This is a genomic window from Mycobacterium sp. NGS48 (assembly GCF_059812585.1).
In genome coordinates this window covers 57,348-106,127 of sequence record NZ_JCALCY010000011.1, presented here as the reverse complement: position 1 = coordinate 106,127, position 48,780 = coordinate 57,348, and the positions used below count along the sequence as shown (strand labels likewise).

Genomic DNA, 48,780 nt, shown 5'->3' with positions numbered 1-48,780 from the left:
TTCGCGGAGAAAGGGGTGGAAAAGGGTGTCAGCCGATTTTTCGGTCGCGGTGTTTGCGACGGGACGCCAACTCGTCCTCCGGCGCGGCGATGGACTCGCCGCCATCGGCGCGCTCGCCGGGGAAGTCGGCGATAGCGCCGGTCAGCTCACGCATCGCGCCGGACACGGCGATGCCGAACACGCCCTGGCCGCCCTGCAGCAGGTCGACAACCTCTTCGGCCGAGGTGCACTCGTAGACGGTGGTGCCGTCGGAAAACAGCGTGATGTTGGCCAGATCTTGGACACCACGCTGGCGCAGATGGTCCACCGCGACGCGGATGTTGTGCAACGAGATTCCGGTGTCGAGCAGTCGTTTGACGATCTTGAGGACCAGGATGTCCTTGAACGAGTAGAGCCGCTGGCTGCCGGATCCGGCCGCGCTGCGGATCGACGGCACCACCAGCGAGGTGCGGGCCCAGTAGTCCAGTTGGCGGTAGGTGATGCCGGCGATCTGGCAGGCGCTCGGGCCGCGATAGCCCACGAGTTCGTCGGGCACCGAGTCATCGGGAAACAGGCCGCCTTGCACCGGTTCGCTCGGCGCGTCGGGCTGCGTTGTGGCGTCGTCTCCGATCGTGAGGCCAGACCCGAGGTCCAACTGGTCCTGACGCGGTTGATCGCCCACGATGCTTCCTCTCGCCGATCGCGCTCGTTCGGTGGCTGCCTGGCAGCCGCGTTTGCTCAGGCCGAGTGCTTGTGAGCATACGCGTTTGGACGTGCTGTCGTCTTCGCCCTCGACATCAAAGTATGGCCGCCACGACAGTCGCTCCCCGCTATCGACCGGGCGTGTCGACGTCGAACTCCCAGATGAGACGCATCCGTGATGTTGATTCGGCCGGCAACACCCAACGGCTAAGTCGCCTTGAAATCGTCGGGCGACACGCTGTCCAAAAATTCCTTGAACTTCTCGACCTCGTCCTCACGGACAGCGGTGGCGGGCTCGTCGTCGTTCTCGTCGGGTATCAGCAGACCCGCCTCGGCGAGCACCGCCTCCTCGACGTAAATCGGCACCCCGACCCGCAGCGCGATGGCCACCGAGTCGGACGGCCGCGCCGACACGGTGATGTTGCGGTCGAAAATCAGGTCGGCGTAAAAGGTGCCTTCCTGCAAGTCGACGATCCGCACCTCTTTAAGTGAATGCCCAAGCGCGGCAATCAGATCCCGAATCAGATCGTGGGTCAGTGGCCGTGGCGGCTCGACGCCCTGCTGCTCCAGGGCGATCGCGGCAGCTTCGGACTGGCCGATCCAGATCGGCAGGTAGCGGTCACCGTTGGCCTCCCGCAGCAACAGCACTGGCTGGTTCTGCGGCTGCTCGACGCGAATGCCGACGACGCGAACTTCACCCATCTGTGACTGCCCTCCGCAACCTACCGCCCTGTCCAACGCAGACCTGGCTCGACGCCGCGGTGGAACACCAAGCCGCCGAACACAAGCTGTCGTGGAAAGTCTAGTCCTTCAGCGGTGCAGAACGTCGCGCACGGCCGACTTGATCAACGAGGTGTGCAAGGTGATCGCCAGGGCGGCTACCTCGCGCGCCAGGTCGTCGGCGCGGTCCCGGGCGCCGGCCTTGCCGGCTTTGACGAGCGGGCCGGCGATCTGCGCGATCAGGTCGGATTGGCGGTCCGCCGCCGAGCGGAACGCCCGCAGGTGACGGGGCTCGACACCGTAGTCAGAAAGCGCCCGGGCGCATTGCAGAATCACCACGGCGTGCTCGTCGAAGAACCCGCCGGGGCCGGTCGTGATCACTCCCGCCTTGAGCAGCGCCGTCAACAGCTCCTCGTCCACGGCGGAGCGCTCCAGCAGGTCTTCCCTGCTCAGCCGAACGCTGGTCGGCCCGACCGCCGCCGGGTCTGCTCCGGCGCCGGCCGCCCCGTTGCCCGCTACCGGCACCAATCGCGGTACGCCATAAGGCGATCCGGAGAGCGGCAACTCACCGTCCGGCTGAGCGTCCAGTTGCGCCTTGATCACCTTCAGCGGTAGATAGTGATCGCGCTGCGCGGTCAGGATGAAGCGCAACCGCGCGCAGTCGTAGGCGGTGAACCTCCGATACCCCGATGCGGCCCGCTGCGGCGTGACCAGGCCCTCGGCCTCCAGGAAGCGAATCTTGGAGATCGTCACATCCGGAAAGTCCGGCCGGAGCAGATCCAGGACCGCTCCGATCGACATCCCGGCCAGGGCGGGGGTATCGGGTGCGGTCACTAGCTTCCCGGACTCCCGTCGTCGTCACCGGCCTTGGGGCCGGTCAAAAACACCAGGCGAAACTTGCCGATCTGGACTTCGTCGCCGTTTGCCAGCACGGCCGAGTCGACCGGTTCCCGGTTGACGTAGGTGCCGTTGAGGCTGCCGACGTCGACGACGTGGAACTCGTCGCTTTCCAACCGGAACTCGGCGTGCCGCCGGCTCACCGTGACGTCGTCGAGGAAGATGTCGCTGTCGGGATGCCGGCCCGCCGAAGTCGTTGCCTGGTCGAGCAGGAAGCGGGACCCGGCGTTGGGTCCGCGTTTGACGACCAGCAAGGCCGAGCCGACCGGCAGTCCTTCGACGCCGGAAACCGCGCTCTCGCCGCCCGCCTGTGCGGGAGCGTCCAGTTCATTGAGGAAGTCGGCGCGGAAGACCGATGTCGTCTCCACGGTGACTTCGTCAGAAGTCTGGTCGTTGTCCTTTTCCGTCACCCGCTGCTCCTCACTGGCCGCTGTGGCGTTGTCTGATCGGGCTCGTTCGACCGGTTTCCCGCCGGCATGACGGTCGATGTGTCGACCGTACCGCGCACGGGTCCGCAATGTGCCCACCACCGCCGGATCGGCGGCTGAGTCGGACGATAACAAGGCCTCATTCGGTCAATGAGCCGCGGTAGGCCTCGGCGTCCAGCAGTTCTGCGAAACCCTGCTCGAGGGCCGCACCGTCGAGCTCGAGATCCAACAGCCAGCCGGCGCCGTACGGGTCGGAGTTCACCAGTTGCGGGCTGGACTCCAGATCGCCGTTGACCGCAACGACTTTCGCTGAAAGAGGCGCGTAGAGATCCGACACCGACTTGGTCGATTCCACCTCGCCGAACGATTCGCCCGCGGCCACATCCGTACCGACGTCGGGCAACTGCACGAACACCACGTCGCCAAGGGCCGACTGTGCGAAGTCGGTGATTCCCACCCGCACGGTGTTATCGCCGGTGCGGCGAATCCACTCGTGTTCGGCGGTGTAGTGCAGGTCGGGCGGGATTTCGCTCACGGTTGTCCTGTTCTTCCTCGGGTGCTCACTTGACAGGCTGAGCGTATTGGCGCGGTTTCGGTTGTCGCAAGGCGGTGACGTCCAGGTGGTCGGCCTGCTGCACCGACATCGCGCCGCCGACCCGTTTGACGCTGTCGACGGCGCCACCCGGGATATTCATCGCCGCAGCCAGTGTGGGCGGATCGCCAATCGCCAGAACGGAATACGGCGGCGTTAGAGTTTTTCCGTCGATGGTCAGCGCACCCGGCGCGCCGATCACCCAGGTGTCGACGCCGACCCGCACCGCCTGCGCAGCGCTGCGGATCTCGATGGCTTCAGCGCCGGCGGCGCGCAATTCGTTGATCACGTCGAGCATCGCTTCGGGAGCGACGCCCGGCCCGGGGTCCTCGATCGTCACTGTCACCCCGGGGCCGGTGGCGCCGACGGTGCCGATCAGAATCGACAGCGCGGCCAGCCTGGCCTGCGCGTTCTCGATGGCGGCCTGGTCGCTGCTGCCCGAGGCCTGCAGCGCGCTCAAGGTGCGCTGAAGTTCGGCCACCTCGGTGTTCAGCGTGGCTTCGCGTTGCCGCAGCGAGTCCAGCAGTACGAGCAGATCGGCCGGTCGGGCGGTGTCGAGCGCGTCGCCGGATTCGTTCTGGCGCACCTGGGTGACGATGGCGACACCGAGCAGCAGGCACAGCAACACCGCCAACGCGCCGAACACCGTACGGCCGCGCCGCAACATGCCCGTCAGGCCGCGCGACCGCAGGCTGCCGATCTCGGGGCGGGGACGATGCGGAGGCAGTTCGTGTCGGCCGTGCTGGGCCGCATCGCCGGATTCGGCGTCGCTGTCGTGGGGTGCTGGTTGGTCGCTCATCTCGGTCCTCTACCGGTCAGGCTCCGAACAAGCGGCGTCGCAGCGCGGCGGCGTTACCGAAAATACGGATGCCCAACACCACGATGATCGCCGTGGATAACTGTGTCCCGACGCCCAATTGGTCGCCGACGTAGACGATCAGCGCCGCCACCAAGACGTTGAACACGAACGACACCACGAACACCTTTGGATCGAAGATTCGCTCCAGATAGGCGCGCAGCCCGCCGAACACGGCGTCCAGCGCGGCGACGACGGCGATCGGCAGATACGGCTGGATCACGTCGGGGACGCTGGGATGAAATACCAAGCCCAGCACGATGCCGACGACCAACGCCGCGATGCCGATCATCGAAGTCCCTCTTCGTTCCCTGAATCGCTCGTAACGCGAAATTCTGCCACTAAGACCCAATCTGTTTGGCGAACTTGACATCTCGGACCGCGCCGGCGGGCAGCGTCAGCTCGTCGCGAGAACTCACGTCGACGCCAACGCGGTAGGAGGTCTCCAGCAACCGTAGGCGGTGCAGTCCGGGGCTGCTGCCGAACACATCCTGCATCGCGCGCGGCGGCCCGACCGCGAGGATCGTGTACGGGCTGGCGATCGGATTGTTGTCGACCAAGATCGCCCCGCCGGCCTGCCGGATGGTCACGTTAGGCCCGACCCGGACACCGCCGATCGCAATCGCCTCGGCGCCACTTGCCCACAACGAGTTGACCACGAGCTGTAAGTCGCGGTCGAGGATGATCTGCCGGCTGCCGGCCACCCGCTGCTTGGACACGTCGGAGAGATTCGGGCCGACGCCGGGGTCGGTCACCGTCACACTCAGACCGGGGCCGGTGACCGCGGTGGTGGCGGCGGCCAGGCTGAGCGCGTCGAGGCTGGCCAGCAGCCGCCGGCCCTCGGCGTCGTCGACGAGTGCGCGGTGCGCAACGTCGTCGACGTGTGCCGCCAGCGCGTTGCGGCGCGCGGCCAGCCCGTTGGTGGATGCCTCTTCGGTGCGCACATTGCGCAACAGCACCTGCTGGGCGGCGGTGACGCCGGGTGCGACCAAACGGGCTTGGGCGACCGCGGCGGCGAACACCAGCGCCACCAGTAACGCCGCCAACGCTTGCCACAGCCAGTCGGCGGCGCGAGCCCGGCCGCCGGAGCGTTCACGCGCGGCGGCTGCCGCCGCATAGCCAGGGTCCAGATGCTCAGAGAGCAGGGCACGCAGCAGCGACGGCACCGGGATGAGTTGCGGTCGGCCCGCCTCGTGGACATTGCGGCCGGCATTGGGGTCGTAGCCGCCGAGCGTCTGGTCAGCCACTGGCACCTCGGGACTCCACCCGGGGCATTCGGCGCATCACCACCACGATCTGGGCCGCATACAACACGAACGACCACAGGTACATGTACAGGCCCCAGACCAAAAAGGCCCACCCGCAGGCCAGCACGATCCGGCTCCACTGCGCGTCCCACTGGCCCAACAGGATCAGCGGAAAGGCCGACATCAGAGCAAATGTCGCGGCCTTGCCGACGTAAAGCACCGGGAGCGCGGTAAAGCCCCGGCTGCGCAGTAACGGCAGTTCCAGGGCCAGCAGCACGTCGCGTGCCAACAGCGCGGCGATGATCCACCACGGCACCAGCCCGCGCAGCCCGAACGCGATCGGAACCGTCACCATGTAGAGCCGATCGACCGTCGGATCCAGCAGCTCCCCCAATTTGGAGGACTGGTCCAGCAGCCGGGCGATTTTGCCGTCGGCCCAGTCAGACGCGCCGGTGAACATCAGGATGGCCACCGCCCAGGCATCCGCATGAGTAGCCAGCAGCAGATAGACAAAGACCGGCAGCAGCGCCAGCCGGATCGCGCTCAGTGCGTTGGGCACCGTCACGATCCGGTCGTGCGCGGGCCCCTGGGTCATGAGGGGTGACCTTAGCTCAGCGGAATATCCCGGGCAGGCTGAGTGCGGACAGTGTCTCGTCGGCCAACGGGTTGTCGTGGACCATGTAGGTCCAGGTCGAGGTGGGCCGCGCCAACTTCGACAGGTCTATTCCCGGCTCGTCCTCGACGGTCGGCGAGGTCTCCAACGTCTGCTGGGCGGCTTCGATCGCGTCGGCCGCCAGCGACGCGAACGCGTCGACGGCCATCCGGTGAAATTCGTCGAGCGGATTCTGCCGGCCCAGGGCCCGCAAGTGGATGCTTTCGCGGATGTCGGCCAGATACGCCAGATGGTCGGCCCACCCGCGGTCCAGGTGATAGAGCATGATCAGCCGGCAGATCTTTTCCAAACGCTCCTCGGAAAGCGTCTCGGACAACTCCTGGTAGCGCTTGGGCGCCAGCTCGGCTAGCTCCTCGCGCGCAGTTGCCGTGGACAGCAACGTGTTTCGGCGCTCGACGATGATCGCGCGCTGCTGGGCGGTCAACTGGTTGTAGCGCCAGGTGTTGGCGTGCACATCCAGCATCCGGCCCTCGGCAACCCGTTGGGCGTGGTCCAGCAAGCCCGCCGCCTTGGAGCTGGTGATGCGCCCGTCGTCGTCGGTATCCATCGGCAGCTTGGTGGACTCGAGGTTGGCGGCGACGACGTCGTCCTCCCAACTGGAGAAGAACACCGACGACCCCAGGTCGCCCTGACGTCCGGCGCGGCCACGCAGCTGGTTGTCCAGCCGTTGTGTGTTGTGCCGACCGGTGCCGATCACGTGCAGCCCGCCCAGCTCGACGACCTTTTCGTGGTCGGACTCGTCGGAGCCGCCCAGCCGGATGTCGGTGCCGCGCCCGGCCATCTGGGTGGACACCGTCACCGTGTCCAGCTTGCCGGCCTCGGCGATCACCCGGGCTTCCTCCGCGTCGTTTTTGGCGTTGAGCACCACCGCAGGCACACCGCGACGCACCAGCCGCTCGTGCAGCTCCTCGGATTCGGCCACGTCGCGGGTGCCGACCAGCACCGGCTGTCCGCTCTCGTGCACCTCGGTGATGTGCGCGATGACCGCGTCGTTCTTGGCCGCCGCGGTGATGTAGACCCGATCAGCCTCGTCTTCGCGGATGTTCGGGGTGTTCGGCGGAATCGGCGAGACCCCGAGTTTGTAAAACTGGCGCAGCTGCTCACCGGCGGCCAGCGCGGTGCCGGTCATGCCGCACACCGTCGGATACCGGTTGATCAGCGCCTGCACCGTGATGGTGTCGAGCACCTCGCCGGTTTCGGTGGTCTCGATGCCCTCCTTGGCTTCCACCGCCGCCTGCAGGCCGTCCGGCCAGCGCTGCAGCTGCGCGATGCGCCCTCGAGAGGCGTTGATCAGGTGTACTGCGCTGTCGCGGACGATGTAATGCACGTCGCGGTGCAGCAGCACATGGGCGTGCAGGGCGACGTTGACCTCGGTGAGTGTGGTGCCGACGTGTTCCTCGGAGTACAGGTCGATACCGCCGAGCGCCTTTTCGACTTTGCGGGCGCCGGCGTCGGTCAAATGCACGTTGCGACTGTCGGAGTCGGTGTCGAAATCCTCGCCCGCCCGCAGCTCGCCGACCAGATTGATGATCTCCACCCGCGGGGTTTCCCGGTGAGTGGTTCCGGCCAGCACCAGCGGCACCAGCGCCTCGTCGACCAGCACCGAGTCGGCCTCGTCGATCAGCGCAACGTCGGGGTTCGGCGACACCAGGTCGTCGACGTCGGTGACCAGTTGGTCGCGCAGCACGTCGAAGCCGATTTCGTTGACCGAGGCATACGTGATGTTGCAGGTGTAGGCCGCCCGGCGTTGTTCGGCCGTCGATTCGGCGGTAACCCAGCCGACGGTCAGGCCCAGCGCCTCGAGCAGCGGACCCATCCATTCGGCGTCGCGGCGGGCCAGGTAGTCGTTGATCGTGACGACGTGAACGTGCCGCCCGGCCAGGGCATATCCGGCGGCGGCGATCGCACCGGCCAGCGTTTTGCCCTCGCCGGTGGCCATTTCGATCACATCACCGGCCAGCATGCGCAGCGCGCCCAGCAACTGCACGTCGAACGGTCGCAGCCCGGTGGACCGTTCGGCGGCTTCCCGGGCGATCGCCAGGAACTGCGGGATGTCGGCGGAGGCGGCGAGGTCGTCAAGCTTGAGCAGGCCGGCGGCCTTGCGCAGCTGCTCGTCGTCGAGGTCGGCGGCCTTCTTGTCGTACTCCGAGGAGGCGGTGACCTCGGCAAGCGATCGGCTTTGGTTCTTTTCGGTGCTGGCGCCCAGCAGCCGCCAGAATCGGCTGCTCAGGCGGCTCGGCTGGGCGCTGGTCGTCTTGGGCACAGATCAACGGTACGCGGAGCACTCCGCTGCGGCGCGAGCGTGCGTGTTCCAGTTCAAATACGGACGAATTCCGGTTCTACGCACGCTCGCGGAGCAGCCGGCCGATCAGGCGAGGTTCGATCGGCGGGGGTAGGCGACATCCGGGTCGGTGAGGACGTTGACGACGGCAGGTAGCCCACAGGCGAACGCCCGCTCCAGCGCGGGCCGCAACTCGCCGGGCGCCGACACCAGCTCACCGTAACCGCCGAGGGCACGCACGACCTCGTCGTAGCGGGTTTCCGGGCGCAACTCGGCCACCACCGAATAGCCATACAGCGCTTCCATCGGGTGCTTCTCCAGCGCCCAGATCCCGTTGTTGCCCACGACTGACACCACCTGTACGGCGTGCCGGGCCAGGGTGTCCCACTCCATCCCGGAAAACCCGAACGCGCCGTCGCCCTGCAGCAGCACAACCTGGCGGTCGGGTCGGGCCAGCTTGGCGGCCAGCGCATAACCCGGACCAGAGCCGAGGCAGCCGAACGGGCCGCTGTCGAGCCAGGCGCCCGGGACATGGCTGTCGATCACCCGGCCCGCGTAGGAACCGAAGTCACCGGCGTCGACGACGACAATCGCGTCGCGGTCCAGCAGCGGCGCCAGTTCGGCGTATACCCGCATCGGGTGCAGCGGGGCTCGGTCGTCGGCCAAGTCGGCCTGCTCTCGGCCGCGCGCCGCCGTCTCGGCCGCACACAAATCGGCGATCCAGTCCTCGTCGCTGATCGGCGCGCCCTCGCTCAGCGCCGACAGGGTCGTCGTCAGGTCGCCGTACAGCGCGGCCGCCACCGGCCGGGGATGGTCGCGGTCCGGTGCGGCGCGGTCCGCCACGATCAGCTGCGTCTTGTCGCCGAACACCGCGCCGAAGCCCAGCCGAAAATCCATCGGCACACCGACGACCAGGGCAACGTCGGCCTCCCCCAAGGCTTTTGAGCGCGCCCGCGAGAACGCCAGGTCATGATCGGCCGGTACGGTGCCGCGGGCCATTCCATTCATCAGTACCGGGATCCGCCGCTGCTCCACCAGCTGCAGCAACGCGTCTTCGGCATGACCCCACCACACGTTGGTGCCGGCCATAATGACGGGGCGCCGCGCTGCGGCCAGCAAGCCGACGGCCCGCTCGAGCGCGTCGCCGTCGGGCGGCGGTAAGGCCGGCACGTCGGTCAACGCGCCCGGCCGGCTGTCGTCCACAGCTTCGGAAAACACGTGATCCATCGGGAAATCGAGGAACGCCACCCCCGACGGCGCCGCGACCGTAGCCCGCAGCGCGTCGTCGATGAGCCCGCACACCGCGTCCGCAGACTGTGCGGTGGCCGCGTACCGGGCCAACGGCGCGACGAACGGGACATGATCGATTTCCTGCAGCGATCCCATGCCCCACCGCAGCGCCGGTGCCCGACCGCCAAGCACCAACAGCGGGGATGCGTTTTGTTGCGCGGCGGCCATTGCGCTCATTCCGTTGGTGACGCCGGGCCCCGCAGTCAATGCGGCCACACCCGGCTGCCGGGTGACTTTCGACCAGCCTTCGGCGGCGAAGGCGGCGGTCTGCTCGTGGCGGGTGTCGATCAGCCGGATGTCCTCGCTGCGGCAGCCGTCGTATATGGAGAACAGGTGGCCACCTGACAAGGTGAAGATCGTGTCGATCCCGCTGGCTTTCAGCCGGCGCGCGATGAGTCGGCCGGCATGCAAGGTGGTCGCAGCGTCGATGCTCACCCGGCGAGCCTAGCCGCGGCTGCGGTAGCTTCGCCGGGAAAGTTTCGTCAGGCCGGCGTTCGACGGACGCTGGGCAGGGACCAAGAGGCAGGCGCACACAGTGGAGCTGTTCAAGCCGTCCATCGACTGGGGCCGTGCCCTGGTCGATTCGTTGTCATGGGTGGGGCTGGCGTGGGTGATCAGCGCAGCGTGCGTGGTCGTCGTGCTTGTGGCGCTTCGGTTTCTCACGCCGTGGGGCCACCAATTCTGGCGGATCACCGGCGGTTATTTCGCCGGCCGCCACAGCATCCCGGTGTGGCTGATGCTGGGCATCCTGCTGCTCTCGGTGGTGATTGCCGTGCGGCTCAATGTGTTGTTCAGCTACCAGGCCAACGATCTGAACTCGTCGATACAAACCGCCGTGCAAGGCATGGCCACCCACGACGATGACGTAAAACAGTCTGGGGTGCATGGCTTTTGGATGTCGATCCTGATTTTCAGCATCATGGCGGTGCTACACGTGATGCGGGTGATGCTCGACATCTATCTCACCCAGCGCTTCATGGTCGCGTGGCGGATCTGGCTCACCGACCGGCTCTCCGGTGACTGGCTGAACGGGCGGTCTTACTACCGCGGCCGATTCATCGATGGCACGATCGACAATCCCGACCAGCGCATTCAGCAGGACATCGACGTCTTCACCGCCGGGGTGGGAGCCACGCCTAACGTGCCGTCCAACAGCACCGGCAGCACGCTGCTCTTCGGCGGGGTCCAGTCGATGCTGTCGGTCGTTTCTTTTACGGCCATTCTGTGGAACCTGTCGGGCACGCTCACCGTCTTCGGGGTCAGCATGCCCAGGGCGATGTTCTGGATCGTCATCCTCTACGTGTTGGTGGTTAGCGCCATTGCGTTCTGGGTCGGCCGGCCGCTGATCTGGCTCAGTTTTCGCAACGAGCTCACCAACGCCGCCTTCCGCTACGCGCTGGTGCGGGTGCGCGATGCCGCCGAAGCCGTCGGCTTCTATCGCGGCGAGCGGGCCGAACGAGTGCAGCTGTCCCAGCGGTTCCGGCTGATCATCGACAACTACCTGCGATTCGTAAATCGGACGATCGGCTTCACGGGGTGGAATCTGTCGGTGAGTCAGGCCATCGTCCCATTGCCCTGGGTGCTCCAGGCGCCTCGCTTGTTCGCCGGACAGATCAAGTTCGGCGACGTCATCCAGACTGCAACAGCGTTCGGCAGCATTCACGACGGGCTGTCTTTCTTCCGCAACGCCTATGACCAGTTCGCCAGCTACCGGGCGGCGATCATTCGGTTGCACGGCCTGGTCGACGCCGACGAGAAAGCACGCGAGTTGCCCGAAATTCTCACCACGCCAAGTGTCGATGATTCGGTCGACATCGAGGGCGTCGAGGTGCGAACCCCGGACGGCAGCCAGCTCATCGATTCCCTCGACGTGCACCTGTCGGTCGGTGACGCGTTGGTGATCACCGGTCCGTCGGGCAGCGGGAAGACGACTCTGCTGCGCAGTCTTGCGGAGTTGTGGCCGTATGCATCCGGGACTTTGCGACGGCCGGATGCCGCAAACGAGACGATGTTCCTGTCCCAGCTGCCGTATGTGCCGCTGGGCGATCTGCGGGCGGTGGTGTCTTATCCCGCCTCGACTCATGAGATCCCGGATGACGAGCTGCGTGACGTGTTGGTAAAAGTGGTGCTGCCCCACCTGGTTGATCGCCTCGACGAGGACCAGGATTGGGCCAAGGTGCTCTCACCCGGCGAGCAGCAGCGGGTTGCATTCGCCCGCGTTCTGTTGACCAAGCCCAAGGCAGTGTTCCTCGATGAGGCCACCTCGGCGATGGACGAGGGGCTCGAGCTGGCGATGTATCAGTTGATGCGTGAAGAGTTGCCGGACACCATCGTCGTCAGCGTCAGCCACCGCAGCACGGTTGAGCCGCATCACGATCAGCGCCTGCAACTGCTCGGCGAAGGCCGGTGGCGGCTGGGCCCGGTCGACGAAGAGCCGGCGCGCGTGTAGCGCTGTCTTTGCCCGCGAGCGTGCGCAAAAACGGGTTTAAACGCGGCGTGTCGACCGGGGACACGCACGCTCGCGGCAAAAAATTCAGCTCGCCGCGTGTGCTCCGGCGCGGCGGCCGAAGAACGATCCCTCGCCCAACTGGGTGCCGCTGGCATAGCCTTTGCCGTCCTGGGCGATATTGGACGCGCAGGCCCCCGCCGCATACAAGCCGGCGACGACCGTGCCGTCCTCGCGTAGCACCTGGCCGTCGGCGGAGGTCGCCAGCCCGCCGATGGTGAAGCCAGCGTACATCGCCTTACCGAGCGACAGGTCGAATGCACCCCATGGCCCATTATCTTGCGGCGCAAGAAATTCCGGTTGCTTGTGAAAATCGGGATCTTCACCGCGGGCGGCGAACTGATTGTAGCGATCCAGCGTCGCGACCAAGTTACCTGACGGAATACCCAGCGCTGCTTCCATTTCCGAGACCGTCTCCCAGCCGTCGATCAACGGGACCAGCGGTACCTGGGGATGCCGTAGGTGTGCCTCATCGACGATCAGGAACGCAGCGCTGTCGGGTTGGTCCATCACGAAACCCGATGTGCGCGAATGGTAGGAGTCTTCGGCAACGAACCGCTTGCCTTGCTTGTTGACGATGATCCCGGTGAGCAGGATCGACGGCGGATACGCCGGAGCGGTGATGAAAATCTGGTCCATGTGCTGAGTGGCGCCACCGGCCGAGACCCCCAACCGGATACCTAGCCCGTCGTCGTAGGTGTTGCCCAGCACGAACGGCTTTTCGGCCAGCTTGGGCGTGTAGGTGGCCACCATCTCGGGATTCATCACGAAGCCGCCGGCGGCCAGGATCACCGACTTAGCCCGGATGGCACCGGTTTCGGCGAACTTCTTCCACAGCACCCCGGACACCGCGCCCGATTCGTCTACCGCCAACGCGGTGGCACCGGTTTCGTAACGAATTTGCACACCGAGGTTTTCGGCCCGCTTGAGCAGCAGGTCGATCACCAACTTGGCCCCTTCGGTGTCGCCGGGTACTGGCACCTTGTGTCCGCGCGGCGCGGGTACGGCCTGATCCTTGAACGGCCATACCTTTTCGTTGCCGGTGTACATCAAGCCTTCGGTGTTGGGCTGAATCACTGCCTTTTCCGGGTAATAACTGCGCTCGAACTGAAAACCCAGGTCCTCCAGCCAATTGAAGTGCTCGACGCTGCCATCGCAGTAGCAGCGGATCTTGGCATGGTCGGGCCGACGTGACACCGAGACCAGATACTTGAACATTTCGTCGGCCGAATCCGGGTGTCCGGTTGCTTGCTGAACCGCGGTCCCGCCGCCGAGGTAGAAGTGTCCGCCGGCCATTGCGGTGGTGCCGCCCGCCGCGGCGGCGCGCTCCAGCACCAGCACCCGGGCACCCGCGGCCGCCGCGCTGACTGCCGCACAGCCGCCGGCAATGCCGAAACCGACCACCACGACGTCGACGTCATCCGACCAGGAGGTCACGTCGTTCGTGATGACCGTTGCTGGTATCTCGGTGCTCATTGGCGCCACTCCTCTTCATCGCTCTTGTGCTCTGCATCGTCGTTGGCGCGGCTCATTGCTGCTCCTGTTTGATGTAGTCGAAGAACTGCCGGATCTCGTCACTGATGTACGCGATCTCCACGAACGGCACTCCGGACTGCGGTGCGGACAGGTACGCGAACTGCATGCCGCCCGGCATCGTGCCCTGCTGGACGACGGAAGCCCCGTGCGCGTCGGCTTCGGCGATCATCGCGGTAAAGCTTTCAGTGCTGTCGGCCTCGACGCAGATGTGGTGCAGGCCTGGCCCGCACTCCCGCAGAAAGTCACTATAGATATTCTGCCCGCGCACCGGCGCGATCAACTCCAGCTGCATGTCGCCGAGGTAGCTCAACGAGATGCTGGCGACGAAATCGGCGGGCTCGCCGTGGTAGCTGCAGGTGTCCGGGGCGAAATGCACCTCCGGCATCCGGAACCACTTCTTGACGCCTAATAGGCCGGTGAGAGCTGTTTCGGTGGCGTTCAGGTCGTGGGTCACCCAAGCGATCTGGACCGGCGACTGCGCGGGAAGGCTCATCGCTTCGCAGAATAGCCCAGTGCCGCCGCCCGCAAGAAAGATGTTGCCACCGCCCGCACTGCCATGGCTGGGCAACCGGCGTGAACACGTTCTAATTCTGCTGTTTCAGCAGACCGGCCAACAGCCGGACCTGGGAGTCGAACACCGCCTCGGGGTCGGTGAGCGTGTCCGAGCCGTACTGTCCGAACACCTCAAGGCTGATCGCGCCCACCAGGCCGGCCCAGATCGCGAAGCATTTGGCGACGACGGGATCGTCGCCGGGAAAACCGAACTCGTGTCGGAGACGGTCGAAGTCAGCCGATACAGGTTGCGGCGCAGCACCATTCGTCAAAACGATGTCCCCGGTCGTTATCCCTGCGGCGACTGCGTCGAACAACGCGCCAACCACCCGGGTGCCTGGACCAATCGTTCGCTCGGCCGGGGCGTGATAGCCGGGCACCGGACTGCCGTACAGCAGCGCCCAGCTGGCCGGGTGAGCGATCGCCCATCGGCGGGCGGCGTGCGCGATCGCCAGCACATCGTCGCTCCACACCTCGGGGTCGGCGGCGCGGGCGTGGTCGACGGCATCGGCCAACGTGGAATAGGCGTCGACGAGCAGCCGCGTCAGTAGCTCGTCGCGACTGGACACATATCGGTACACCGCCGAGGACACCATGCCCAGGTCGCGCGCGATGGCGCGCAGCGACAGCCCGGCCGCGCCGTAATCCACCAGGTGTCGGCGGCCCAATTCGAAGATTTGCGCCTCGATACGTTCGCGCGCTTCGCGCCTTTTGCCCATTTGGGCGAGTCTGACACAACAGAGATCACCGCTCTTGCTTTTTCGGGCCCGGTACGGCAAAGTCGGCGCAGAGAGCGGTGCTCTCAAAGTGAATCGAGGCAGGAGGACAGGCCATGTCGGTGCGCTACGACGAACCGAACCGGGCGGCCCGCGCCGCCAACCGGCTTATTCGCGGACTGGCTGACCTGGGTGTCAGCATTGCCGGCACCCGGGCCCTTCGGGTCCAGGGGCGCAAAAGCGGGAAACTGCGCCACGTGGTGGTCAATGTGCTGAGCGTCGATGGAGTCAACTACCTGGTGTCGCCGCGCGGCAACACCCAGTGGGTCCGTAACGTGCGGGCCGCCGGCTTCGTCGACATCGGGCCGCGTTGGCATCGTCGGCGGGCCCGGGCCACCGAGCTGACCGACGTCGACAAGCCAGAGCTACTGCGGCGCTATCTGGACAGGTGGTACTGGGAGGTCAAGGGGCACATGGCCGGGCTCACGCCCGAGTCCGACGAACGGCAGGTACGCGCGGCGGCGCCGGAGATCCCGGTCTTCGCCCTGGCGAGTCACTGACTGGCGAGCTTGGCAAGCGCTGCCGCCGCCGGGTGTCCCCTGACGTCCTCGAGGACCTGCTGCGAGGTGGCCCGCCAGGACACCGCGGTGGGGAAATCGCCCCATGTGCTGTTGAAGATCCCGGCGATCCGAGCCGGCCCGGCGGCATTGTTCACATACACCGGCCCGCCGGAGTCGCCCTTCTGGCTGACCACACCATGCGCCATGGTGAACCACCCGTTGTTGACGCTGTCAATCGTTCCGCAACTCTCGCCGGTGACGACACCGAAATGGCACACCGCGTCACCGGGCTTGATGGCCAACCCCGGATCCGACTCCAGTGGGCGCCCGCTCGGCAGGACATTGTTCGCCATGACGTCGGGGGCCAACACAATCGATTCGTAGTCGGTGATGGGCTGGTCGGTGGCCACCGTCGCGCCGTTGGGGGTGTTGTCCCGAAACGTCGCCAGGCTGCCGATAACACGGTTGTCCTTGTCGGTCACCGGGCCATCGCCGCGGCAATGACCGGCGGTAAAGGCGACCCGCAGCGCCGGGTCGACGTAGCCCAACGTGCAGAGCTGACCGCCCTGGTGAATCTCCATCCCCGGAAAAACCGGCACGGGGTCGGCGTGGACCACCGTCGACGGCAGCCCGGCCGCCAACGCTGTGGCAGCGACGGCCGCGGTGAACACGCGGGTGGCTTGGCGGCGCACCATAGACTCCGATCCGTCCGGGCCCGCCTGGTGCCGGCCGCTGGTGAGGTTATCGGCGTAGTGCTGTCAAACGTTAGCGCAGTCGAATCGACTCCGACGGCGGTATCGTCAACCAGCCTGATATCAGGGAATCGTCAGCACTTGGCCGGGTTGGATCAGGTCGGGGTTGGAGATGCCGCTGGCGTCGGCGATGACCTGGTATTTGCTGCCGTCGCCGTAGAAGCGCTCCGCGATGGCCCACAGGGTGTCCCCGGCCACGACGGTGTAGGTCTGCGGCTCGGGTTGCGGCGGCGGCGTCGGCTCGGGTTCCGGTGCGGGGACTGCTTCCTCAGGAGCGGTCGTCACCTCGGGTGCAGGCGGCTCAGCCGCCGGCGACGGCGTCGGCTGCTCGGCGGTCTCAGTTTTGGTCGACCACGCGGGCCCGTCGGCGGCATAGAGCACCAGATTGCGGTCGTCCTGCAGCACCAGCCGGACGTTCTTCTTGCCCTTGGTGTCGCTGTGCCACACCGGCTTGTCGGCGGTGTAGAGGACAAAGTTGCCGTCGCGTTGCACCTCGGCGCGCACGGCGTCCTGGCCGCTGGTCCCCGTCGACCACAGTGCCTCGCCGCGAGACGCCAGCACCAAATTGCCGTCGTCGTGCAACGTCAGGGTGTAGGCCCCGTTCCGGGAGGTTAGCGACTCCCCTTTGACCAGCTTCTGCCCCTCGGTCAGCGTGTCTCCCACTGCATTTCCTTTCTCGCCGGGCCAGGGCCGGCTCTCGGTCAGGTGAGCGCCGGCGACTCGACGTCGCTTCGGTGCGCGGTGCGCGGTGCCCAGCCTGGTGGACCGAACAGGTAGCCGAACCGGTCGCGCAGCCGTGTCGCGGAGCGCAGATCGCGGACGATCGCCAGATATTCGTGGGTCTGCAACGTCCAGATGTTGTAAGTGTCGACTTGTTTGGTGAGCCCGTAATGCGGACGGAACGTCTCCTGCTGGAACGTGCCGAACAACCGGTCCCAGATGATCAGGATCCCGCCGTAGTTCCTGTCGAGGTATTCAGGGTCCATGCCGTGGTGCACCCGGTGATGTGACGGCGTGTTGAAGAGGAATTCGATAGGGCGCCACATCGTGTGGATCCGCTCGGTGTGCACCCAGAACTGGTAGATCAGGCTGACCGAAAAGCTGACGAAAACCATCCAGGGCGGAATCCCCAACAGCGGCAACGGTATCCACATCAAAATCTCACCGCTGTTATTCCACTTCTGGCGCAGGGCGGTGGCGAAATTGAAATACTGGCTGGAGTGGTGGGCCTGGTGGGTGGCCCAGATCAGCCGGACCCGGTGGGCGATGCGGTGATAGCAGTAATACAGCAGATCAACACCGAGGATCGCGATGACCCAGGTGTACCACCGGGTGGCGGGCAGGTGCCATGGCGCCAGGTAGGCATAGATCGCCGCGTAGCCCAGCAGAGCCAGGAACTTCCAGCCGGCGGTGGTGGCGACCGAGACGAGTCCCATCGAGATGCTGGCCCACGAATCGCGGACCAGATAGGCGCCGGATGCCGGCCGAGCGGACCGCTCGATGTGTTCGAGCTTGCGCGCCGCCGTCCATTCCAGGATCAACAGCAACAGGAAAAACGGGATGGCGAACAACACCGGGTCGCGCATTTGCTCCGGCAGCATGGCCAGGAAATCCGCGAACGCATCCACAGCAGACACCATATGCCTTGCCGCCGGGATGGGGCGGCTGGTCTAACCTGCGCGCACCGTTCAGACTGTCGCTGATGAAGGCGATCGACCGTACGACGCTCACGCCCGGCCTTGCTCAGCGGTTGCTGCGCTCCACCGGCGTCCGCAACCGGCTGTTTCCCGCGGCGAAGCTCGACCAGTGGGCTGCTCACCCGAGACCGCCGTACGCCGGTCAGCCATCCAAGCGGGTGCTCAAACGAATCCGGGTCGAGCGGGTGGACCTCGCCGGCCGCCCGGTGTACGAGGTCAGCCCGCGGCTGGTCGACCAAGACGCGCTCAGCGGTCATCTGCTGTATCTGCATGGTGGCGCCTACGTGCTCGACCTGCTCCCCCATTTTCACTGGCCGGCCATTGCAAAGCTGGCCAACACCTTGCGGCGCACGCTAACCGTGCCGATCTACCCGATCGCTCCCGAACACAGCTACCGCGAGGTGTTTCCATTTCTGCTGCAGACCTACCGGCGCCTGCTGGACGCCCGTGAACCGAATTCAATTGCCTTCATGGGTGATTCGGCCGGCGGCGGGATGGCCTTCGCGCTGTGTCACGCGGTACGCGACGCCGGGCTGGCACAGCCGAGCGACGCGGTGCTGCTGTCGCCCTGGATGCACGTCGCGCTGCCCGACCCCGGTGTGACCGCCGTCGCCAAGATCGATCCGTTGCTGAATCTGGACGATCTGCGCGCCGCGGGAATCCGCTATGCGGGCGGCGATCCGCTGGACACCCCGTTGGTCAGCCCGAGTGTCGGACCGCTGACGGAACTCCCGCGGCTGACGGTGTTCACCGGAACCCACGATGTGCTCAATCCGGACGCTCGCGCCTTCCATCAGCGCGCGACGGCGCACGGACTAGACATCGGCTGGTACGAACGACCGGGCGGGATGCACGTGTGGATGCTGCTGCCCGGTCGGCACGGCGGTGAGACGCTCACCCAGATCCAGCAGGTGTTGAGCCCTTGAGCGACATCCTCGTCATTGGTTCGGGCTTTGCGGGCTTGTGGGCCGCGCTGGGCGCGGCTCGCCGCCTCGGTGAACTAGGCGTGCCCGACGGTGATGTCGACGTTACAGTGTTGAGCCGCAAGCCCTTCCACGATATCCGGGTCCGTAACTACGAGGCGGACCTGAGCGCGTGCCGTATCCCGCTCGCCGACGTGCTCGACCCCGCCGGTATCACCCATCTCGCCGCCGAAGTGACCGCGATCGACACCGATGCACGGGCCGTCACCACCTCGACGGGAACAGCACACCGCTACGACGGTCTGGTGTTGGCCTCGGGCAGTCAGGTCGTCAAGCCCGATATCCCCGGCTTGCGAGACTTCGGGTTTGACGTCGACACCTACGACGGCGCCATGGCGTTGGCGCAACATCTACGCAGGCTGGCGAGCGGTCCGTCGACGCCCGCAGCGGCCACCGCCGTCGTGGTCGGCGGCGGGCTGACCGGCATCGAAACCGCCTGTGAGCTGCCCGGCCGGCTGGCCGCAGTGACCGACGCAATCGCGCCGCGAGTGCTACTCGTCGACCGGAACCCGTGGGTGGGGTCCGATATGGGCCCGTCGGCGCGCCCGGTGATCGAACAGGCTTTGTCCGAAAACGGTATTGAGACCAGGTTGGGGACGGGAGTCGCCGAAGTAACCCGGCGGGGCGTGTCCTTCTCCTCGGGAGAGCAGATCGACGCGGCGACAGTGGTCTGGTGCGCCGGCATGCGGGCCAGCCCGTTGACTGCCCAGCTGCCTGTGGCCGGTGATCGGCTCGGGCGGGTGCGGGTCGACGACTATCTTCAGGTGATCGGAGTCCCGGCGCTGTTCGCGGCCGGTGATGTCGCCGCCGCCACGATGGACGACGACCACCTGTCGGTGATGTCATGCCAGCACGGTCGACCAATGGGCCGCTACGCCGGTTACAACGTCGTCAGCGATCTGCTCGGCGAACCGATGCTGCCCCTTCGAATCCCTTGGTATGTCGCAGTTCTCGACCTTGGAGCGGCCGGCGCCGTGTACACCGAAGGTTGGAACCGCCAGGTGGTGGCCTGTGGCAGCGAGGCCAAATCGACGAAGCGGACCATCAATACCCAGCGGATCTATCCGCCCTCGAGCGGTGGCCGCGCGGCATTGCTGGCTGCTGCCGCACCAGATTTGCAAGGCCGGCCTGAAATTGGCGGCTAATCGGGCTGCGGTGCGGGCGGCATCGGGTTGGCCTGGTCGCCGGCGTACCAATGCACCGCGTGCACACCCGGCTGCAACGAAAGTTCGGCGACGAGCCGCTCGAGCCGGGCCGGGGCGTGGCCGTCGCTGAGCAGATACGCGGTCAAGGCGACGTTGTCGTCGGGGGCCCGCCCGGTGTGGATGCCGCGCAGCACAAAGTCGTTCCCGCTGGTGCGCTGCACGATCTGGGCGCGAGCGTATTTCTCGGACTTGGGGCGACAGATCAGCTGCAGTTGATAGGGCTGCTGGTCTTCGTCCTCCTCGACGATGTTGTCGTGGTCGATGAGGTGTCCCAGTGGGCGCCCCAAAAGGTGGGTGGCCACGACGGTTCCGGTGGCGATCAGCGCGAACAGCAGGTGCCCGGCGGCGGCCAGCACCCCAACCGCGGCCGAACACCACAGGGTGGCGGCGGTGTTGAGCCCGCGGACGTTGAATCCCTCGCGCAGGATGACCCCGCCACCGAGGAAACCCACACCGGACACCACATAGGACGCGACCCTGGTGGGGCTGGTGTCGTTGGCGGCGACGGCGTAGAGCACGAACAAGGTGGCGCCGGCTGCCACCAGGGCGTTGGTGCGCAGCCCGGCCATCCGCGCCCGCCACTGGCGCTCCAGCCCGATCATCGCTCCACAGCCCAAGCCCACGGCCAACCGCAGCGCGAAGTCGGCGGTGCTCAGCGTCTGCATCACGCTCCCCTGTCGTCCCGACGTGTCGTTCTCAGTGTGGACGACGTTGACGCCCACCGCGCGCCGGGGCGATGACGGACTACAGCGACTGTGGTTTGGCGGGTTTGGCTTTGCCGGACACGTGCACGGCGTGGACGCCCGGCTTCTTCGACAATTGCGCGAGCAAGCTCTCGAGCTGAGCGTGGTCAGTGTGCCAGTGCTGCACCGATTCCGGTTTCTGCGACATCTCCGCCAGCACACGCTTGAGCTTGTCCGGCGTCTGGGCGTCGTTGCCGGCAGCGGGCCGGCCGACCTTGGCGGCGGGTCCGCCCACAACCCTGGCGGGAGCAGCGCTCCCCAGCGCGCTGCCGGCCATGCCGGCCAGGGCCAGCGAACCGAACAATCCGGCCGGGCCCTCCGCGATCACCGTCGGGGCGGCGCCCACACCGGTGCCCTGTAAAACGCTGGCCGCCAGGCGGATTGTCGGGGTGGCCGCGGCCCAGCTGGGCGGCACGGCCAGTGCTCCGACCATGCCCGCGTTGCCCATCCCCGCCGAGACGGCCGACGCTGCCGAGCCGGCAACTCCGGCGACACCGGCGACATGTGTTGCCGTACCGAGTCCCGCTGCCAGCGCTCCGGTTCCGGCGCTGGCGGATGCCGACGTGATCGCCCGCACCGCTGCCGCGAGCCCGAATATCACGGTGATCAACACGTCGTTAGCCGGCAGGATCAGCTTCGGAATTGCTTCGATATACGCGCTGATTTGGGACAGCGTGGGCGGATCGGCCAGCGGTGCTTGCAGGGCTTGCAGCGCCTGCGGTGTCGTGGACATCAGCTGCGACAGTGTGCTGTGCGTGCTGGCGCCGGTCGATTGAGCGGTCCCAGCGAGCTGGGTCAGCGCGCCGCCGGACTTAGCGACCTCCGGCGCCGCGACAAACGGGGTCACTCTCGAGGCGGCCGCCGACTGACCGGCGTAGCTGTACATCGCCGCGGCGTCCTGGGCCCACATTTCGCCGTACTGAGCCTCGGTGGCCGCGATCGACACGGTGTTCTGCCCGAAAATGTTTGTCGTTACCAGCGACGCGAGTTGGCTACGGTTGGCCGCGATCACGGGCGGAGGCACCATTGCGGCGAACGCGGTCTCGTAGGCGACTGCGGCCATCCGAGCCTGGATGGCGGTCTGCTCGGCTTGGGCTGCCGTGGTATTCATCCACGCCGCGTAAGGCGCTGCCGCGTTCATCATGGCGGCCGAGGACGGGCCTTGCCATGATTCTGCCGTCAGCCCGGAGACCGTGGCGCTGTATGCGGCCGCCGATGAACGCAGCTCCGCGGCCAGCCCGTCCCAGGCCGCTGCTGCAGTTACCATCGATCCCGAACCCGGGCCGGCGTAGATGCGAGCGGAATTGATCTCCGGTGGGAATGCCCCGAAATCCATTGCTAGTCCCCTTGCTTCGTGACGAGCATCGTCATTCGTCCGCCGGTATCACGATGATCGTTGCCGTCGTGGCGACATCGGCTCCGCCCATGGAGGCCGCAGTCGTGCCCCCTACCGAGCGGGCAACGCTGCCGCCGGTACCGGCGATGGCACGACCGGCCAGACTCGACAACGCCATCTGGCTGAAGAGACCTTCTGAGCCCTCGGCCATGACAGCCGGGGCGGCTCCGAGGCCACTGCCCGGCAACACAAAGGCCGCCGGTCTGATCGCCGGCGCGGCGGCGGCCCAGCCTTGCGGCACGGACAGCTTCCCGACCATGCCGGCGTTGCCCATCCCGGCCGATACCGCCGAGCCGACGCCGGTGGCCCCGAGTGCATGCGTCCCCGCGCCGAGCTCGCCGGCCAGCAACGAGCCGGTGCTGACCGGTGACCCGAGCGCGGTCGCCAAGTTCTGCCCCACCATCGGCAACAGCACGTTCTGAAACGCCAACAGGTAGGGCACGCCGGCGACCGGGAAGTAGGAGATCGGCGAGGTAGGGCCGGTGATGAAATCCAGAAACGACGTGGGCGGATCCGCCGCCGGCGCCAATGGTGCGGCGAAGCTCTGCAGTGTTTTGGGTACCGCGGACACCAGCTGCGACAGGCTGGTCTGGGTATTTGCGCCCGCCGATCTGCCGACCGCCTGGGCGATCGTCGCAGCCTGTGCGGTCAACCCGTCTGTCCTGGTGGTGTCTGGCGGTGGGGTGAACGGTGTCAACTGGGTCGCGCTTGCCGAAGCAGCCGCATAGCCGTACATCATGGCCGCGTCCTGCGCCCACATCTCCGAATAGTGGAATTCGGTGGCTGCAATCGCCGCGGTGTTCTGCCCCAGCAGGTTGGTGGCGATCAGCGTCATCAGCAGACTGCGGTTGGCGGCGATCACCGGCGGCGGAACGGTGGCGGCGAACGCGGTCTCGTATGCGACCGCCGCCGCCTTGGCCTGACTGGCGGTCTGCTCGGCCTGCGCCGCACTGGCACTCATCCACGCCACATATGGCGCGGCGGCCGCCGCCATCGCCAGCGACGTCGGGCCCTGCCAGGCTCCGCCGGCGAGACCTTCGATGACCGATTGATAGGAGGAGGCCGTCGTACCCAACTCGGCGGCCAGCCCGTCCCAGGCGGCCGCGGCGGCGATCATCGGCCCGGATCCGGGTCCGAGGTACATGCGGCCGGAGATGATTTCCGGCGGTAACGCTCCGAAATACATTTCGACTACCTTTCGGCCTTAGCTAGCGCAATCCGGGCCGGTGGTTGTGCTGTCTTTTGAAAAGCTGGCGGTCCTATCGATGATGTTGAGTCCCGAGTTGGTTGCTGCGGTTGGCTTTTCGTACGCCCGAGCCGTCGCTCTGTTGTGTCGCTTGATGATCAGCGATCATTGTTCGGTTTAGATTGCGGCAACGTGACCAACCGATAAACCTATTGGCAAACAACGAGTATGTGGCGGCGGCGCGCCGAAACCATTGTGTAAATGTGTGCAGCACCGAGAGAAATCACCGGCGGGACCCGGCTATGACCCCCTGGTGCGCCATTGTCGATGCATGCGCCGCTGGAGAAACCCGTCGACGTGATGGTTTCGGCGCAGTGCATCGAGTTCGTAGGCACGCCAGAAGCTTTCGGCATGACACGCCATCCGCGGCACGCCTGCGGTGAAAGTTTTCACCGCCGGTGATGCAGAGCCGGCGCGACGATCGGGACGTGCCATGAGCCGGGATCAGGCCCAGCTGGAGCCGACGGCGGAGTCGGTGGAGGCCATGTTGTTGCCGGCCGTTTGGACTTTTTGGCCGTGGGCGTTGGCTTGTTCGTAGATGACTTGGAAGTTGCGGCCCAGTTGGGTGATGAACTCTTGGCAGGCCACCGAGCCTGCGCCGCCCCAAAAGTCGCCGGCGGCAAGCACATCGCGGACGATGGCCTGGTGTTCGGCTTCCAGGGAGGCGGCCTGGGCGCGGATCAGCGCGCCGTGGGCGTCCACGTCGCCGAATTGGTAGTTAATAGTCATCTACGTCTCCTAACGTGAAGAAAAGCGTACTCAGCCGTCGCTGGCATGTGGCTGTTTAGCTGCTGAGTATTTGCTGTGAGGTCTGTTCTTGGGATTCGTAGTTGTTGGCGTCGCGGATCAGCCCGTCGCGCACGCCGTGGAGCATGTTGACGATGTTGCGAAACGCGGTGTTCATCTGGCCCATGGTGTCGTGAGAGGTCAGTTGGGCGGTTCCGCTCCAGCCGGCTCCGGCGATGTTTTGGCTGGAGGCCCACATTTTGCGGGCCTCGTCCTCGACGGTCTGGGCGTGCACGTCGAAACGGCCGGCCATGTCGCGCATGGCGTGCGGGTCAGTCATAAAACGCGTAGGCATCTCAATGTCTCCTTTGTGTGCGTCACTGGCAGTGTGAATTCGTTCGTCGTTGGGTCAGCCGGCGATCACCGGTCGAGCCATCACCGTCGGTTTGAAGCCGTACCGGGGTGCGGCAAAGCCGTAGCCGCGTGCGCCTGCACCCGCCATCGGCATGCCCGGCATGCCGGGCATGCCACCCGGTTCGGCCGCCGGAACGGCGCTGGTCCAGCCGCTGGCCGGGAACCGCGCAACGGCGGAATTGGCCACCGGGGTGGCGGCGGCCCAGCCCTGTGGCACCGACAAGGAGCCGACCATTTTCGCCTGACCGATCCCCGCCGAAACGGCGCCTCCGCCCAAGCCGGCCGGTCCGATCGCGGATATCCCGGCGCCCGGTGCCACGGCTGGGAGTCCGTCCAGCCCGCCCAGAGCCAGCGGGTCGAAGGGCGCTATTGCCGCACCGCGGATGACGGCGGCATCCGCCCCGATCTGGGTGATACCAGCTATGCCCATCGGGCTGAAAGAGCTGCTCATCAGGTTTGTGATTCCGTTCGTGATATCTCCGGGTTGAATACCCGTCCCACCGAAAAGGCCCCCAAGCCCGGAACCCGACCCGGTGCCTGCCATCGGTGATGCCAACCCCTGCAGCGTCGTCGGCATCGCGGTCACCAGCTGGGACAGCTGTGACTGCGTGCTGGCGCCGGCGGCTTGAGCACCCGCGGCCTGCTGCGCGACCAAACCCGCGGGGTTGGTGTTGTGCCGCGGCGCGCGGAAGGGGGTGACCTTCGAGGCGGCTGCCGACGATCCGGCATACCCGTACATCGCGGTCGCGTCCTGAGCCCACATTTCGCCGTAGTGGGCCTCGGTGGCCGCGATCGCCGGTGTGTTCTGCCCCAAAACGTTGGTCGCAACCAGCGAAGCCAACTGCGTCCGGTTGGCCGCGACCACTGGCGGCGGCACCGTCATCGCGAACGCCGCCTCGTAGGCGCCAGCCGCTGCCGTGGCTTGCGCGGCGGTCTGTTCCGCTTGCGCGGCAGTCGTGCTCATCCACGTCGCGTACGGCGCGGCGGCGGCCGCCATCGATGCAGACGCCGGCCCCATCCACCCTTCGCTCGTCAGCCCGGCGATCACCGACTCATAGGCGGCCGCTGTCGAACGCAATTCGGCGGCCAGTCCCTGCCACGCCGATGCCGCGGCAAGCAGTGGGGCCGAGCCAGCCCCTGCATACATGCGCGCGGAGTTGAATTCTGGTGGGAATGCTCCGAAATCCATTGCTACACCCCTCCTTAACCGGCCGCGATCGCGTTGGCGGCCTCAGTGACCGCGTATGACCCGGCGCTGGCGCGCATGGTGGACACAAACATTTCGTGAATCGCCGCAGCCTGTGCGCTGACGACCTGGTACAGCTGTGCGTGCGCAGCGAACTGCGCTGCGGTCAGCGCCGAGACCTCGTCAGCGGCAGCGGGAAACACCGCGCTTGTCGGGCCTGCGACGGCCGCGTTCTGCGCCGACATCGCAGAACCAATGCCCTGCAGGTTGCCGGCGGCTGCCGTCAACATTTCGGGCTGTGTAGTCAGAAAAGTCATCGGATTTCTCCTTCGGGGAGCAGGCCGAATCCAGCCGCCACGGTGGCATCAGGGCATGCCGAAACCACCCACGCCTAACGTGAAGACGTGCCGATCAGCTCATTCAGGGCGAGCCGAATCAGATGGAGAAAACCGTGCCGGGGACGGATTCGAACGAAACGGTCATCGATCTCGGATAGGGACTATCACTGGGACTCAATCTCGCTCTCACCTCCTCGCGGCCGAGGCACACGGGGGTGCCGACACGGTTGCACACAGGGATGAGGCGACCCGGCAATCAATACCGGGCTCGGCACCCCTCTCGTCAGAGCTTTGGCACTACACGGCGTATCCGGTTGTCCCGGAAGCCACTTGGGCTCAACCCTTAAGCCGGGAGGAGCTGTCCTGACCCTGGGCGTCTTTCGACGTTCGAGGTCAGTGGCCTATATCCGTGCAGACGCCTCACCTAGCGAGGTGCTTGCAGAGGCCATGGTGGCACCGGAATCGAGGCACGTCAACTCGCTTCGCCTGAAACCGCATTCGATAACGTCGGCAGTGGCCCGGTCAGAAGTTGCTGGGCAGTGCCGGTACCGGGTGCGGTGTCGAGTCGGTGCTCGCCTGGGTGGTGGCGCTGAGCACCGCGTTCACCGAGCCGCCGGCGATGGCGGTTACTCGTCACGCTCGTCGTGAGCTAACTAGAAGTGTTTGCGAGCTGCTGAACCGCTGTGAGCGCTTCCGGGCCCCGTGTCGCCGGCTCGCTTGTCTACGACACCGGCGGCGACCAACTCAACGGCGGCAATTGCCGGGCAGCGCGATCAGCTCTGCCTGCGCATCAGAAACTCGTTCGGGCACTGGTGTTTTCGATCATCCTCCACTATCCGGCAGCCGGTGGATGTGCCATCACCATGGGACGGAACCCGTACCGGGGCGCCGCGAAACCGAACCCTCGTCCGGACGACCCCACCATCGGCATCCCCGGCATGCCGGGCGTCCCGGCCATCTCCCCCGCTACGGACTGGGGGGCGGCGGTCCAGTTAGAGACCAATGACGCCGTCGCCGAGGGGGTCGTCGCCGGGGCAACGGCCCAGCTTTGCGGGACCGCCAACGATCCGATCGTGGTTCCGCGGCCCATTCCCGCCAATACACCGCCACCCAGACTTGCTGAGCCTGCTGGCCCAACCGCGCTGATCCCCGCACCCGGCGTCAGAATGCCCGGCCCTAGCCCACTGGCTGAACCGGCGGTGTTGAGGGCATGGATGACGGATAGATCCGCTCCTACTTGGGTGATGCCGGCCAACGACATCGGAGTCAACGAGCTGCTCATGAGATTCGTTGCGGCGTTGGTGATATCGCCGGGCGCTAGCCCCGGCGAAACTCCCGGTGCCGCGAACCTCTGCAATGTACTGGGCGTCATCGAAACCACTTGGGATAGCGACGATTGCACGCCGGAGCCGGACGCAGATCCAATGGATTGACCGACGGCGACGCCCTGTGCAGCCACGCCGGCCTGGTTCGTGTTCTGCAGGGGCGGCGTGAACGGGTCCACCTTCGTGGCAACGGCCGAGGCGGCGGCATAGCCGTACATTGCTCCGGCGTCCTGGGCCCACATTTCGCCGTAATGTGCTTCGGTCGCTGCGATGGCCGGGGTGTTTTGACCCAGCACATTGGTCGCGACCAGCGACATCAACAAGCTGCGGTTAGCGGCGATCACCGGTGGCGGAACCGTCATTGCAAATGCCGCTTCATAAGCCGCCGCGGCCGCCCTGGCTTGGCCGGCCGTGTACTCGGCCTGCGCGGCAGTGGTACTCATCCATGCCGCGTACGGCGCGGCAGCAGCCGCCATCGACGCCGAACCAGCGCCCAGCCAGGTGTTGCCGGCAAGGCCGGAAATCACCGACGAGTAGGAAGCCGCCGCCGAACTGAGTTCGGCGGCCAAGCCATCCCAGGCCGACGCCGCCGCCATCAACGACCCGGCACCACCGCCGGCGTACATGCGGGCGGAGTTGAATTCTGGTGGGAATGCTCCGTAATCCATGGCGCCGCCCCCCTAACCCGCAGCGACCGCGTTGGCGGCCTCGGTGGCGGCATACGAGCGGGCGCTGACACACAGCGTGTTCACGAACATCTCGTGAACCGCCGATGCCTGGGAACTGACGGCCTGATACAACTGGGCATGCGCCGCGAATTGCGCCGCGGTCAGCGCTGATACCTCGTCGGCCGCCGCGGGTACCACTACCGTCGTCGGTCCGGATGCAGCCGCGTTCTGCGCGGCGAGCTCCGTACCGATACCCTGCAAATTGCCGGCCGCCGCAGACAGCGTTTCCGGCTGTGTCGTCACGAAAGACATTTGGACTTCTCCTTGCGGATAAGTCCGACCCGGTTTCGGGCTTCAGTCGCTGTGCTGCTGCGGTTTGCGTCAACGCCATGTGCCGCCGAAGGCGGAGAGATGGCCTGGCGCAAGCGAATTCAGACGGCGAATACGGTGCCGTGACCGGATCGGAGCGAAACGGTCATCGATTTCGGATGGTTGTGACAAGGACTGACACCAGAATTGACTCTCGCCCACCTCCTCACCGCCTACGCGCAGTAGTGCCACCACAGCTGCACAAGAGTGAGTGAGCCCTCCGACGACGTCGTGCGCCGGAGGGCACCTCTCTCGTCAGAGCTTTGGCACTACACGGCGTATCCGGTTGTCCCGGAAGCCACTTGGGCTCAACCCTTAAGCCGGGAGGAGCTGTCCTGACCCTGGGCGTCTTTCGACGTTCGAGGTCAGTGGCCTTTATCCGTGCAGACGCCTCACCTAGCGAGGTGCATGCAGCGTCATGGTGACACCGCGGCAGGAACGGGTCAATCGGTTTGTCAACCGCTGTGCAGCGCCGGCAGGACTCATCGGTCTGGATTGCTACAGCCAACTACGGCGCGGTACTGCTGGTAGTGCAGACCGCGACTAGCAAACCGCGTTGTCCAGCGGATATCTTCTTGCGGGCATAGCTTAGCGACGTGCAGCGGAGACCGTCTGCCAGTTGCGTCACAGTTAGCTGTCGACTTGCTGTGTGACAGCCGGGCGTCAGCGCCTATGCGCTCTTCTTCTCGGCCACAGCCGCACCGAGTCCCTCGGCGAGATCGTCGCGGGTCAACTCCTTGAACCGCCGCAGCTGGTCCTCGCTGAACTCGTCGAGCTCACTTGACAGCACCGCGTCCAGGTCTTCGTCGTCGAGGCGGAAACTGCGGTGGTCACGAGCCTTTTCCACCACGTTACGCACGAACCCCGCATTGCCGAGTACGTCAATACCCCGGATCAGATCGCCGTCCTCGGAGAGGGTTTCGTCGTCGTAGAACTTTGTGTACGACGGCAACAACACCTCGACCGCGTCGTCGGTGATCACGTCCTCGTTTTCCCGGCCCATCAGCTGGGTGAGCGCGATCAACTCCGGCGGTGTGTAACTGTAGAACTCGATCACCGTCGAAAACCGCCGCCGCAGACCCTGGTTCACCTCCAGCATCCGCTCCATCGCTTTGGCGTAACCAGCCCCGAACACCACCAGCTCGTCGCGGTGATTCTCCATGTACAGCAGCAATGTGTTGATAATCGCGTTGCCGTAAGCGTCGCCCTGCGAGTAGCCGCGCTCATGCAGGTTGTGCATCTCATCGAAGAAGACGGCCCCGCCCAGCGCCTCTTCGAGCATCTCCTCAGTGTTCTTCTCAGCGTCGGCCATGTAGCGACCGAGCAGCTTGGAGCGGCTGGTCTCCACCACCAACGGTTTCCGAAGCACGGTCAGCCCGCACAGCTGTTTGCTGAACGCTCGCGCCACCGTCGTCTTGCCGGTGCCGGGCGGACCTAAGAGCAATGTGTGTCGCGACGAGATAGGCACGGGCAGACCCATTTTGGCGCGGGCCAGATTCACTTTGGTTGTCGACTTGATCAGTTTGATTTCGCGTTTGGCCTGTTCCATGCCCAACATCGCATTGAGCTCCGCATCGCCTTCAGCCAAGTACTTCTTGGCCATCTCGGCGTGCCGGGCAGCTTCGGCCTGCTCGCGGGTCGGCGCGCTGTCGGGATCCCACGGGTCTGTCCGCGCCTCGATGGTTTCCGGATCGGTCAGCACCAGCCGATAGTTGGGGTTGTCCAGTGCTTCACGGGCGGGGGCGAACTTGGCGTCACGCGAATAGACGCGCCGCAGCATCTCGACCGCCTCGTCCTCGCGGCCCAAGTGCCGCAGGCACATTCCCTTGGTGTACATGGCGACGTTGGCCGCGTTGGGCACCCGGTCGCCCTCGATCGCTTCTTGGGCACGGTGGGTGGCTTCCTCGAAAACCCCCAGCGACGCCAACGCGGTCGTAGCCATCGCCGCTCCGGCGGCCTTCAACTCGGGATGACGCCACTGCGTGGACGGCGGAAACTGAGTGAGCACATCGGGCCAACGGCCGGTGCGGAAATACAGCACACCACGGACATAGGCGATCAGCTCCGCGTCGAAGGCATGCCGTGGCTCGGTCTGATCAAGCAGCCGTGCGGCTTGCTCATAGCGTTTCGCATCGACCAGCGCCGCGGCATAGGCGGCCGCCAGCGATTCCACGCTGGTGACGGCCAGTCGCAGAAACAGCCCGTCGGACACCTCGGGGCGAAACTCCAAATCCGACAGACCCAGACGGCGGATCTCCCAGCCGAACGTCTTCGCGGTTTCCCAGGCATTGGTGAGCACCTCGAGATCCTGCTCACCGGCCAGCACCCGGGCCAGCCAGGCATCGCACATGTCGGGGTCAAGGCGGCTGGCCGTGGTGAACATCTGCAGCGCCACCTGCGGATTGTCGCTGGGCTGTAGGCCGTTCACAGAGACGCCAGACGCCAGCAAGCCGGCGACCATCGCGTTACGGGCATCCGTCGCGGCGGTCTGCGGCCTGGTCATTGCGGCGTCCCGGCGCCGCTCACCGGGTAGGGCGGAGCGACCGAGTCAATCGCGACCGTGACTGATTCGTCGTCGCTCAGCACCCGGCTTGACATCATCAGCGCCGGGCCTGCCATAGGGGCCGGCAAGCTGGCGCGCACTGCCTGCAGTTGGCGTCCGGTGAGTCGATTCAGCCCGCTCCACATATTTTTTGGTAGGCGTGTGTCGCTGTGATAGCGCACGAACGCCGACACGTCGATGCCGCCGCGTCGCGGGGTGAGCCGGACCGTCACGACAGTGACGTCGGTGTCGGCGAGCCACAGCTCGTCCAGCATGGCCTCGGTGATGTCCGCCGGCGACACCCAAAAGCTCGTCACATACACGTCAGCGCACTTGAGAAAGCGCCAGTACGGCCGAATCTGGCCGGGGTCCAGGCCCGCCAACAGCGCGTCGTCGACATCGGCGATCTCGGCGGCAGTAAGGATGCGGGCCATGCAGCGCCGCCCGTCGAGGTCTTGAGAGAGTCGCTCGGTGGCCGCCGCGAGCGTAGAGGCCAGCGAATCGCGCGCTGCCACCGCCGCCACGTTGTGCTGCGGGTCCATCCGCAGGATGATCCAAATCCTGCGGTCCTCGAGCGGGCGTTGCTTCTCCCCGGCCTCGAGATCGTCTTGACTGGCCGACGCCCATTCTCCGGGACCCTTGGGCCCCTGCCGTTCGCCCACCGAGACGATGTCGACGCCGTCCAAACGAACGTCGAACTGCCGCAAGGCCGAAGCAACCGCCTCCACCGGTAGCGCGCCGGGTGAGCCGGCCCGCTGGCCATGCCGGCCCGATGGTGCGTCGGCGGGCCCTTCCACCGCGATCACCGTCACCAGCCGACCGTCGTATTCACGAATTCCGACCACGTCCCGGCCAAACCGGCGCTGGTGATCGATTGCCGGCGTGCACCCGGCCACCAGCGCTTCCGGATCGGCATACCAGTTACGCACCCGTGCAACAGGTGCCGAGGCGAGCGGGATTCCCCGGTGAGTCACGATCGCGGCGACAGTCACCAGCACTGCAACACCGACGCCCACCCACCACGCGACGTGGTTTCTCTGCCAAGCGTCCGGGCAATGACTGGCGATCGCCAGTATTGCGACGTCGACGAGAAAGACCGCGGTGATCCGCGGCCACGACAGGGCCAGCCCGAACCATCGCTCCGCCTTCATCGCTCCCTCGCCGACCATCGCATCAATTTCGCACTTCCGAATATCGCTGCCACCAGCAGCACCGCCGCAGCCAGTCCGCCAGCGGCCACCCAGACCGGCGTCATGTTGCGCTCGGGGGGCGATGGCGGCAGCTTCAGCGGCGACGACAACTCTTTGGGCTTCACCGGACCATCTGGAACGTCCCAGGTCAGTGCGGCAACCGGGTCCACCACACCATGTCCGATCTGGTTGTCCACGCCACGGGCGGGCGCCCTGGCCGTGCGGATCAACCGGTTGATGATCTGATGCGACGACAGCTCGGGATGCTTGGCCCGGACCAGCGCCGCCACTCCGGAGACGATCGCGGTGGAAAAGCTGGTGCCGGTCGGCACCAGCAGCGTGTTATCCGGACCGTCGATCGCGTTGACCAAGCTGTCCTGCCGCGGCGAGAGCCCGACGATGTCGGTGCCTGGTGCTGCGATGGACACCCACGGCCCGGCCACGCTCGTCTTGTCCAGCGGCGCGCCGGCGGCATCAACGGCGCCGACGGTCAGGACATACTCGTCGAACCATGCCGGGGTCACTACGGTTGTCACGCCGTTCCAATCACGGGGATCGTTGGGCCGCAAGGGATCATAGAGCGGATTCTGTTTGCAGTCCTTCTGACTGGTGTCACCGGCGGCAGCGACGATGACCGCGTCCTTATCAACCGCCGCATAACGCACAGCGGCGCCCAGGTCGGCCTGATCGAGGACGCTGCGCGCGCTCATGCACAGCACCTGAGAGATGTTGATCACCGAGGCACCCATGTTGGCCGCATGCACGATCGCTCGCGCCATGGTCCGGATGTTGTCCATCTTCTGCCGGGTCTGCGGATCCTCATCGCCGGTAAACGCATCCTTAAGACCGAACGCCTGGCTGGACTGCCGGATCGAGATCAAGTCGACGTCGGGAGCGATGCCGCTGAACGCGTCGGTTGGTTGACCCGGCGCCGGGGGCTCGGGAGCAGCCGGCCGCGGTTGGTCGACGGCGCGGACACGCCCGCCGCCGGAATAGCCCGGTGCCACGAACGTTCCGTGCTGCCGGTTGGCCGCCGGAGCTTTCGGTGGTGCCGGATTCCACGGGAATGCAGGCTGCGCCGGCTCCTCGGGCGGCGGGGGGACCATGGTCACCGTCTGGGGCGGTGGCGGCGGCACCGACAACGTGATGGTCTGGGGCGGTGGCGCAGGGGGCGGCGGTTCGTTGGTGGGTACCGGAAGCGGCTTGCGCTCCGGCGGCGGTGCCGCGGCTACGCCGCTGGCCGGGGCGGCGGCGATCATCGACGCCACGAGCGTGCCGTGCGCGTCGCAGTCCGACAGCCCGTCGCCGCCGGCCATCACGTAGTCGCCGCCTCCCGCTAGGCGCGGCAGTCTCGGGTGCGGCGTCACCCCGGTATCGATGACGGCGACCTTCACCCCGCCGCCACGGCCGAACCGCCAGGCTTCGGGCAGGTTCAGCATGTCCATGTACTTCGGCTGGATCCGAAAGTCGGTGCCGGGCAACACGCCAACCTCGGTGCAGTACGAGGTTTGCCGCATCGGCTGTTCGGGGCCGGGGGGGCTGTCGGGCGGCACTGCCGCGGGGTCGACCACCGGCGGAGCGATCGCGTACGCCGTTGGCGAACCTGCCAAAGCCGCCGAGGCCACGATGAGCGTGGTGGCAGCCAGCGCTGCCGTACGGCTACCGATACCGGATCGCTGCATAGACATTCATCAACCACAATGCCAGCGGGAATATCGGCATCAGGCACAGGTATTCGATCCACTCCACGAATTTGCGGAACAGTGGACTGTAGATCGTGTTGGGCACAACCGCCGCGGCGGTCAACCCGGCGGCCGGCAGCAGCACCAAAATTCCCGCGCCTACCGACACCGACAGTGGTGAAGACAACACCAGCACATACCGCCCCACCACGGCCGCCACGATGATTACGGCGGTCAAGGCCAGCGTGATCGCCTGCCAGCGGTCCACATAGGAGCGTCCACGCAACATCAGGAAACCGGCAGTGGAGGCGGCCAGCAGTACCGGCAGCCACCGCTGACCGGTGTGCGGGTCGCACAGTCCGGCCAGGCACACCACGACCAGCACACCCAACCCGACCAGCAGCCCGGTCAAAAACGCCCGGGCGCGCTGGGCGCGCAGCACCACGTCGCGCACCGAGGAAGGACCTTCCAGGGTCGGACGTCCGCTGCCGGACAAGACCACGGTGGTCGGCAGATCGGGCCGGGCCTCGAACACCCAGCGACTGGTGGCAGAAGGAAATACCGGCAGCCGGATACCAGACAGCCAGCGGGACAGCGATGGCGCAGCGTGATACCCGATCACACAGGCAAGCAGCACGCACGACATCAGCGTCACCGCACTGGTCAACAGCAGCATGCGTGCCAGGCTGGCCACCGTGGTGGCAACACAGATGGTGATGATCGCGGTGTAGAGGCCCAGGCGCCGACCGGTGAACCGCAGCGCAAGCACCGACCCGACGCCGACGACCGCGAAACCCAGCACCGCATGCGGTGCCCCTACCGGACCCGGTGGTGCCGCCGCGGCCGCCACCGCCAGCGGTGCCAGCCCGCTGACCAGGATCATGTCGCCCACCCGGCGTTCGGAGACAGATGTCGAACGCATCAGCACCAGCGTCGCCACCGTCAGCACCAGCACCGCAACCACCGCGGCGTAGCTGGCTGTCAGCCAGGAATCATCCCGCCACCGCCACCACCCCAGGGCGGCCGCGGCGAGCAGCACTCCCACCGACAGCATCGCGGCGCCGACTTGCACGGCGACAACCGGATCGATGGCTGCGAACCGTTTGGACAGGTTCACCGACACCGCCGTCGAGATGTGCTCGATCACCTGCGACCGGTGCTCGGTGTCCTCGATGAACCGCAGCCATAGCCGGTCGCCGTCGAAGACGTCCTGCTCGGACAGGGACTGCGCGGCCCGCAACGGGGTGCCGTCGATCAGGCACAACATCCAGCGGCCGCGTCCGGTGGCCTCCAGCGGCGCCACATCCAGCTCGCGCAGCCGGTTGTTGACGACCTTCAGCAGTGGGTCGACCATGACCGATACCGGAGCATTGGCGTCCAGCAGCACGCCGATCTGCACATCGGCGGCCATGATGGCGATCACCGCCGCCTGAGGTGAGGAAACCGCCTCAGCGCCCGATTGCTGCGCTTCGGCCACCACCGCGGTCATAGTGCTGCCCCTTTGTCGACGAATTCTGAGTCCATGTGTCTTGCCTCGCTATTAAATGGCGACGCCCGCCCCAATTGCTGAGCCAATTCTAGAGCATTTCCCCGGATCTGCATCCCGAGTGATTGTTTTCCCGAAAACCCTTGGTGTAGGCAGTTTTTCTGCGGGATTGTTAAACTCTGCGGTGCGTTTTCCACTCTCCATACGGCAGCGTTTCTAAAACGGTCTTGACTCCGACTTGCACCAACTGCGGGGTGGCCGGACAGATCGCCAGCCACGCCTCGCCCGACCCGGCTGTCCGGGCTTGCTGGTACATGGCGATGCGCCCGCCCGATCCGTCCTTCAGCGACAGCACCGACGCGCTTGGCGCCCGAGCGTCGTCGCGGTATTGCCGCGCGTAGACCGCGGCCTCGGCCGCGGGATCCGACAGCGCCTGTCCAAGGGCGGCCACGGTGGCCGCGCTGATGCCCAGTCGACGCAGGTCTCCGCCGGAGAAAACGTTGAACCCTGCGCCCTGCCAGGCCTTTGTCGCTTCCAGCATTTCCTCGAGCGGTACGTTGACGGCGTTGATTGCCGCCGGGTCGGCATGGTGAATCGACTCCAGTCCGTCAAAGACCAGTGCGGCGATCGAGGCGGTGTCGGCGATCGCCACGTCGTCGACGGTGATGTCATTGGCGACACGTACCGCCGAGACCCAATGCTGGCCGCGTCGGGCCAGCACCACCCGGAATTCGTTGTCCGGGATGTCCCGGGATCCGACCGGCGGCTCTTCGCCTTCCTCGGTCGGCTCGTTGACACCGTAGAGCAGTTTGCCCCGGGACAGCAGCACGACGATTTCCAAGTCGGGTGCGGCCAGCACCCGCAACCGGGCGGCGACCTGCTCGTCAACCGTCTCGCCGGTGACGATGCCTTCTTGGCGCATCACCGCCATCCCGGGGTGCTCGTTGAGCCAGTCGTTGGAATCGGTGGAGACGTAGGGCCGACAGCGCAGTTCGGGTGCGACGTGCCGGATGTCCAGCAGCGCCTGGAGCATCCAGAAACCCTCGACGTTGACGGTGATGTCGGTGCGCGTGCCCTGTTGGTCCATCGCTACTTTCGGGTCGCTGTGGTTAAAGACCACAGGACGCGGCAGCACACACCGACTCGGGTGTGCTGCCGCGCCTGGGGTTGAGTACTTAGGCCCAGCTGGAGCCGACGGCGCTATCGGTGCTGGCCATGTTGTTGCCGGCCGTTTGCACCTTTTGGCCGTGGGTGTTGGCCTGTTCGTAGATCACCTGGAAGTTGCGGCCCAACTGGGTGATGAACTCCTGGCAGGCCACCGAGCCCGCGCCGCCCCAAAAGTCGCCGGCAGCAAGCACATCGCGGACGATGGCCTGGTGTTCGGCTTCCAGGGAGGCGGCTTGGGCGCGGATCAGCGCGCCGTGGGCATCCACATCGCCGAATTGGTAGTTGATCGTCATGACAAGTGTTCTCCTAACGTGTGAAAGCTTACGCAGCCACGGCTGTCGCCGCAGCGGGTCAACTGCTCAGAATCTGCTGCGACGCCTGCTCTTGCTGCTCGTAGTTGTTGGCGTCGCGGATCAGGCCGTCGCGCACGCCGTGGAGCATGTTGACGATGTTGCGAAACGCGGTGTTCATCTGGCCCATGGTGTCGTGAGAGGTCAGCTGGGCGGTTCCGCTCCAGCCGGCTCCGGCGATGTTTTGGCTCGACGCCCACATTTTGCGGGCTTCGTCTTCGACGGTTTGGGCGTGCACATCAAAACGGCCCGCCATATCCCGCATCGCGTGCGGGTCGGTCATAAAGCGCGTGGTCACCTGAATGTCTCCTTAGTAAGTAGTGATCTGCGATGGACGTTGTGGTAGCCGGGGCCGGCTGCGCGGTGGCGCAACCGCCGGCCTGGAACACACGGATCAGCCCCCCTTTCCCGCTAGCCGGCCGCCGGCGAGTGCGGCACTACGACAGGACGCATGTCGAACCGCGGCGTAGCACCAGCGGGGGTGCCGCCGCGCGCCGCGTTGGCAAGCATCGGCATCCCACCGAGCATGCTCGGATTACCTGCTCCGACCGAGGAGGCGCCGAAGCCCGCCCCCGGCAATGCGGAGGTGCCCGCGCCGATGTTCGGGGCTGCGGCGGCCCAGGTCTGGGGTACCGACAATGGCCCGATCGTGCCGGCGCGGCCTAATCCGGCCGACACTGCCGATCCGGCGTTACCAAGGCCGCTGAGGCCGCTCAGACCGCCGGTGCCCGAACTGAGCGCCGGTGCCATGGCCGCAGCCGCACCGCTGGCCGCAGTGGTCGACCCGGTGAAAGCCTTAGAGAGCCCGTTCATCGAATTGCCCAGCGAGAGCAGGTAACTACTGTTCTGCGGGACCATCGTGGCGTAGCCGAGGGCGTCTTTGAGCGACAGCGGCGACCCAGATGACGACGCAAGGCTTTGCACGGTGCTGGCGGGCGAGGTAGCCATCGACGCCACCGTCTGCGCATGGGTACCAGCCGAGACCGCGGAGGCATTACCGACCGCCGCGGCCTGAGTGGCGGCCGCCCCCGGGTTGGTGGTCTGCGCCGGCGGGGCGAACGGCGTGAACTTCCAGGTCGCCGCCGACGTACCGGCGTAGACGTGCATCGCGGTGGCATCCTGAGCCCACATCTCGCCGTAATGCGCCTCGGTCGCCGCGATCGCCGGGGTGTTCTGCCCGAGGATGTTCGTCGCGATCAGTGACATCAACTGAGCACGGTTTGCCGCAATCACCGGCGGTGGCACGGTCGCGGCGAACGCGGCCTCATACGCGACCGCTGCTGCCCTGGCCTGGTTGGCGGTCTGTTCAGCCTGGGCGCCGGTGGCCGTCAGCCACGTGACGTACGGTGCGGCTGCTGCTGACATCGACGTCGCGGCCGGACCGGTCCAGGGCCCGGCCGTCAACCCGGAGATCACCGAGCCGTAGGACGCTGCGGTGGAATGCAGTTCGGCCGCGATCCCGTCCCAGGCCGACGCGGCGGCCAGCAGCGGTGCAGGACCCGGACCGGCGTACATCCGGCCGGAGTTGATCTCCGGGGGCAGCACCCCGAAATCGAAGAACATTTCGAAACCTCGGGACGCCTAACCCGCCGCGACGGCGTTTGCCGCCTCGGTGGCCGCGTACGACCCGGCGCTGGTGCCCAGCGTGTTGACGAACATCTCGTGGATCGCCTGCGCCTGAGCGCTGACCGCCTGGTACATCTGCGCGTGTGCGGCGAACTGCGCAGCCGTCAGGGCCGAGACCTCATCGGCTGCCGCTGGAATCACACCCGTTGTCGGGGCCGCTGCGGCCGCATTTTGCGCGCTCATAGCCGAGCCGATGCCCGTCAGGTTGCCGGCCGCCGCTGTCAGCGCCTCCGGCTGTGTCGTTACGAACGACATTTCCTATCTCCTTCTCAGCAAGCGTCAGCAATTGCTTCCGTGCCTGAGCGTAGATGGCAATAGCCCCCGACGCCGCCCGCGACGGCCGGTGTTGGCAAGTGTTTACCTGACAGCACCGAATGTTCATCTTCAGTAACGGTCCAGTAACGGCCTGCGCTCGGAAATAGCTGGTTCACCGACCAAACGGCGGGCCGACCTGCGCGAACGCTTCGGTCCGAGTTAGCCAGCAGCTCCGGCGGCAATTGCGGCGCGTCGGCATCGGGTGGCAACAGCAAGGCACGGCGCCTCCGCGCGCCATAAAAATCTGGCCGCGAAAAAGGCGCCGTCGCCAATGTCGTTGTACATGAGCTCAGCAACCAATGCGCGTCAGGACGCGAGTACCGCCGGGCGAGCCGACTGCTGAGCGCAACGAACCCGCCGCGATGTCGGCCGAAAAGACGTCATGGTTATCGTGATTGCCCTGGTCGGCGTCCTCGACGAGGCGCAAAATGCGCAGAACGCCGAAAACGCGGGCGAGCGTTATCCGGCGAACGGCGGACGGGCCATGACAGTGGGGCGGAAACCGTACCGGGGTCCGTTACCGGCTGCGCCGGCTCCGGCGCCCGCCAATGGCATGCCGCCCAAGAGGTTCCCGGCCTCTGCGGCGTCGGGAGCGGCGCTGACGCTGCTTATCGGGAGTGGCGAGGCGGGGGTCACCGGCCCAGTCGGCCCGGCCCAGGCCGAGGGCACCGACAACCGGCCGACCGAGGCCGCGTTGCCCAAGCCCGCAGACACTGGTGCGCCCCCGCTTAACAGGCCCCCCAGGCCTGGTAGCCCCGCGGCGGCTTTGGCTCCATCACCGGCGGCTTTGGCGGCAGGCGGCGTCAAATTCTTGATGACGCCCTGCAGACCGTTCCACGCGCCAAAGGTGTAGTGCGCCAACGACTCCGTGTTGGCAATAGGACCGATGTATGTCGTCCACGGGGTGAGCAGGTTCGCGACAGGAGAACCTGGCGTGTACTTGAGCCCCAGCAAGCCGTACAAGGAGCCCAGGGCTTGATCGACCCCCGACGTCGACGCGCCCGACGATGACGACGCAGCGGCGGTGGGCGTTGCGAGCTGCTGCAACGCATTCTGCGCGGTAGCGATGACCTTGGATGTCTGGGCCTGGCCGGCGGTGCCGGTCGCCTGGGCCACCGCAGCACCCTGCGCAGCCTGCCCAGCCGTGTTGGTGGTTTGTTGCGGAGGGGCGAACGATGTCACCTTCGCGGCGACCGCCGAGTTGCCGGCGTAGCCGTACATGGCCGCGGCATTTTGAGCCCACATCTCACCGTATTGCGCCTCGGTCGAGGCGATTGCCGAGGTGTTTTGCCCTATGAGGTTGGTCGAAACCAGCGCCTGCAGCTGAGTCCGGTTGGCCGCAACTTGTGGCGGCGGGACAGTGGCGGCAAGTGCGGCTTCATAGGCAGCGGCGGCCGCTCGGGCATGGGTCGCTGCCTGCTCTGCCTGCGCGGCGCTGGTGTTCATCCATGCCACGTAAGGCCCGGCCGCCTGCGCCATGGTGGCTGAAGCCAGCCCGAGCCATTCTTCGCTGGTCAGTCGTGTGATGACTGAGTCATAGGCGGCGGCAGCCGAATTCAGTTCGACCGCCAGCCCATTCCAGGCAGACGCCGCGGCCACCAGCGGTGCTGAACCCGCACCCGAGTACATGCGCAGCGCGTTGACCTCTGGTGGTAGAGCGCCGAAATCCATTGCTAACAACCATCTTTAGCCGGTCGCAACGGCGTTGGCGGCCTCAGTGGCCGCATAGGATCCGGCGCTGGTGCCCAAGGTGTGCACGAACATCTCGTGAATCGCCGTTGCCTGCGTGCTGACGGCTTGATATGTCTGCGCGTGAGCGACGAACAGTGCCGCGGTCAGGGCCGACACCTCGTCGGCGGCCGCCGGCACGATTCCCGTAGTCGGTGCGGCAGCAGCGGCATTCTGAGCAGCCACGGCCGAACCGATGACCTGTAGATTGCCGGCCGCGGCAGTCAATGCTTCTGGCTGTGTGTTCACGAACGACACGTTGCTTCCTCCTCAATTGCCCAGCGGGCCAATGACCGTCAACAAGTGATTCGCTAGCGACGTTAAATCGCTTCGGCCGGGCCGCGCGTGGTGAACGCCGGGTGTCGTCTGGGCGAACTGACGTTCATCTGCAGCTACGAACTGTTCATCCGGCTGGGTTCTCTGCCCCGTTTTCCCCCGTGACCTGTTGAAATTCGCTGTTGCCCTTGGCTCGTCAGCGAGGACGTGCCATCAGTGCGCAACTCCGGCAGCGGTAAAAATCTGGCTGCGGATAAAGCAGCCGCAGCTGAGCGCGCGGTTACGCGGTCGCAGCGCATGGTCGATTTACACCTGTCGAGACGTGCTCGAGCGGGCCCGCGCTTAATATTCGGTTCCTATCCGGCGGCGGGCGGGCGTGGCATCACGTTGTGGCGCAACCCATATCGGTTGACGAAGCCCTCGCTACGCCGACCCGTGCCGCTTAGCGGCATGCCCCGCAGTAAACCTCCGGGCTGCTCAGCGACCGCGCCGAGGTCGCTGAGCGGCAGCGGTGCGGCGCGTGCACTGGCCGCCGGAGCCGCGGCCCAGTTTGGTGGCACGGACAGCTTGCCGATGGTGCCTGCCCGCCCCACAGCCGCCGATACCGGCGCCCCACCCCGCAGACCGCCTAACCCGGCAAGTCCAGGGAACGCGCCGGCCGGGCCGCGGATCGCTGAGCCTGTCGCGCTGCTGCTCGAAGCTGTGAGGCTGTTCAACGCGCCGATCGCGAATTGGAAGCTCGATATCGGGCGATAGGCGACTTGCAAAGCGCTATTGAGATTTTTGGAGATGTTCTGCAGATCCGCCTTCAGTTGATCCCATAACGACGACGATGAAGCCGATGAGATGACCGGCTGCGACACGCTGAACCGTGGCGCTGTCGCAGCGGCCAGCGCAGCGTCGGCGTAGCCATACATCGTCGCGGCATCTTGTGCCCACATCCGGTCGTAATCGGCTTCGGTGGCCGCGATGGACGGGCTGTTTTGGCCGAGGATGTTCGTCACGGCCAGGGCTTTCAGCAGGCTGCGGTTAGCTGCGATCTGCGATGGGGGAACCGTTGCCGCGTACGCCGTCTCGTAGGCATTCGCCGCCGCCCGGGCGTTCGCGGCGGTGTGCTCAGCCTCAGCGGCAGTGGTTCTCGTCCACGTCACATAAGGTGCAGCGGCGGCTGCCATCGACGCCGACGCCGGCCCCAGCCACGGCCCGCCCGTCAGCCTCGAAACCACCGACTGGTAGGACGTCGCGGCTGAATACAATTCGGCGGCCAGCGCGTCCCATGCTGACGCCGCGTCCCACATCGGCACTGAACCGGGTCCGGAATACATGCGTGCAGAGTTGATCTCCGGCGGCAGCACCCCGAAGTCCATGATCACGACTCCTCCTTATGCCGACGAGCACACTGAGTTCCGCGTTTTCTGCTGCCTGATTGCGGACACAGTGCGCCGTGATGCTCGCTAGCCCTGAGCGTCAAGTCGTGACGTTAGATGGCCACTGCGGCGGGCGCGCTCGAGTCAAGGCACGCCCTGAACCTCTTGCTCATCGCGTCCTTCGACACGATGTGGTTGATCACTGTGCCGCGAACGGCTCACGTCGGGCGTCGTCACCTGCATGATCGCGCAGGAATCTTGGGCTACGGACCATCGGTCACCCCTGCCCGACGGCCACGCTGTGATGCCTTCTGCAACTAAGAATCTCGCCGCGGAAAATGCTCGCCGGGTCGTGGAGAGGTGGAAGCGGCGGGACCACTATCCAGCGAACGGCGGCCGCACCATGACCGTGGGGCGGAAGCCGTACCGTGGCCCGGCCCCGGCTGCGCCACCACCGGCGCCCGCTAATGGCATGCCGCCCAATAGATTCCCAGCACCGGCCATGTCCGGTGCTGCACTGACGCTGCTGAGTGGCAGCGGTGCGGCAGTGCCGTTGAGCGCTGGTGTCGCACCCGCCCACGACGAGGGCACGGACAGGCCACCGGCCGAGGCTGCGTTGCCCAACCCGGCAGATACCGGGGCTCCGCCGCCAATGCCGCCCAGCAGGCCGCCCAAGCCCGGGAGCCCGGCCGCTGCCTTAGCCCCATCAGTGGCGGCCTTGGCCGCCGATGCGGCCGGCGCAAGCGCCTTCCCCACCGACAGCATCGAGTTCGCGATACCGGTGCCGAAGTACGGCAAACCCAGCGTGTTATAGATGGGGCCAATGTATTTCGCCCACAGGTCCAAAATGCCTGTCGATCCGGATCCGCCGAGCAGCCCGCCCAGGATTCCACCGGCCCCTGATGTGGACGAGCCCGACGACGCCGCGGACTGTAACGGCGATGCGAGTCCCTGCAGCGCCTTGGGCGTCCTGGAGATCATCTGGGACATCTGAGTACCGGCCGCGGTGCCGGTGGCATGGGCGACCGCGGCGGCTTGTGTCGCCTGGCCGGCCGGGGTGGCCGTGGCCGGCGGCTGGACGAACGGCGTCACCTTCGCGGCAGCCGCCGAGTGACCTGCGTACCCGTACATCGCGGCGGCGTCCTGGGCCCACATCTCGCCGTACTGAGCCTCGGTGGTCGCGATGGCCGGCGTGTTCTGACCCAACAGGTTTGTCGAGACCAGCGACGCCAGCTGAGTGCGATTAGCGGCGACGATCGGTGGGGGCACCGTCATCGCGTACGCGGTTTCATACGCAGCCGCCGCCGAGTTGGCCTGGGTGGCCGCCTGCTCGGCTTGGACGGCGGTTGCGCTCATCCACTGCACATAGGGAGCGGCCGCTGTTGCCATCGACGTTGACGCGAGACCTGTCCACTCTTCGGTGGACAGCCTGGTGATGACGCTCTCGTATCCGGTGGCGGCCGAGCTCAGCTCAGCGGAAAGCGCATTCCATGCTGAGGCGGCCGCCATCATCGGCGTCGACCCGGCACCGGCATACATCCGCGCCGAATTGATCTCCGGCGGTAAGGCCCCGAAATCCATGTCTGTTCCCCTCAGCCGGCCGCGACCGCGTTGGCGGCCTCGGTCGCCGCATACGACCCGGCGCTGACGCCCAGGGTGTTGACGAACATCTCGTGGATCGCCTGAGCCTGGGTGCTGACGGCCTGGTACATCTGGGCGTGCGCTGCGAACTGCGCCGCCGTCAGCGCTGACACCTCGTCGGCGGCGGCGGGAATCACTCCGGTCGTGGGCATTGCCGCGGCCGCATTCTGGGCTGCCAGCGCCGAGCCGATGCCCTGCAAGTTGCCGGCCGCCGCCGACAGCATTTCGGGCTGCGTCGTCACGAACGACATGGGTGGCGTCCTCCTCAAATAGCCTTCTGCGTCAACGGGCTTCATCGCTCGCTACTCGAGATTATGTGGTTATCACCGGCGCCGTCCGCGTCGACGCGAAGTGTTCATTCCTCGGCAGCCACTGTTCATCCGCGGGCAATACGTGTTCACCAGACAGTTGAAATCGCGACTCACGACAGCCACGTGACCAATCGCTGCGAGGCCCGATCGACGACGCGCTACCCGGCTGCCGGCGGGCGCGGCACGACGGGATAGCGGAATCCGTATCGGTGAATGAAACCTTCGGCCCGCCGGCCGGTGCCCGTCAACGGCAACCCCCGCAGTAGACCCGCCGGGGTGGCGTCGGGCCTCGCGGTGAGGCTGCTGATCGGTGTTGCCGCAGCGGCCGGGCTTGTCCCTGGAGCCGCTCCGGCCCACGCTGGTGGCACCGACAACTTTCCGATCGAGGCAGCCTGGCCGACGCCGGCCCACACCGGAGCGCCGCCGCCAAAGCCGGCGAAGCCCCCGAAGCTCGACACCCCGGGAGATCCCAACGTTGTCGCGGCGGCACTGGCGGCTTGAGCGACGGGCGTCATCCCCTTCGCCAGACCGCTGAGCTTTTCTCCCAACCCGCCGAAGAAATACGGGGTGCTGATGGTGCGGAGAAACGCGTCCTGATACTTGCTCCCCTGGCCCGCCAGGACCGGCGCGGGCGACGAGGATGACGAGGTCGTCCCGGTCAGGCCGTGCAGCGTTGCGGCGGCTTGGCCGGCGAGCCCGGCCGGCTTGGTCGTCGATGGCGGCTCCGTGTACGGGTTCACCTTCGCTGCGGCCGCCGATGAACCGGCGTAGCCATACATCGCTGTCGCATCCTGGGCCCACATTTCGGCGTAATGAGCCTCGTTGGCGGCGATCGCCGGGGTGTTTTGACCGAGGAAGTTGGTGGCAATCAGGACCAGCAATTCAGCGCGGTTGGCCGCGATCACCGGCGGCGGCACCGTCATTGCAAACGCTGTTTCATAGGCAACCACAGCCGCTTTCGCCTGCGCCGCCGCTTGTTCAGCTTGGATGGCCGTAGCGCTGAGCCACGCCACGTAGGGGGCAGCCGCCGCCGACATCGAGATCGACGTCGGGCCGCGCCACACCTGGCCGGCCAGTTCGGAGAGTACTGACCCGTAGCCGCTGGCCGCGGAGCTCAGCCCGGCGGCCAGTTCGTCCCAGGCCACCGCAGCGGCCAACAGCGGACCCGCTCCGGGCCCGGCGTACATTCGGCCCGAGTTGATTTCGGGTGGTAAGGCCCCGAACTCAATCACTAAACCGGATCCGCTTCCTCGTCGATAGTGCTCGGCGTCAACAACTTTGAGCGTTCGTTTAAAACTGAACAGGTGCTCGGAAGCGAGACTAGGCGGCTATGCCGAGCTTCGCCGTCTGGGACGTGAAATATTCATCACCCGACAGCTAATGTTCACTCCCGGCCGACAGCTGTTAATTCGCAGTTGGGTTACGCCCCCCGTAATCCGCCGGCTGGCGAGCGCGGGACGACGCTGGGACGAAGCTCAAAGCGTGAGGGCCCAGCCGCGACGGCACGACGGCGCCGGGCCGGGAGGTGCTACCGGTTCAGATCGGTGGCTGCGACTTGAACGAAGACACCGGTGTCCTCGGCCATCAGCAGGCCGCGACCACGCGGCAGCGGACCGCCCTTCATCTTGCCCCGGATGAAGCCCTCGTCGGGATCGGCGTCCATCACCAGCAACGGCGCATTGGCCTGGTGCAGCGCCCGCAGCATCGGGTCGCTGCCCGCCGACGACCAGCCGCCGAAGGTGCGGGTGACGATGACGTGCAAGCCGACGTCGGCTGCCCGGGTCACCCAGGGTGCGGCTTTGTGCAGCGGCGAATCGAACCCCGGCGGCAGCTGCTGCACGTCGTCGATGATCAAGAAGATCTCCGGCCCGCTCCACCACGACCGCGACAGCAGCTCCTCGGCCGACAGGCCCGGCGGCGGCTCGCGGCCCGCCAGGGTGGCCGCCAGCTGATCCATCATCGCCGCGACGCCGTCGAGGTTGTAGGCGAAATGCTCCACATAGTCGGGACCCAACGTGGTCAGCAGCTGGCGGCGCGGATCCACCAGCCACACCTGAGCGGAGGGCTCTGTCGTCGGCGGGGCGGTGCTGGCGCCGGGAGCGTAGATCCGGCCGATCTCGCACATGATGGTCGCCAATGTCGTGGTGCGCCCACACTCACGCCGACCGGTGACCATCAGATGAGCGTTCTCGGCGAAGTTGAGGTAGACCGGCTGCAAATCCAATTCCGATATCGCCCAGGCGATCCCGCCTGCGCCGACTCCGCCGCGGCGATCGGCTGCGGCCAACGCCTGCACCTGCTCCAGCCCGAACTTCGCTGGCAGCCTGCGCACCGGGCGGGCCCGGCCGCCAGCGACCTGGCTGACGGCCGCGGCCACGCTGTCGGACTCGAATACCGCGTCCGGTGTGGTCTCCAGCGCGGGTCTGGCCACCAGGGTGTGCAGACCCGACTGCGGATCGCTGTCGAGGCGCACGTAGTTGACCGCGAGCATGCCGCGGCCGGGCTTGACCGGAACATCCTTGGCGAATCGCGACCGCACCAGTTTGGCGTCCTCCACCGCGGCCAGTCGCAGCTCCACCCGGGACCCGAAGCCGCTGCGCACCGGTGGCCGCAGCTCCGATTCCCGGTCGGCGGTGACCACCACGTGCACCCCGAACGAAGGCCCCTGGTTGATGATCAGGTTCACCTGCTCGATGAGGACCTCGTTCTCCTCGGCCAGCGCCCGGTAGTTGTCGACCACAAGGTAAACATCGCCATAGCCATCATCAGGGACCTTGCCGGCCTCACCACCGAACTTGCGCCGCCTGAACATCTCCATCGACGCGATTTCGTATTCGAGGAAACTGCGTTTGCGTTCGCGCACCAACGCCAGCAACTCGGCGACTGTGCGGCGCACGCCATAGGGATCGGTGGGTCCGACGACCTCGCCCACGTGCGGGACGCGGGCCACTGTCGTCAACGCGGTGCTGCTGTAGGCCAGGCAGTAGAACTGCACCTGTTCGGGGGTGTGCGTCAGGGCGGCCGAGCAGATCAACGTCTGCAACGCGGTGGTCTTACCGGACCCGCCCGCGCCCAGGATCAGCACGTTGGAGCCGGCCCCGGACGTGTCCACCGTCCACGGCGGCTGGTCGTGCTTGTACGGGCGGTCGATGATGCCGATCGGGAAGACGAGGTTCCTGGCGGTGCCGTAGTCCAGCTGCCACGGCCGGCCCAGGAAGCGGTTCACCAGTTCGTCGATAGGCACCGGCTGGTCCAGCGGCGGTTGCCACAAGCGGTAGGGCTCGAAGGGAATCCGGCGCAGCTGATCGATGATCACCGTGCCGACTTTCGGTGTCCGAATCGCTTCCTCTTCTTCTTCCTCGTCCTCGACAACCTCGACGCCGTCGCTGTCGATGATCACCTCGCCGTTGGGGATCTCGGGCAGCATGTCGATGTCCGGGCCGCCGATACTGACCTCGATCGGCGTAAACGACGTGGAAAACAGTTGCGGGCGAATGAAATCGACGGAGTGCACCAGCGGCGCCTGCCCGTCCTCGTCGAGTGAGACGCCGCGGCGGTAGTCGCGCCACAGGAACTCGGCCTGGAAGCGGACGGTCTCCTCGAAGCTCTTGCGGAAATACCCCAGCCCCGCCTGAGCCGGCAGGTTCACCGCGTTGGGCACCCCCGCGGCCTGCGCCGCACCGGCGGTACGGGCTTTGAGCACCAAGCGGTAACCCATGTTCTCCATGAGCTTTTCGGCTCGGCTCTCGATGGTCTGGGACGCCATCATCAGATGGATCCAGTAGGCGCGGCCCTGCCGGCCGATCGAGTCGAGGACGTCGACAGCCGTGGGCATGATGCGGAACCATTCGTAGAACTCGTCGATCACCACCACCAGCATCGGCAGCGGCGGCATGTCCTGGCCGCGGGCGCGCATCCGGGAGCGCATCTCGTTGTATTCCTTGGCGTCGTCCACACCGGCGTTGTCGCAGAACGCCTTCCGGCGTGCGATTTCGCCCCACAGCGCATCCAGGAAGCGCTCCATCAGCGCTTGGTCTTCTTCGAGGTCGGTGATGATCCGCGACACGTGCGGTACCCCGGCGAACGGTTTGACTGCCGAGCCGCCTTTGAGGTCTGCCAGCACGAACTGCAGCTCATCAGGTGGATGCCCAAGCATCAGCGACTCCAGCACGGTGCGCACCAGCGTCGACTTACCTGAACCAGTCGTCCCCGACATCACACCGTGCGGACCGTCGCCACCCTCATCGAGCGATTTCATGTCCAGAAACAGCAACTCGCCGTTGTCGGAGCGGTTACCGAACGGCACACGCAGCCGCGACCGTCGCGCCGAGTCACCGCGCCCGTTCCACAGCGCTTGAAAGTCGATCGCGGCCGGATTCTCAACCCCGTAGTAGGACAGGATGTCTCGCGCACCGATATGCGCCACTCGCTGCCCGATTTCCTCGTAGGCCTCGGCGAGCCGCCACTGCGCCATGCGCTGCGCGAACTGTTCGGCCTCAGGCTCGGTCAGCTGATC

The 48,780-nt window shown here is 66.2% G+C and carries 46 protein-coding genes and 2 riboswitches (1 of these 48 cut by a window edge); of the genes, 4 read left to right on the top strand and 42 right to left on the bottom strand.

Annotated elements, in window-relative coordinates; all coding sequences use genetic code 11:
• Positions 1–28: 28 nt before the first annotated feature.
• The 11 genes from AC5Y42_RS18245 to AC5Y42_RS18195 form a co-directional block, all read right to left on the bottom strand.
• The gene (locus tag AC5Y42_RS18245) at positions 29–661 is read right to left on the bottom strand and encodes a MerR family transcriptional regulator (RefSeq protein WP_499899991.1); all 633 of its coding nucleotides are present in this window, start codon (positions 659–661) and stop codon (positions 29–31) included.
• Positions 662–888: 227 nt separating this feature from the next.
• Complete coding sequence (locus tag AC5Y42_RS18240; RefSeq protein ID WP_065012871.1) at positions 889–1,383, bottom strand: bifunctional nuclease family protein; 495 nt, start codon at positions 1,381–1,383, stop codon at positions 889–891.
• 108 nt (positions 1,384–1,491) lie between these two features.
• The gene (gene ftsR, locus AC5Y42_RS18235; RefSeq protein WP_499899990.1) at positions 1,492–2,235 is read right to left on the bottom strand and encodes a transcriptional regulator FtsR; all 744 of its coding nucleotides are present in this window, start codon (positions 2,233–2,235) and stop codon (positions 1,492–1,494) included.
• Entirely contained in the window at positions 2,235–2,708 is a 474-nt protein-coding gene (garA, locus tag AC5Y42_RS18230) for a glycogen accumulation regulator GarA (protein ID WP_065012869.1), read from the bottom strand. The genes ftsR and garA overlap by 1 nt, the downstream gene beginning before the upstream one ends.
• Before the next feature lie 157 nt (positions 2,709–2,865).
• Positions 2,866–3,261, bottom strand: coding sequence for a glycine cleavage system protein GcvH (gene gcvH / locus AC5Y42_RS18225; RefSeq protein WP_499899989.1), 396 nt, complete (start codon positions 3,259–3,261; stop codon positions 2,866–2,868).
• Positions 3,262–3,286: 25 nt separating this feature from the next.
• Positions 3,287–4,117, bottom strand: a complete 831-nt coding sequence (locus AC5Y42_RS18220) for a DUF881 domain-containing protein (RefSeq protein WP_499899988.1) — start codon at positions 4,115–4,117, stop codon at positions 3,287–3,289.
• A 16-nt stretch (positions 4,118–4,133) separates the two neighbouring features.
• A complete protein-coding gene (locus AC5Y42_RS18215; RefSeq protein WP_499899987.1) occupies positions 4,134–4,466 on the bottom strand; it encodes a small basic family protein in 333 nt (110 codons plus the stop codon).
• Positions 4,467–4,515: 49 nt separating this feature from the next.
• A complete protein-coding gene (locus tag AC5Y42_RS18210) occupies positions 4,516–5,427 on the bottom strand; it encodes a DUF881 domain-containing protein (RefSeq protein ID WP_499899986.1) in 912 nt (303 codons plus the stop codon).
• Positions 5,414–6,016 carry a CDP-alcohol phosphatidyltransferase family protein gene (locus AC5Y42_RS18205; RefSeq protein WP_499899985.1) on the bottom strand — a complete coding sequence of 201 codons (603 nt, stop codon included), beginning with the start codon at positions 6,014–6,016 and terminating at the stop codon, positions 5,414–5,416. The genes AC5Y42_RS18210 and AC5Y42_RS18205 overlap by 14 nt, the downstream gene beginning before the upstream one ends.
• Before the next feature lie 16 nt (positions 6,017–6,032).
• Positions 6,033–8,357: an accessory Sec system translocase SecA2 gene (secA2, locus tag AC5Y42_RS18200; RefSeq protein ID WP_499899984.1), complete on the bottom strand. Its 2,325-nt coding sequence runs from the start codon at positions 8,355–8,357 to the stop codon at positions 6,033–6,035.
• 105 nt (positions 8,358–8,462) lie between these two features.
• Positions 8,463–10,100 (bottom strand): acetolactate synthase, encoded by a 1,638-nt coding sequence (locus AC5Y42_RS18195; RefSeq protein WP_499899983.1) that lies wholly within the window; start codon positions 10,098–10,100, stop codon positions 8,463–8,465.
• A gap of 100 nt (positions 10,101–10,200) precedes the next feature.
• Between AC5Y42_RS18195 and AC5Y42_RS18190 the strand changes: the two genes are divergently transcribed.
• Complete coding sequence (locus tag AC5Y42_RS18190) at positions 10,201–12,114, top strand: ABC transporter ATP-binding protein/permease (protein WP_499899982.1); 1,914 nt, start codon at positions 10,201–10,203, stop codon at positions 12,112–12,114.
• Between the two features lie 84 nt (positions 12,115–12,198).
• On the opposite strand, the gene AC5Y42_RS18185 is transcribed toward AC5Y42_RS18190, so the two are convergent.
• The 3 genes from AC5Y42_RS18185 to AC5Y42_RS18175 form a co-directional block, all read right to left on the bottom strand.
• Positions 12,199–13,647: an FAD-binding protein gene (locus AC5Y42_RS18185; protein WP_499899981.1), complete on the bottom strand. Its 1,449-nt coding sequence runs from the start codon at positions 13,645–13,647 to the stop codon at positions 12,199–12,201.
• Positions 13,648–13,699: 52 nt separating this feature from the next.
• The gene (locus AC5Y42_RS18180) at positions 13,700–14,200 is read right to left on the bottom strand and encodes a VOC family protein (RefSeq protein ID WP_499899980.1); all 501 of its coding nucleotides are present in this window, start codon (positions 14,198–14,200) and stop codon (positions 13,700–13,702) included.
• Positions 14,201–14,291: 91 nt separating this feature from the next.
• The gene (locus AC5Y42_RS18175) at positions 14,292–14,978 is read right to left on the bottom strand and encodes a TetR/AcrR family transcriptional regulator (protein ID WP_499899979.1); all 687 of its coding nucleotides are present in this window, start codon (positions 14,976–14,978) and stop codon (positions 14,292–14,294) included.
• A 113-nt stretch (positions 14,979–15,091) separates the two neighbouring features.
• Here AC5Y42_RS18175 and AC5Y42_RS18170 point away from each other — a divergent pair, with 113 nt between their 5' ends.
• On the top strand, positions 15,092–15,535 hold the full coding sequence (locus AC5Y42_RS18170) for a nitroreductase family deazaflavin-dependent oxidoreductase (protein ID WP_499899978.1): 444 nt from the start codon (positions 15,092–15,094) through the stop codon (positions 15,533–15,535).
• Here the strand turns inward: AC5Y42_RS18170 and AC5Y42_RS18165 are convergent.
• The 3 genes from AC5Y42_RS18165 to AC5Y42_RS18155 form a co-directional block, all read right to left on the bottom strand.
• A complete protein-coding gene (locus AC5Y42_RS18165; protein WP_499899977.1) occupies positions 15,529–16,230 on the bottom strand; it encodes an Rv1815 family serine proteinase in 702 nt (233 codons plus the stop codon). The genes AC5Y42_RS18170 and AC5Y42_RS18165 overlap by 7 nt on opposite strands.
• Before the next feature lie 120 nt (positions 16,231–16,350).
• Positions 16,351–16,950 carry a LysM peptidoglycan-binding domain-containing protein gene (locus AC5Y42_RS18160; RefSeq protein ID WP_499899976.1) on the bottom strand — a complete coding sequence of 200 codons (600 nt, stop codon included), beginning with the start codon at positions 16,948–16,950 and terminating at the stop codon, positions 16,351–16,353.
• Between the two features lie 38 nt (positions 16,951–16,988).
• Positions 16,989–17,915: a sterol desaturase family protein gene (locus AC5Y42_RS18155; RefSeq protein ID WP_499899975.1), complete on the bottom strand. Its 927-nt coding sequence runs from the start codon at positions 17,913–17,915 to the stop codon at positions 16,989–16,991.
• A gap of 74 nt (positions 17,916–17,989) precedes the next feature.
• Between AC5Y42_RS18155 and AC5Y42_RS18150 the strand changes: the two genes are divergently transcribed.
• Complete coding sequence (locus tag AC5Y42_RS18150; RefSeq protein ID WP_499899974.1) at positions 17,990–18,910, top strand: alpha/beta hydrolase fold domain-containing protein; 921 nt, start codon at positions 17,990–17,992, stop codon at positions 18,908–18,910.
• The gene (locus tag AC5Y42_RS18145; protein ID WP_499899973.1) at positions 18,907–20,112 is read left to right on the top strand and encodes an NAD(P)/FAD-dependent oxidoreductase; all 1,206 of its coding nucleotides are present in this window, start codon (positions 18,907–18,909) and stop codon (positions 20,110–20,112) included. The genes AC5Y42_RS18150 and AC5Y42_RS18145 overlap by 4 nt, the downstream gene beginning before the upstream one ends.
• Here AC5Y42_RS18145 and AC5Y42_RS18140 read toward each other — a convergent pair.
• The 25 genes from AC5Y42_RS18140 to eccCa all read right to left on the bottom strand — a co-directional run.
• On the bottom strand, positions 20,109–20,837 hold the full coding sequence (locus tag AC5Y42_RS18140; RefSeq protein ID WP_499899972.1) for an MgtC/SapB family protein: 729 nt from the start codon (positions 20,835–20,837) through the stop codon (positions 20,109–20,111). The two genes, AC5Y42_RS18145 and AC5Y42_RS18140, sit on opposite strands and share 4 nt — an antisense overlap.
• A 79-nt stretch (positions 20,838–20,916) precedes the next feature.
• Positions 20,917–22,251 (bottom strand): PPE family protein, encoded by a 1,335-nt coding sequence (locus AC5Y42_RS18135; protein WP_499899971.1) that lies wholly within the window; start codon positions 22,249–22,251, stop codon positions 20,917–20,919.
• A gap of 31 nt (positions 22,252–22,282) precedes the next feature.
• Positions 22,283–23,497, bottom strand: coding sequence for a PPE family protein (locus AC5Y42_RS18130; protein ID WP_499899970.1), 1,215 nt, complete (start codon positions 23,495–23,497; stop codon positions 22,283–22,285).
• A gap of 504 nt (positions 23,498–24,001) precedes the next feature.
• Entirely contained in the window at positions 24,002–24,286 is a 285-nt protein-coding gene (locus tag AC5Y42_RS18125) for a WXG100 family type VII secretion target (protein ID WP_065012885.1), read from the bottom strand.
• Positions 24,287–24,341: 55 nt separating this feature from the next.
• Complete coding sequence (locus AC5Y42_RS18120; protein WP_499899969.1) at positions 24,342–24,638, bottom strand: WXG100 family type VII secretion target; 297 nt, start codon at positions 24,636–24,638, stop codon at positions 24,342–24,344.
• Between the two features lie 54 nt (positions 24,639–24,692).
• A complete protein-coding gene (locus AC5Y42_RS18115; protein WP_499899968.1) occupies positions 24,693–25,886 on the bottom strand; it encodes a PPE family protein in 1,194 nt (397 codons plus the stop codon).
• 14 nt (positions 25,887–25,900) lie between these two features.
• Positions 25,901–26,200, bottom strand: a complete 300-nt coding sequence (locus tag AC5Y42_RS18110; RefSeq protein WP_499883871.1) for a PE family protein — start codon at positions 26,198–26,200, stop codon at positions 25,901–25,903.
• A gap of 289 nt (positions 26,201–26,489) precedes the next feature.
• A riboswitch (M-box (ykoK) riboswitch) is annotated at positions 26,490–26,660 on the bottom strand.
• A gap of 393 nt (positions 26,661–27,053) precedes the next feature.
• Positions 27,054–28,214, bottom strand: a complete 1,161-nt coding sequence (locus AC5Y42_RS18105; RefSeq protein WP_499899967.1) for a PPE family protein — start codon at positions 28,212–28,214, stop codon at positions 27,054–27,056.
• 12 nt (positions 28,215–28,226) lie between these two features.
• Entirely contained in the window at positions 28,227–28,526 is a 300-nt protein-coding gene (locus AC5Y42_RS18100) for a PE family protein (RefSeq protein WP_499899966.1), read from the bottom strand.
• 297 nt (positions 28,527–28,823) lie between these two features.
• Positions 28,824–28,994: riboswitch (M-box (ykoK) riboswitch) on the bottom strand.
• A gap of 259 nt (positions 28,995–29,253) precedes the next feature.
• Positions 29,254–31,086: a type VII secretion AAA-ATPase EccA gene (gene eccA, locus AC5Y42_RS18095; protein ID WP_499899965.1), complete on the bottom strand. Its 1,833-nt coding sequence runs from the start codon at positions 31,084–31,086 to the stop codon at positions 29,254–29,256.
• On the bottom strand, positions 31,083–32,276 hold the full coding sequence (eccE, locus tag AC5Y42_RS18090) for a type VII secretion protein EccE (RefSeq protein WP_499899964.1): 1,194 nt from the start codon (positions 32,274–32,276) through the stop codon (positions 31,083–31,085). Before eccE ends, eccA begins: the two co-directional genes overlap by 4 nt.
• Complete coding sequence (gene mycP, locus AC5Y42_RS18085; RefSeq protein ID WP_499899999.1) at positions 32,273–33,997, bottom strand: type VII secretion-associated serine protease mycosin; 1,725 nt, start codon at positions 33,995–33,997, stop codon at positions 32,273–32,275. Before mycP ends, eccE begins: the two co-directional genes overlap by 4 nt.
• Positions 33,975–35,486, bottom strand: a complete 1,512-nt coding sequence (gene eccD, locus AC5Y42_RS18080; protein ID WP_499899963.1) for a type VII secretion integral membrane protein EccD — start codon at positions 35,484–35,486, stop codon at positions 33,975–33,977. The genes mycP and eccD overlap by 23 nt, the downstream gene beginning before the upstream one ends.
• Before the next feature lie 169 nt (positions 35,487–35,655).
• The gene (locus AC5Y42_RS18075) at positions 35,656–36,570 is read right to left on the bottom strand and encodes an ESX secretion-associated protein EspG (protein ID WP_499899962.1); all 915 of its coding nucleotides are present in this window, start codon (positions 36,568–36,570) and stop codon (positions 35,656–35,658) included.
• A gap of 88 nt (positions 36,571–36,658) precedes the next feature.
• A complete protein-coding gene (locus tag AC5Y42_RS18070; RefSeq protein WP_499891789.1) occupies positions 36,659–36,943 on the bottom strand; it encodes a WXG100 family type VII secretion target in 285 nt (94 codons plus the stop codon).
• Positions 36,944–37,001: 58 nt separating this feature from the next.
• The gene (locus AC5Y42_RS18065) at positions 37,002–37,298 is read right to left on the bottom strand and encodes a WXG100 family type VII secretion target (protein ID WP_499883910.1); all 297 of its coding nucleotides are present in this window, start codon (positions 37,296–37,298) and stop codon (positions 37,002–37,004) included.
• Positions 37,299–37,411: 113 nt separating this feature from the next.
• Positions 37,412–38,563: a PPE family protein gene (locus AC5Y42_RS18060; RefSeq protein ID WP_499899961.1), complete on the bottom strand. Its 1,152-nt coding sequence runs from the start codon at positions 38,561–38,563 to the stop codon at positions 37,412–37,414.
• Positions 38,564–38,581: 18 nt separating this feature from the next.
• A complete protein-coding gene (locus tag AC5Y42_RS18055) occupies positions 38,582–38,881 on the bottom strand; it encodes a PE family protein (RefSeq protein WP_499883864.1) in 300 nt (99 codons plus the stop codon).
• Positions 38,882–39,400: 519 nt separating this feature from the next.
• On the bottom strand, positions 39,401–40,612 hold the full coding sequence (locus tag AC5Y42_RS18050) for a PPE family protein (protein WP_499899960.1): 1,212 nt from the start codon (positions 40,610–40,612) through the stop codon (positions 39,401–39,403).
• A gap of 15 nt (positions 40,613–40,627) precedes the next feature.
• Positions 40,628–40,927, bottom strand: a complete 300-nt coding sequence (locus AC5Y42_RS18045; RefSeq protein WP_499899959.1) for a PE family protein — start codon at positions 40,925–40,927, stop codon at positions 40,628–40,630.
• 374 nt (positions 40,928–41,301) lie between these two features.
• On the bottom strand, positions 41,302–42,312 hold the full coding sequence (locus AC5Y42_RS18040; RefSeq protein WP_499899998.1) for a PPE family protein: 1,011 nt from the start codon (positions 42,310–42,312) through the stop codon (positions 41,302–41,304).
• Between the two features lie 378 nt (positions 42,313–42,690).
• Positions 42,691–43,893 carry a PPE family protein gene (locus AC5Y42_RS18035; RefSeq protein ID WP_499899958.1) on the bottom strand — a complete coding sequence of 401 codons (1,203 nt, stop codon included), beginning with the start codon at positions 43,891–43,893 and terminating at the stop codon, positions 42,691–42,693.
• Between the two features lie 11 nt (positions 43,894–43,904).
• Positions 43,905–44,204 (bottom strand): PE family protein, encoded by a 300-nt coding sequence (locus AC5Y42_RS18030; RefSeq protein WP_499899957.1) that lies wholly within the window; start codon positions 44,202–44,204, stop codon positions 43,905–43,907.
• A gap of 218 nt (positions 44,205–44,422) precedes the next feature.
• Positions 44,423–45,493, bottom strand: coding sequence for a PPE family protein (locus AC5Y42_RS18025; RefSeq protein ID WP_499899997.1), 1,071 nt, complete (start codon positions 45,491–45,493; stop codon positions 44,423–44,425).
• A gap of 299 nt (positions 45,494–45,792) precedes the next feature.
• Positions 45,793–48,780 carry the 3' portion of a type VII secretion protein EccCa gene (gene eccCa, locus AC5Y42_RS18020; RefSeq protein ID WP_499899956.1) on the bottom strand. 1,191 nt of this gene lie beyond the right edge of the window, so only the last 2,988 of its 4,179 coding nucleotides appear in the window; its start codon lies off the right edge, out of view; the stop codon is at positions 45,793–45,795.

Excerpts from the sequence above, each read along its gene's own strand:
- AC5Y42_RS18060 (WP_499899961.1), bottom strand. The coding sequence starts at position 38,563 with ATGTTCTTCGATTTCGGGGTGCTGCCCCCGGAGATCAACTCCGGCCGG.
- AC5Y42_RS18150 (WP_499899974.1), top strand. The coding sequence starts at position 17,990 with ATGAAGGCGATCGACCGTACGACGCTCACGCCCGGCCTTGCTCAGCGG.
- eccE (WP_499899964.1), bottom strand. The coding sequence starts at position 32,276 with ATGAAGGCGGAGCGATGGTTCGGGCTGGCCCTGTCGTGGCCGCGGATC.
- eccD (WP_499899963.1), bottom strand. The coding sequence starts at position 35,486 with ATGACCGCGGTGGTGGCCGAAGCGCAGCAATCGGGCGCTGAGGCGGTT.
- AC5Y42_RS18055 (WP_499883864.1), bottom strand. The coding sequence starts at position 38,881 with ATGTCGTTCGTAACGACACAGCCGGAGGCGCTGACAGCGGCGGCCGGC.
- AC5Y42_RS18240 (WP_065012871.1), bottom strand. The coding sequence starts at position 1,383 with ATGGGTGAAGTTCGCGTCGTCGGCATTCGCGTCGAGCAGCCGCAGAAC.
- AC5Y42_RS18215 (WP_499899987.1), bottom strand. The coding sequence starts at position 4,466 with ATGATCGGCATCGCGGCGTTGGTCGTCGGCATCGTGCTGGGCTTGGTA.
- AC5Y42_RS18050 (WP_499899960.1), bottom strand. The coding sequence starts at position 40,612 with ATGGATTTCGGCGCTCTACCACCAGAGGTCAACGCGCTGCGCATGTAC.
- AC5Y42_RS18030 (WP_499899957.1), bottom strand. The coding sequence starts at position 44,204 with ATGTCGTTCGTGACGACGCAGCCCGAAATGCTGTCGGCGGCGGCCGGC.
- AC5Y42_RS18220 (WP_499899988.1), bottom strand. The coding sequence starts at position 4,117 with ATGAGCGACCAACCAGCACCCCACGACAGCGACGCCGAATCCGGCGAT.
- AC5Y42_RS18135 (WP_499899971.1), bottom strand. The coding sequence starts at position 22,251 with ATGGATTTCGGGGCATTCCCACCGGAGATCAATTCCGCTCGCATCTAC.
- mycP (WP_499899999.1), bottom strand. The coding sequence starts at position 33,997 with ATGCAGCGATCCGGTATCGGTAGCCGTACGGCAGCGCTGGCTGCCACC.
- AC5Y42_RS18100 (WP_499899966.1), bottom strand. The coding sequence starts at position 28,526 with ATGTCTTTCGTGACGACACAGCCGGAAACGCTGTCTGCGGCGGCCGGC.
- AC5Y42_RS18205 (WP_499899985.1), bottom strand. The coding sequence starts at position 6,016 with ATGACCCAGGGGCCCGCGCACGACCGGATCGTGACGGTGCCCAACGCA.
- AC5Y42_RS18165 (WP_499899977.1), bottom strand. The coding sequence starts at position 16,230 with ATGGTGCGCCGCCAAGCCACCCGCGTGTTCACCGCGGCCGTCGCTGCC.
- AC5Y42_RS18175 (WP_499899979.1), bottom strand. The coding sequence starts at position 14,978 with ATGGGCAAAAGGCGCGAAGCGCGCGAACGTATCGAGGCGCAAATCTTC.
- AC5Y42_RS18120 (WP_499899969.1), bottom strand. The coding sequence starts at position 24,638 with ATGCCTACGCGTTTTATGACTGACCCGCACGCCATGCGCGACATGGCC.
- AC5Y42_RS18105 (WP_499899967.1), bottom strand. The coding sequence starts at position 28,214 with ATGGATTACGGAGCATTCCCACCAGAATTCAACTCCGCCCGCATGTAC.
- AC5Y42_RS18115 (WP_499899968.1), bottom strand. The coding sequence starts at position 25,886 with ATGGATTTCGGAGCATTCCCACCAGAATTCAACTCCGCGCGCATGTAT.
- AC5Y42_RS18125 (WP_065012885.1), bottom strand. The coding sequence starts at position 24,286 with ATGACTATTAACTACCAATTCGGCGACGTGGACGCCCACGGCGCGCTG.
- AC5Y42_RS18130 (WP_499899970.1), bottom strand. The coding sequence starts at position 23,497 with ATGTATTTCGGAGCGTTACCGCCGGAAATCATCTCCGGCCGCATGTAC.
- AC5Y42_RS18185 (WP_499899981.1), bottom strand. The coding sequence starts at position 13,647 with ATGAGCACCGAGATACCAGCAACGGTCATCACGAACGACGTGACCTCC.
- AC5Y42_RS18035 (WP_499899958.1), bottom strand. The coding sequence starts at position 43,893 with ATGGATTTCGGGGCCTTACCGCCGGAGATCAATTCGGCGCGGATGTAT.
- AC5Y42_RS18180 (WP_499899980.1), bottom strand. The coding sequence starts at position 14,200 with ATGAGCCTTCCCGCGCAGTCGCCGGTCCAGATCGCTTGGGTGACCCAC.
- AC5Y42_RS18170 (WP_499899978.1), top strand. The coding sequence starts at position 15,092 with ATGTCGGTGCGCTACGACGAACCGAACCGGGCGGCCCGCGCCGCCAAC.
- AC5Y42_RS18070 (WP_499891789.1), bottom strand. The coding sequence starts at position 36,943 with ATGACGATCAACTACCAATTCGGCGATGTGGATGCCCACGGCGCGCTG.
- AC5Y42_RS18110 (WP_499883871.1), bottom strand. The coding sequence starts at position 26,200 with ATGACTTTTCTGACTACACAGCCCGAAATGTTGACGGCAGCCGCCGGC.
- eccA (WP_499899965.1), bottom strand. The coding sequence starts at position 31,086 with ATGACCAGGCCGCAGACCGCCGCGACGGATGCCCGTAACGCGATGGTC.
- AC5Y42_RS18075 (WP_499899962.1), bottom strand. The coding sequence starts at position 36,570 with ATGGACCAACAGGGCACGCGCACCGACATCACCGTCAACGTCGAGGGT.
- AC5Y42_RS18140 (WP_499899972.1), bottom strand. The coding sequence starts at position 20,837 with ATGCAGACGCTGAGCACCGCCGACTTCGCGCTGCGGTTGGCCGTGGGC.
- AC5Y42_RS18040 (WP_499899998.1), bottom strand. The coding sequence starts at position 42,312 with ATGGACTTCGGGGTGCTGCCGCCGGAGATCAACTCTGCACGCATGTAT.